Here is a 56,602-nt window from a genome sequence, read left to right as displayed (position 1 = left end):
GAGGTCGCCGTCAGGTTGAGGTGATCGCTGATCAGCACCGGCTGGCCGGGGCGCATGCCCTCGCGCAGACCGCCGCAGCCGTTGGTGAGGACGACCGTCTTCACACCGGCGGCGACGGCGGTACGGACGCCGTGCGCGACGGCGGCGACACCGCGGCCCTCGTAGTAGTGGGTGCGGCCCAGGAAGACGAGCGCGCGCTTGTCGCCGATCCGGTACGAGCGGACCTTGCCGCCGTGGCCCTCGACCGCCGGCGGCGGGAAGCCGGGCAGGTCGGTGACCTGGAACTCGGCCTCGGGGGCGCCCAGCGCGTCCACGGCCGGGGCCCAGCCGGAGCCCATCACAAGCGCGACGTCGTGGGTCTCGGCGCCCGTCAGCTCGCGCAGGCGCGCGGCGGCGGCGTCGGCGGCGGCGTACGGGTCGCCCTGGATGTCGTCCGGAAGAAGAGATGCGTTCACGCGTCGAGGGTATCCGGTTTGGGCCTACGCGCGTAGATGACGAGGCGCACCGGATCGGGATCGTTGCCTTGTCGTTTCCAACGGCGCGGCGGCGTGCGCGGCGGCCCCGCACGCCCCGCCCCGCGCCCTCAGCAGGGGCGTTTGCGCAGTTCCATCACGTAATCGTGGGGTGCGCCGGCCGACTCGGCCGCGTCCGCCACCTCGCCGAGGTAACGGGCCGAGGGCAGCCCGCCCTCGTAGCCGTTGAGGACGTAGACCCAGGCCGGCTCGTCGCCGTCCAGGGTGTGGACGCGGACCCGCATCCGGCGGTATATGTCCAGGCCGACGCCGACCCAGCGGTCCATCGCGTCCTCGTCCATGGGGGCGATGTCGTACAGCGCCACGAAGACCTGGGAGCGCGGTGCCTCCACGACCGTGGCCAGCGCGCCCTCCCACCCCATGTGCTCGCCGCCGAAGGTCAGCCGCCAGTCGTTCAGCCAGCCGGTGGCGCGCAGCGGGGAGTGGGGTGCCCGGCGGGACATCAGGCGCGAGTCCAGGTTGCCGGCGTAGGCGGCGTAGAGCGACATGGGGGAGAGGGTACGGGAGCGCTCCGCTTGGAGGGCCGGGTGCCTGAGGGGCGGGGGTGCCTGTTGTTCGGCGGGTGCGGGTCGGTCGTGGCTGGTCGCGCCCACGCGGCGGAGCCGCATATGTCACAGCCCCGCGCCCCTGGACGGCCCTGCGGGCCGATCCGGGAGCGGTGCCGGGTACCCCGGGGCTGTGGGGGCGGGGGGCGTGCGGGACAATGGGGCATGTGACTCGGATCGTGATCATCGGTGGCGGACCCGGCGGCTATGAGGCGGCGCTGGTGGCCGCGCAGCTCGGCGCGGAGGTGACCGTCGTGGACTGCGACGGTCTGGGCGGGGCGTCGGTACTGACCGACTGCGTGCCGTCGAAGACCCTCATCGCGACGGCCGAGGTGATGACCACCTTCGACTCCTCCTACGAGGAGCTGGGCATCATCGTCGCCGACGACACCCCGTACATCGACACGCCCGCGCGTGTCGTCGGGGTCGACCTCGGCAAGGTCAACCGGCGTGTGAAGCGGCTCGCGCTGGCGCAGTCGCACGACATCACGGCCTCCGTGACGCGCGCCGGCGCGCGGGTGATGCGCGGGCGCGGGCGGCTGCAGGGACAGCAGGATCTCGACGGCTCGCGCAAGGTCGTGGTGCGCGCCGCCGACGGGTCGGAGGAGACGCTCACCGCCGACGCGGTGCTCATCGCCACCGGCGCCCATCCGCGTGAGGTGCCCGACGCCCAGCCCGACGGCGAGCGCATCCTCAACTGGACGCAGGTCTACGACCTGGACGAACTGCCCGAAGAGCTGATCGTCGTCGGGTCCGGTGTGACCGGTGCCGAGTTCGCCGGCGCCTATCAGGCGCTCGGGTCCCGCGTCACGCTCGTCTCCAGCCGCGACCGCGTCCTGCCGGGCGAGGACCCGGACGCCGCCGCCGTCCTGGAGGACGTGTTCCGCCGGCGCGGTATGAACGTCATGGCACGCTCCCGGGCCCAGTCCGCCAAGCGGGTGGGCGACCGGGTCGAGGTGACGCTCGCGGACGGCCGGGTCATCAGCGGCTCGCACTGTCTGATGGCCGTCGGCGCCATCCCCAACAGCGCGGGCATGGGCCTGGAGGGGGCCGGCGTCAAGGTCAAGGAGTCCGGGCACATCTGGACCGACAAGGTCTCCCGGACGAGTGCGCCGGGCGTGTACGCCGCCGGTGACGTGACCGGCGTCTTCGCGCTCGCCTCCGTGGCCGCCATGCAGGGCCGTATCGCCATGTACCACTTCCTCGGCGACGCGGTGGCCCCGCTGAACCTGAAGACCGTCTCGTCCAACGTCTTCACCGACCCCGAGATCGCCACCGTCGGCTACACCCAGGCCGACCTGGACAGCGGGGCCATCGAGGCCGTCGGGGTGAAGCTGCCGCTGCTGCGCAACCCGCGCGCCAAGATGCAGGGCATCCGGGACGGCTTCGTCAAGATCTTCTGCCGCCCCGGCACCGGCATCGTCGTGGGCGGTGTCGTGGTCGCCCCGCGCGCGTCCGAGCTGATCCACCCCATCTCGATCGCGGTCGACAACAACCTGACCGTCGAACAGATCGCGAACGCGTTCACCGTGTACCCGTCCCTGTCGGGTTCGATCGCCGAGGTGGCGCGCCAGCTCCACACGCGCAAGGCGGGCGGCGGCGTCTGACGGTCCGCCGGACCGGTTCCCGCCGGGCGTCCGACCGGTCGTCCGGTCGGACGTCGGGCCTGTTGTCCCGGTGGTCGGGGGACGAGCGCGTGACGGGCGGCGGGGCCGGTCGCGGGCGGGCTGCGTGACCGGCCGTGTGGCCCATTCCGTCCCGGATGGCCCCTATATCACTTCTCGCACCACCCTGCGAACAACTTCTGCTATTCGGCGCAAACTGCTGAAAGCAGATGGTCGTTGGCGTTACTGTCAGTTTCGTGTTCGCTGCAGAACGTCGTCAATTGATCCTCGAAATGGTGCGGGCCAACGGAGCCGTGTCGCTCCGTGAGCTCGCCCGCGTCGTCCAGACCTCCGAAGTGACCGTACGGCGGGACGTGCGCGCTCTGGAGGCAGAAGGACTCCTCGACCGCCGGCACGGCGGTGCGGTACTGCCGGGCGGGTTCACGCGAGAGTCCGGCTTTCCGCAGAAATCTCATCTCGCGACCGCCGAGAAAACGGCCATCGCCGACCTCGCCGCGAGCTTCGTCGAAGAGGGCGAGGCCATCGTGGTCGGGGCGGGGACCACCACGCAGGAGCTGGCACGCCGGCTCGCGCGGGTCCCCGGGCTGACCGTCGTCACCAACTCCCTGCTGGTGGCACAGGCGCTGGCCCATGCCAACCGGGTGGAGGTCGTGATGACCGGCGGGACCCTGCGCGGTTCCAACTACGCCCTGGTCGGCTCCGGCGCCGAGCAGTCCCTCCAGGGGCTGCGCGTCTCCAAGGCCTTCCTCTCAGGGAGCGGACTGACCGCCGAGCGCGGCCTGTCCACGTCCAACATGCTGTCGGCGTCCGTCGACCGCGCACTGGTCCAGGCCGCCGCCGAGGTCGTCGTCCTCGCCGATCACACCAAGCTCGGCACCGACACGATGTTCCAGACGGTGCCGACCGATGTGATCACCAGGCTGGTCACCGACGACCCGCCCGGCCACGACGACCGCGCGGTCACCGAGCTGCAGGCCCTGGCGGACCAGGGCGTGCAGATCTCCGTGGCCGGGGCGGCGGGCGGCGGCACGGGAGGCGATCCCGTTCCGGCGCGCCCCTCACGCCGTGACGTGCCGCTGCCGGGGCCTCGCCGCAACCAGGTCCACGGCACCGCGCCCCAACTGCGCACCGCCACGGTCCTGGGGGACCAGCCGCCGGTCGGTGAACGGGAGCGGGAGCGGGCGGCCCGGGTCGCTGACCTGCGGCGCCGGTAGCCGCGGCCGGTAGCCGCGCCGCGGTGGGCGGACCTGTGGGCAGGGCGTGCCGTGTGGCCGTACGCCGACCGGTCGTTCACGTCGGCGGGTCGCTGCTCAGGCGTGTCGGCGGCTACGGGCGCAGGCCGCGCAGGGTCAGAGTCAGCAGGCGGTCGGCCAGCTCCGGATCGTCCGGGGTCTCCTCGGCCGCCAGCGCGATCGCGTGGGTGAGCTGGAGCAGGTCGCCGATCGCCACGTCGTCCCGTACGGCGTGGGCGTCCTGCGCTCGCCGCAGCAGGGCCGTGCCCGCCTCCCGGATCGGCGCGCAGCACCGGGCCAGGTCCGAGATGTTCTCGTCCGCGGCGCGGGAGTCCGCGTACGAGACCGCCATCAGGGCCTGGGCCAGACCCCGGTATTCGCCCGCACGGGTGATGACGTCGCGCAGCCACGCGACCAGGGCGGCGCAGGGCTGAGGCGCTTGTAGTCGTGTCCGGGCCCGGGCCAGCAGATCGCCCACGGCCTCCTCGAAGACCGCGCTCAGCAGGGCCTGGCGGTTGGGGAAGTGGCGGTAGAGAGTTCCGATGCCGACGTCCGCACGGCGGGCGATGTCCTCCAGCGAGGCGCCGGTGCCATGGGCCGCGAACGCGAGGCGTGCCTCGGTGAGCAGACGGGCGTGGTTGCGGCGGGCGTCCGCGCGCATGGGCCTCCGGCCGGCTGCGGGCGGCCGGGTCCCTGCGGGCGGCTGGGCCGGGGTGAGGCTCACTGCGGTGATCACCTGCTCTCTTCTGCCGGGGGCGTCTTCAGCCTAAGAGCTCGGGTGACGTGGGTGAGTGCGCGGGTGTGGAGATGGGTGGGGGACGGCTTCTCGCGCAGGTCCCCGCGTTCCGAAAGACGCAAGTCCCCGCGCCCCGAGAACACGGGGCGCGGGGACTTGCGCGAGCTGGTCAGTCCTTGATCTCGCAGATCGGGGCGCCCGAGGTGATCGAGGCGCCGACCTCCGCGCTCAGGCCCTTGACGGTGCCGGAGCGGTGGGCGTTGAGAGGCTGCTCCATCTTCATGGCCTCGAGGACGACGATCAGGTCGCCTTCCTTGACCTCCTGGCCCTCCTCGACGGCGACCTTCACGATGGTGCCCTGCATCGGGGATGCGAGGGTGTCGCCGGAGGCCGCCGGGCCCGACTTCTTCGCCGCGCGGCGCTTGGGCTTGGCGCCCGCCGCGAGGCCGGTGCGGGCCAGGGTCATGCCCAGAGCGGCCGGGAGGGAGACCTCCAGGCGCTTGCCGCCGACCTCGACGACGATCGTCTCGCGGTCGGAGTCGTCCTCGGCCTCGGTGTCGGCCGGGGCCGCGAAGGGCTTGATGTCGTTGACGAACTCGGTCTCGATCCAGCGCGTGTGGACCGTGAACGGGTCGCCGGAGCCGGTCAGCTCGGGGCCGAACGCCGGGTCACGGACGACCGCGCGGTGGAACGGGATCGCCGTGGCCATGCCCTCGACGGTGAACTCGTCCAGGGCGCGGGCCGCGCGCTGCAGGGCCTGCTGCCGGGTGGCGCCCGTGACGATCAGCTTGGCCAGGAGGGAGTCCCACGCCGGACCGATCACGCTGCCGGACTCCACGCCCGCGTCCAGGCGGACACCGGGGCCGGTCGGCGGGGCGAACGTGGTGACGGTGCCCGGCGCCGGGAGGAAGTTGCGGCCCGGGTCCTCGCCGTTGATGCGGAACTCGAAGGAATGGCCGCGCATCGGCGGGTCGTCGTAGCCGAGTTCCTCGCCGTCCGCGATCCGGAACATCTCACGGACCAGGTCGATGCCGGTGACCTCCTCGGTGACCGGGTGCTCCACCTGGAGGCGGGTGTTGACCTCCAGGAAGGAGATCGTGCCGTCCATGCCGACCAGGAACTCCACCGTGCCGGCGCCGACATAGCCGGCCTCCTTCAGGATGGCCTTCGACGCCGCGTACAGCTCGGCGTTCTGCGCGTCGGACAGGAAGGGGGCCGGGGCCTCCTCGACCAGCTTCTGGTGACGGCGCTGCAGGGAGCAGTCACGGGTGGAGACCACGACCACGTTGCCGTGGGAGTCGGCCAGGCACTGGGTCTCCACGTGGCGGGGCTTGTCGAGGTAGCGCTCCACGAAGCACTCGCCCCGGCCGAACGCCGCGACCGCCTCACGGACGGCCGAGTCGTACAGCTCCGGGACCTCTTCGAGGGTGCGGGCGACCTTCAGGCCGCGACCGCCGCCGCCGAACGCCGCCTTGATCGCGATCGGCAGACCGTGCTGCTCCGCGAACGCCACGACCTCGTCCGCGCCCGAGACCGGGTCGGGGGTGCCCGCGACGAGCGGCGCGCCGGCGCGCTGGGCGATGTGACGGGCCGCCACCTTGTCACCCAGATCGCGGATCGCCTGCGGGGGCGGGCCGATCCAGATCAGACCCGCGTCCAGGACCGCCTGGGCGAACTCCGCGTTCTCCGAGAGGAAGCCGTAGCCGGGGTGGACGGCGTCGGCGTCCGCGTCCTTCGCGGCCTGGAGGACCTTGCCCATGTCCAGGTAGCTGGTCGCCGGAGTGTCACCGCCCAGGGCGAACGCCTCGTCCGCGGCCCGCACATGCAGCGCGTCCCGGTCCGGATCGGCGTACACGGCCACGCTCGCGATCCCGGCGTCCCGGCACGCCCGGGCGACGCGGACAGCGATTTCGCCTCGGTTGGCGATCAACACCTTGCGCACGATGGCTCCCTCTCCTTGAAACAAGCCGAGTTTAGGGACTGCCGACACGGCGTTTCGACCCGTCCACAATGGTGAGCTTGCCCACACGGAGCGTGAAACGAGGCTCACTCAACCTGCGAAATCCCTTGTCGCACAGCATTGCGCAGGTCTCCATGCGGAAACCCTAGCCCTCTGATGTGGTCAAGGTCTCTGTGCGGCCGCGCTGCGGCCGGTTGGGTTTCTTTGTGGAGTCCCTACTAATGGCCCAACGATTCTTTGCTCTCGCGAGAACCCTTGTCCCGGGGTTTACCCGTTAGTAGCGTTCGCGATGTCTCGAACGCCTACCTGGGGTAACGACATGGGTCCGCGAGGCGCTGAGAGCAGCAGGACGAGAGTGGGAAGTGGGTGGGGCCGGTGATCCGCAGACCGGTGGCGGTGGTCACGGCGTTCGTGCTGTTCGCGGAAGGGCTCGGGATCGCCGGGCTGCAGTGGTTCCTCGGCACGGTCGTCGACCGGCAGAAGATGTCCCTCGCCGGGCTGGATCCGGACGCGATGTCCCTCTCCACGAAGGCCGGGGGTGTCGTCTTCGGCCTCTACTTCGTCCTCTGCGGTGTGGTCGCGCTGCTCGTCGCGCTCCGCAACCGGCCCGCCGCCGGGCTCGGGAGGATCCTGCTCATCAGCGTGGCCGTCGTGCACGGGTTGCTCGGCGCGCTCACCGTGGGGCTGGTCGGGTGGGGTGCGTTCGTGTTCATGATGGTGGTGCTGGGGCTCGTGCTGCTCACGCTGATGACGTACGACCGGCAGGACGGGGTCGCTGACGCTGTGTCCGGTGGGGCCGGTGGGGCCGGTGGGGCGGAGGGGCCCGGTGGGGCGGAGCAGGTGGCTCCTGCGGCGCCCGGCGCATCTTGACGGGCCCGGCACTCACCTCGTGACGGTTCGGCGGGACCCCCGCGTGTTCAGTGTGCGCGGGGCGCCCACAGGTCCGTGATGCCTACGCCCAGGTGGGCGAGCAGACGGCGGAGCAGGGGGAGGCTGAGGCCGATCACGTTGCCGTTGTCGCCCTCGATGCCGTCGATGAACGGGGCCGAGCGGCCGTCGAGGGTGAACGCGCCCGCCACGTGGAGGGGCTCGCCGGAGGCGACGTACGCGGCGATCTCCTCGTCGGTGGGGTTGCCGAAGTGGACGACGGTGGAGGCGGTCGCTGACGTGTGGCGGCCGGTGGCCGTGTCGTAGACGCAGTGGCCCGTCTGGAGTGTGCCGGCGCGGCCGCGCATGGACTTCCAGCGGGCGGTGGCCTCCTCGGCGTCGGCCGGTTTGCCGAGGGCCTGGCCGTCCAGGTCTAGGACCGAGTCGCAGCCGATCACCAGGGCGCCCTTCGCCTCGGGCTTCGCCGCCACGACGGAGGCCTTGGCCTCGGCGAGGGCGAGGGCCAGGTCGGCGGGGGTGGGGGCGCTGACGGCGTCCTCGTCCACGCCGCTGACGATCACCTCGGGGGCGAGGCCGGCCTGGCGGAGCAGGTTGAGCCGGGCGGGGGACTGGGAGGCGAGGATCAGGCGGCGGGGCTGCTGGTCGGTCATGTGCGTCAGGGTATCGGCGGGCAGGAGCCTCGGTCGTTCCAGCGGTGGGTGGGGTGGGTGGGGTGGCCTGGTGTGGGTGGGGGGTTCGCCTGGGGGCGGTGGGTGGGTCGGGGGCGCGCCGGGGGGTGTCCGTCCTCGGAACGGCGCGGAATCGGCTTGCTGGGAGGCGCGGGGCGTTGACGCGCCAACCGCTGCGGGCGGACACCCCCCGGCACACCCCCTTCTCGCCGTACGCGACCGGCCCCACGTTCACCGTCCGGTCCCACGTTCGCCGTCCGTCCTCGGGTTCACCGTCCGGTCCAGCGTTCACCGTCCGGTCCCACGTTCGCCGTCCGTCCGGTGTGCGTGGGGTGTCGGTCAGCGGAGGCCCAGGACCAGCATGGCCAGGAGCATGGCGCAGGCCATGAGGACGCCGAGCCGCCGAAGCATGGCCTGCGTGTCGCGCAGTTCCTTCGGCGGCTCGTTCTCAGGGTCGGACCAGAGCATGCTGCGATGGTGCCCCGGCCGGGGGGCCGGGCGCCTGAGTACGCGTACTCAAATCGGTAGGGCGGGTTCCGCTCAGCCGGGCCAGTAGGTGCGGCTCCAGGTGACCGGGCCCGGCGCCGGGAGGCGGTGGGCGGCGATGCGGGACGGGTCGGACCAGGAGTCGCGGGGGGCGGGCGCGCCGGGCGGCTCGGTGGCTGCCGCCGCGGCGCGGGCCCGGACCACCGCCAGGGCGGCGGCAAGCTCCTCCGGGGTCGGGTTTCCCCGTACGACCTTGATGGTCATGTCGGCTCCCGTGGGGGTCAGAGGGGGATGTTTCCGTGCTTCTTCGGGGGGAGGGACTCGCGCTTGGTGCGGAGTTGGCGAAGCCCGCGGACGAGGTGGCGGCGGGTTTCGGAGGGCATGACGACGGCGTCGACGTAGCCGCGTTCGGCCGCCGTGTAGGGGTTGAGGAGGGTGTCCTCGTACTCCTGGATCAGGCGGGCGCGGACCTCTTCGCGTTCGGCCTCGGGGGCGGCGGCGATGGTGCGGCGGTGGAGGATGTTGACCGCGCCCTGGGCGCCCATGACGGCGATCTGGGCCGTGGGCCAGGCGAGGTTGAGGTCGGCGCCCAGGTGCTTGGAGCCCATGACGTCGTAGGCGCCGCCGAAGGCCTTGCGGGTGATGACCGTGATGAGGGGCACGGTGGCTTCGGCGTACGCGTAGATGAGCTTCGCGCCCCGGCGGATGATGCCCTCGTGTTCCTGGCCGACGCCGGGGAGGAAGCCGGGGACGTCGACGAAGGTCAGGACGGGCACGTTGAAGGCGTCGCAGGTGCGCACGAAGCGCGCGGCCTTCTCGGAGGCGTCGATGTCCAGGCAACCGGCGAACTGCAGGGGCTGGTTGGCGACGATGCCGACCGGGTGGCCCTCGACGCGGCCGAAGCCGGTGAGGATGTTCGGGGCGAAGAGGGCCTGGGTCTCGAAGAACTCGGCGTCGTCCAGGACGTGTTCGATCACCGTGTGCATGTCGTACGGCTGGTTGGCGCTGTCCGGGACGAGCGTGTCCAGTTCGCGGTCCTCGTCGGTGAGGGTGAGGTCCGCCTGCTCGGGGAAGGCCGGGGGCTCGCTGAGGTTGTTGGACGGGAGGTAGGAGAGCAACTGCTTGACGTACTCGATGGCGTCCTTCTCGTCACCCGCCATGTGGTGCGCCACGCCGGAGGTGGCGTTGTGGGTGCGGGCGCCGCCCAGTTCCTCGAAGCCGACGTCCTCGCCGGTGACCGTCTTGATGACGTCCGGGCCGGTGATGAACATGTGCGAGGTCTGGTCGACCATCACCGTGAAGTCGGTGATCGCGGGGGAGTAGACCGCGCCGCCCGCGCAGGGGCCGACGACGAGGCTGATCTGCGGGATGACGCCGCTGGCGTGGGTGTTGCGGCGGAAGATCTCGCCGTACATGCCGAGGGCCATGACGCCCTCCTGGATGCGGGCGCCGCCGGAGTCGTTGATGCCGATGACGGGACAGCCCGTCTTGAGGGCGAAGTCCATCGCCTTCATGATCTTCTGGCCGAAGACCTCGCCGAGGGAGCCGCCGAGGACCGTGAAGTCCTGGGAGAAGACCGCGACCGGGCGGCCGTCGACCGTGCCGTAGCCGGTCACGACACCGTCGCCGTAGGGGCGGTTGGCCTCCATGCCGAAGTCGGTGGAGCGGTGGCGGGCGAACTCGTCGAACTCCACGAACGAGTCCTCGTCGAGGAGGAGTTCGATGCGCTCACGGGCCGTCAGTTTGCCCTTGGCGTGCTGCTTCTCCACCGCGCGCTCGGAGCCGGCGTGCGTCGCCTCGCCGATACGGCGCTGCAGATCCGCGAGCTTCCCCGCGGTCGTGTGAATGTCGGTGCTCGTCGGGCCTGCCGACTCTTCCGGCTCGGACATCGGGATGCGGCTCCCTGCCTGCTGAAGGGGACGTGAGGGACTCGGTGCGTACGCGGTGGTGCTTTACACGTGCTCAGAAGTGTGTGGGGTTACTCATCCGTAGCGTAGTGCTGCGCCTACCGTTCGGCAGTGCGGCGTTTACCACACTCCTGACCCCTTCCGCTTGTGCGATCGGAGCGTCGCGGCGGGACACGTCGGAGGGGTGACATCACGAGAGTGATCGAGCGCCCGTGAACCTCAGCTCGTCAGGGCTGGAATCCGTCCCCTTCTCGCGGGGCGGAGGATGTCAAACCTAGGGTGGGTTGCATGACGAACCCGCCAGGTGCACAAGGTGACCCGTCCAGCGGACCGGGTGAGCCGAGGTCGGACCGCTGGTCCGACCTCGGCCGGCCGCCCCTCAACTCCGCCTCCCTGCGCCGGGCGCTGATCCGGGAGGGCGGTCTGTGGAGCTCCCTGGACGTGCGGCCGGTGGTCGACTCCACCAACACCGACCTCGCGGGGCGCGCCGACCGGCTGCCGGAGGGGGCCGTGCTCGTCGCCGAGGAGCAGCGGGCGGGCCGCGGGCGCCTCGACCGCATCTGGACCGCGCCCGCGCGCTCCGGCCTGTTCTTCTCCGTGCTGCTCAAGCCGGGAGAGGTGCCCGTGGAGCGCTGGGGCTGGCTGCCGCTCCTGACCGGTGTGGCCGTCGCGACCGGCCTGTCCCGGGCCGCCGGCGTCGACACGGCACTCAAGTGGCCCAACGACCTGCTCGTGACCGTGGGGGGCGAGGAGCGCAAGGCCGGCGGGATCCTCGCGGAGCGGGCCGGGGCGGACGGTGTGGTGATCGGGATCGGCATCAACGTCAGCCTGAGGGAGGAGGAGCTGCCGGTGCCCGCGGCGGGGTCGCTGGCGCTCGCCGGGGCCGTGACCACGGACCGGGATCCACTGCTGCGTGCCGTGCTGCGGTCGCTGGAGGAGTGGTACGGACGGTGGCGGGCGGCCGGCGGTGACCCGTCGGCGAGCGGTCTGCAGGAGACCTACGCCGCCGGGTGCGCGACGCTCGGGCGCAAGGTGCGCGCCGAGCTGCCCGGGGACCGGTCGGTCGTCGGGGAGGCCGTGGCGGTGGACGGGGACGGGCGTCTGGTGCTCGCCACGGAGGACGGGGTGCAGGAGCCGGTGGGGGCGGGGGACATCGTGCATCTGCGGCCCGCGTGACGGGCGAGGCGGTGTGACGTGTGGGGATGGTGGGGCTTGGGCACCCGGGGGCGTGGGTCCGGCGTACGGGCCCGGAGGGCGGCGGTGGGGCGCCGGGCGCGTGCTTCGAGGGGCGCACGCCCGCGCCGGCGCCGTCCCCCGGAAGGGGGAAGCACCCTTCGGCCCACCTCACGGAGTGAGCTGGCGCACACCTGCCGTAGAGTTGAGGCCGGTCGAGTACGTGACCGCGGGAGATCGGAAGGGCAGCAGGAGTGAGCGTCGAGGACACGGGCTCCGGCACGGACGCGGACGACCGCGTGGAGCCGCCCCCGCTCTCGGCCTCGCTCGAGCGGGCGGAGCCCCATGACGTGGACGCCGATGAGGAGGACCCGCTGGCGCTGCGGCTCGAGGGGCTGATCCTCGGGGCCGAGCGCCGGTACACCCCCTTCCAGGCGGCCCGCAGCGCGGGCGTCTCCATGGAACTGGCGTCCCGTTTCTGGCGGGCCATGGGCTTCGCGGACATCGGGCAGGCCAAGGCGCTGACCGAGGCGGACGTCCTCGCGCTGCGGCGGCTCGCCGGTCTGGTGGAGGCGGGGCTGCTCAGCGAGGCCATGGCGGTGCAGGTGGCCCGGTCGACCGGACAGACCACCGCGCGGCTCGCCGAGTGGCAGATCGACTCCTTCCTGGAGGGGCTGACCGAGCCCCCGGAGCCGGGGATGACCCGGACCGAGGTGACGTACCCGCTGATCGAGCTGTTGCTGCCGGAGCTGGAGGAGTTCCTCGTCTACGTCTGGCGCCGTCAGCTGGCCGCCGCCACCGGGCGGGTCGTGCAGGCCGCGGACGACGAGGAGATGGTCGACCGGCGGCTGGCCGTCTGCTTCGCCGATCTCGTCGGGTTCACCCGGCTGACCCGGCGGATGGAGGAGGAGGAGCTCGGCGAGCTGGTCGAGGCCTTCGAGACCACCGCGGCGGACCTGGTGGCGGCGAACGGCGGGCGGCTCATCAAGACCCTCGGGGACGAGGTGCTGTACGCCACGGACGACGCGGGCGTGGCCGCCGAGATCGCGCTGCGCCTGATCGAGACCATGGCCAACGACGAGACCATGCCGGAGCTGCGCGTGGGCATGGCCTTCGGCACGGTGACGACGCGGATGGGCGATGTCTTCGGTTCGACCGTGAACCTCGCGAGCCGGCTCACCTCGATAGCGCCGAAGGACGCGGTCCTCGTCGACGGCGCCTTCGCCGAGGAGCTGACCCGCACGGGCGAGGCCCCCGCCTCCGAGGCCGAGGCCGCCGAGGCCGCGGCCGCCGCGGAGAAGGAGGGCGAGGAGCCTCCGGCGTACCGTTTCGCGCTCCAGCCGATGTGGCAGCGCCCGGTGCGCGGCCTCGGAGTCGTCCAGCCGTGGCTGCTCACGCGGAGGCCCGGGAAGGGCTGAGCCGCCTTCCGTCCGGTCCCGTCGGGGCCGTCGATCGCCGTGGGCCGCCGTGGCCGTCCTCGGAGTGCCGGAAGCCGCCTCACCCGCCGAGGGCCTCGTCGACGCAGAGGCCGACCAGGGGGACGCACAGGCCCGGCTTCGCGGGCTTCGCCGGGGTGGCCGTGTCGGCGGGGGCGGCCGGTGGGGGCGTGGAGTCCTGTGTGGCCGGCTGTCGGGGTGCTGCCTCCGGTGGCCGGGTGGGTGCGGGGGGAGCGGGGCGGGGGGACTCGGGAGCGCGGGTCCTCGGGGCGGTGTCCGCGGCGGGCGGGTTTCCGGTGACCTCGTCGCGGGAGCCCGGGCCGGAGGGGTCGGAGGGGATCTCGACACCGATGCCCGGGGCGGGCAGGAGGGTGGAGGGGACCGGCGTGGGCGCGGCCGCTCCCGGGGACCGTGGCGGGGGCGAGGCCGTGGTGCCGCCCCCCATGGGGGCGTCGGAAGTCGGGGTTCCCGCGTCGGCCGGGGGTTCGTCGGTCACCGTCGTACCGGCCTCGGTCGTGGCCTCGTCCGTGAAGCCGTCCGCCGCGCTCGGCGCCGGGCCCGACGCGCTTGCGCCGCCGCCGACGGGGTCCGACGCCACCCGCAGCAGACTCAGCGCCCCCGCCGCCAGCGCCATCCCGCCCACCGCGAACAGCAGCTTGCGGGGCCGGGGCCGCCGGTGCCGGCCGCGCGGCCGGGGTGCCGACTCGTCCGGGGCGCCGGAGGCGGGGGGCGGGAGCGGCGCCGACGACGGCCTCCAGGGCGCCGACGGCTCGGGCTCGGGGGTCCGGGGCGCCGCGGTCGGCGCCGGAGCCTCCCGGGGCGCTCGTGGTGCGGTCGATGCCGGCCGGGTGGCCGTGTCCGTCGTCATGGTTCGTCCCTCCCCTACGCGCCCGTGTCCGCCGGTGCGCCTGTGGCGGAGCGCAGGCTATGTGCCGGGACGGACGGTGTGGCCGGAGAAGGCCGGGATGTCACTCGTCCGTGGAGAAGATCGTCGGGGTACGTCAAGGGGGCACCCCGCGGGGGCTCTCGTTGGGGTGCGCGCCCGGCACGCGGATGACGCCGCCGTCCTGCCGTTCCGGATCCTCGGTGCGGTCGCGTCCGGGGCCTGCTTCGTCCGGGGTTTCCGCCGGGCGGGGGTGGCTGCGATGATCGGGGCCACAGGAGAGTTAACCCACGTTAACCGGAGGGTTCTATGGGTGACGGTGCGGCAGTGGAGCGGGCGGCAGGGGCGGAGGGGGAGCGGCGGTTCGGGGAGTTCGTCGTGGTGCGGCGGCACGGGTTCGTCGCCGAGCTCGCGCTCGACCGGCCCAAGGCCATGAACGCCGTGTCGACCGACATGGCCCGTTCCGTCACGGCGGCGTGCGCGGCGCTCGCCGCCGACCGCGACGCCCGCGTCGTCGTGGTGACGTCCACGCACGAGCGAGCGTTCTGCGTGGGGGCGGATCTGAAGGAGCGGAACTCCTTCAGCGACGCCGACCTGCTCCGGCAGCGGCCCGTCGCGCGGGCGGCGTACACCGGCGTCCTGGAGCTGCCGATGCCCACGATCGCCGCCGTGCACGGCTTCGCGCTGGGCGGCGGCTTCGAACTCGCCCTGTCCTGCGACCTGATCGTGGCCGACTCCACGGCGGTCGTGGGGCTGCCCGAGGTGTCGGTGGGGGTGATCCCGGGAGGCGGGGGCACGCAGCTGCTGCCGCGCCGGGTGGGCGCCGCGCGGGCGGCCGAGCTGATCTTCACGGCACGGCGGCTGGAGGCCGGGGAGGCACGGGAGCTGGGGCTCGTCGACCAGGTGGTGGAGGAGGGGCGGGACCGGACGGAGGCCCTGGCGCTGGCCGCGCGGATCGCCGCGAACTCGCCGGTCGGACTGCGCGCGGCCAAGCGCGCGCTGCGGCTCGGGCAGGGACTGGATCTGCGGGCCGGGCTGGAGGTCGAGGACGCGGCCTGGCGCTCGGTGGCGTTCTCGGGGGACCGGGCGGAGGGTGTGGCCGCCTTCAACGAGAAGCGGAAGCCGGACTGGCCGGGGGAGTGACCGGTGGGGTCCCGGGGTCACCGGCGGCGGTGGCCCCGGGGCCGGCGGTCGCACGGCCCGGCGGTGGCACGGCCCGGCGGTGGCCGCGGGACCGGCGGTCGCACGGCGGGCCGTACCCCTGTTCGCTTCACCAACGTCCCAAATCATCTCGAACCTCCCTAGCCTGGGGAGATGGGAGAGGACAGGCGGCTGAGGGCCGTGGTGGCGCTGGCCCGTGGGATGGCGGGGGCGCGTACGTCGCCGGAGACGTGGTGGGCGGCCGCGGACGGCTCGTGCCGGGCCCTGTCGGGCAGCTTCGCCGCGCTGTCCGTGTGGGAGCGGGACCGCGGGCTGCTGCGGGTGCTCGTGAATGTGGGGAACCGGGCCGCGGACGAGGAGGAGTTCCCCGAGGAGGAGACATACCCGGTGCACGAGTTCCCGGAGATCGCGGAGTTCCTGCACGAGCGGTGGCTGGAGGGCGGTGAGCCCAACGCCTGGGTGGAGACCGCCGCCGGACCGGTCGGCGGGCGGCGCCCCGGCGGCTACTGCCACCAGCGGGTCGCCGCCCTGCGCCGGCGCGGCCGCGGCTGCTGCGTGGTGGCCCCCGTCGTGCTCAACGGCCGGGCGTGGGGCGAGCTGTATGTGGCCCGGCCCGCCGGGGAACCCGTGTTCCACGGCGGCGACGCCGCCTTCGCGACCGTGCTGGCCTCGGTCGTGGCCGCCGGACTCGCGCAGTCCGAGCGGCTGGAGGAGGCCCGGCGGCTGGCCTTCACCGACCCCCTCACCGGGCTCGGCAACCGGCGCGCGGTCGATCTCCGCCTCGACGAGGCGATGGAGGCGCACCGGCGCGACGGCACGGTGATCAGCCTCGTCGTCTGCGACCTCAACGGCCTGAAGAAGGTCAACGACTCCCACGGGCACGCGATGGGGGACCAGGTGCTGGAGCGCTTCGGGTCCGTGCTGTCGCGCTGTGCGGCCGAGCTGCCCCGGGTGCTGGCCGCCCGGCTCGGCGGGGACGAGTTCTGCCTGCTGGCGGTGGGGCCGTCGGCGGACGAGGTGGTACGGGTCGCCGGTGATCTCTGCGTACGGGCGAGGGAACTGGAGCCGGGCGACGGGGTCGCCTGTGGTGTCGCGTCCACCGGGGATCCCATCGGGCCGTTGCTCTCGGCCCGGCGGCTGTTCCGGCTGGCCGACGCGGCGCAGTACCGGGCCAAGGCGGCCGGGTCCGTGGAGCCGGTCGTCGCGGGGCGTGAGGGGGAGGGGGCCGACGACCCGGTCGTCAGCCTCGCGGACCGGCCGCCCGCGCCGGCCGATCCCGCGCACCCGGGGGACCGGCGCCGCATTCGAGGGCGCCGGTCCACCTAGGGCGGGCAGCGCGCGCGGGGTCGAGTCGACGCGCGGCCCTGGGCTGCCCACGGCCAGGGGGGAGTGAGCCGTGGGCCGGTCGGTGGCCCGGAAGGGACGTGGCAAGGACAGGGGCGTGGCAGGGGGACGGCTCCTGCTGGAGCGCGGCCCCGCCGTCGTCCGGTATTTCGACCCTACGCGCGTGTGCCCGCCTTCCATGCTCTGACCTGGCGATTCTGATCAATCTCGGAACGTTCTCTGATCGTTTTCTGAGCGGATTCTGATCTACGCGGATAGGTGGATGCCGGATTTCGGCGAGATCGTGTGACGGGAGGTAAGGATCCCTTCCGTTCCGCGGTCGTGACATTCGGCGATTCAGTCCCTACGATCCTGAATATGGATATGCACTCTGTGGACACGGTGGTCCTCGGGACGTCCGGGGTCACCGCGGCCGACGTCCTCGCCGTGGCGCGCGCCGGCGCCCGGATCGAGCTCTCCGGCGAGGCGGTGGCCGCGCTCGCGGCGGCCCGCGGGATCGTGGACGCGCTGGCGGCCAAGCCGGAGCCCGTCTACGGCGTCTCCACCGGCTTCGGCGCCCTCGCGACCCGGCACATCAGCCCCGAGCTGCGGGCCCGGCTGCAGCGCAACATCGTCCGCTCGCACGCCGCCGGCATGGGCCCGAGGGTGGAGCGCGAGGTCGTCCGCGCGCTGATGTTCCTGCGGCTGAAGACCGTCTGCTCGGGCCGTACCGGTGTCCGGCCCGAGGTCGCGCAGACCATGGCCGACGTGCTCAACGCCGGCATCACCCCCGTCGTCCACGAGTACGGCTCCCTCGGCTGCTCCGGGGACCTGGCCCCGCTCTCGCACTGCGCGCTCACCCTGATGGGCGAAGGCGACGCCGAAGGTCCGGACGGGGTCGTACGGCCGGCCGGCGAGCTGCTGGCCGAGCACGGCATCGCCCCCGTCGAGCTGCGCGAGAAGGAGGGGCTGGCCCTCCTCAACGGCACCGACGGCATGCTCGGCATGCTGGTCATGGCCCTGGCCGACCTGGAGCGGCTGTACACCTCGGCGGACATCACCGCCGCGATCTCCCTGGAGGCCCTGCTCGGCACGGACCGGGTCCTCGCCCCCGAACTGCACGCCATCCGCCCGCATCCCGGGCAGGCGGCCTCGGCGGCCAACATGGTCGCCGTACTGAAGGGGTCGGGGCTCACCGGACACCACCAGGACGACGCGCCCCGCGTGCAGGACGCGTACTCGGTGCGGTGCGCCCCCCAGGTGGCCGGGGCCGGGCGGGACACCGTCGCGTACGCGCGGCTCGTCGCCGAGCGGGAGCTGGCGGCGGCGGTCGACAACCCCGTCGTCCTGCCCGACGGGCGGGTGGAGTCCAACGGCAACTTCCACGGGGCGCCGGTCGCCTACGTCCTCGACTTCCTCGCCATCGCCGTGGCGGACCTCGCCTCGATCGCGGAGCGGCGGACGGACCGGCTGCTCGACAAGAACCGCTCGCACGGGCTGCCGCCGTTCCTCGCGGACGACGCCGGGGTGGACTCCGGGCTGATGATCGCGCAGTACACGCAGGCGGCGCTGGTGAGTGAGCTGAAGCGGCTCGCCGTACCGGCGTCGGCGGACTCGATCCCGTCCTCCGCGATGCAGGAGGACCATGTGTCGATGGGCTGGTCGGCGGCGCGCAAGCTGCGGACCGCCGTGGACAACCTGACGCGGGTGCTGGCCGTGGAGCTGTACGCCGGGACGCGGGGCGTCGAGCTGCGTGAGGGGCTGGTGGCCGCGCCCGCCACGCGGGCCGTGGTGGAAGCCGTGCGGGCGGCCGGGGTCGAGGGGCCGGGGCCGGATCGTTTCCTCGCGCCCGACCTGGAGTTGGCCGACGCGTTCGTCCGGGACGGGCGGCTGGTCGCGGCCGCGGAGTCGGTGACCGGGGCGCTCGCCTGACCGACGGGTGGGTGGGCGCGGGAGGGGCGTGGTGTCCCGCGCCCTTCAAGACGCGGGGCCGCGCCCGGGCTTCCTGCCGCTCACAGGACGCCGGGGGCCTCGGGGCCCTCGGAGTGCTCGGGGTAGTCGCGTTCGCGGCGGATCGAGTAGGCGACGAAGGCAGCGCCCAGGCCGAGCATCGCGGTGCCGCCGATGACGTAGGGCGTGGTGTTCGGGCTGCCGGTGTCGGCGAGTTCGCGGGCGTCACCGGTGGCGGCCGCCGTGTCGGAGGTCGTGGTCGCCTGCTCGCGTACGGCCGTCTCCTGGGTCGCGTTGGCGGACGGCACGAACCAGAGGGCGCACAGCAGGGTGCCCGCGGCGGTGGCGGTCACCAACGACCGGCGGGCGGTGGACGACGCGCGACGTGCGACGGACACGGAATATCGATCCCCTTGTGACGCTGGCGAATTGGCCGTGGACGACGATGCTAATGAAAGGCGCGGGTCGTGGGAAAGTCGCGTGCCCGGTGAGCCGTACGCTCCGGAGCATGAGCACAACGGAGACATCGCAGTTTGTCCGGCTACGCGTCGAATTGGTGGTGGAGGTCGAGGACGTGGAGGCCGTCACCGGGGCCGCTCTGCGGCGGATCGCGGACGATCCCGATATGCCTGCCGATGAACGGGTACACGCCGAGAGCGCGGTGACCGAGGACACCGCGGAGGCCCTCGCCTATCTGGTCGACCCGTTCGACCTGGTCGGAGAGGTCCCCGGGGTCGAACTGGCCCAGGCCTCCTGGAGCAGCGAGGCGATCGACTACGACCCCGATTCGCCGGAATGGGGTCTCGACGAGGATGATGGCGGAGAGGACGAAGAGGAAGACGCGCGCGGCTGAGCGGTCGGGGAAATCGATGGTCCCGGGCGGCAACCGCCGCCCGGGGTTCTTTCGTCTCACGGAACGCACCAGTCACTTGCGCACCGCCGGGTCGCCGACGACCCGATGCGAGTGGAGTGGCGTATCCCACATATCCGCAGCAGCGGAACGGCTCGACGCCGTCGTGGTGTTTAAGTGCTAACGGGGATCTTCGGGGTTTTGGGGATTCGGCAACGATGGAGAAGCGTGTGATGACGAACAGTAAGCGGCGCAGGGGCCTGACGGTCGCGTCCGCACTGCTCGGCGGGGTGCTGGTGCTCTCTGCGTGCAGCGGAGGCGACGGCGACAAGGGGTCGGGGGGCGACGGCGGTGACTCCTCCCAGGCCCAGGCCGACAAGGCGGCGGCCGAGAAGACCTCCGAGGCCGACATCAAGATCACGCCGAAGGACGGCTCGGACAACGCCTCCATCAACAACTCGGCCAAGGTCACCGTGAGCAAGGGCACGCTCACCGAGGTGAAGATGACCACCTCCGACGGCACCGCCATCGACGGCGAGATATCCGCGGACAAGAAGAGCTGGGCGCCGAGCACCCAGTTGGAGCGGTCCACGGGTTACAAGATCACCGCCGCCGCCGAGGACTCCGACGGGCGCGAGGCCCACGAGAACGCGGCGTTCACCACGGTCTCGCCCGCCAACAGCTTCATCGGCAACTTCACGCCCGAGGACGGCTCGACCGTCGGCGTCGGTATGCCTGTCTCGATCAACTTCGACAAGGCGATCACCGACAAGGCCGTCGTGCAGAAGGGGATCACCGTCTCCAGCAGCTCCGGCCAGGAGGTCGTCGGGCACTGGTTCAACGCCAACCGCCTCGACTTCCGCCCCGAGGAGTACTGGAAGGGCGGCTCCACCGTCACCCTCAAGCTCGCGCTCGACGGGGTCGAGGGAGCCGAGGGCGTCTTCGGTGTGCAGCAGAAGACCGTGACCTTCAAGATCGGCCGCAACCAGGTCTCCATCGTCGACGCCAAGACCAAGACGATGAAGGTCATGCAGGACGGCAAGGTCGTCAAGACCATCCCGATCTCCGCCGGTTCGCCGGAGAACAAGACGTACCAGGGCCAGATGGTGATCTCCGAGAAGTTCAAGGAGACCCGGATGAACGGCGCGACGGTCGGCTTCACCGACGACGACGGCAAGGGCGAGTACGACATCAAGGACGTCCCCCACGCCATGCGTCTGACGACCTCCGGCACCTTCCTCCACGGCAACTACTGGGGCGCCGACTCGATCTTCGGCAACGTCAACACCAGCCACGGCTGTGTCGGTCTGAACGACACCAAGGGTGCCAACGACCCCAACACCGAAGCCGCCTGGTTCTACGACCACTCGATCGTCGGTGACGTCGTGGACATCCGGAACACCGGTGACAAGACGGTCGCTCCGGACAACGGCCTCAACGGCTGGAACCTGAGCTGGGCCGACTGGAAGGCCGGTTCGGCGGCCTGATCCACCGTCATCCGCACCGCGGCGGCCCACGGTGAGCCGCCCGGAGCTGTGAAAGACCGATGCCGCCCCTGTGACACCAGGGGCGGCATCGGTGTTTCCGGGGCCGCCGCGCCGGGTTCTCATCGGGCTCTTATCGAGGACTTATCCCTTCATCACGCGGCGTCCCTAGCTTGCCGCCATGTTCTTCACCTACCTGAGGCGCGAACTGCGCCGCCGCAGAAAGGCGGCGCTCGTCGTCGCCTCCGGGCTCGCCCTGGGCATCGCCCTGGTCATCGTGGTCAGTTCCGTCTCCTCGGGCATGGAGAAGGCGCAGGGCAAGGTCCTCGAATCCCTGTACGGCCTGGGCACGGACATGACCGTCACCAAGGCCGCCGCCGCGGCCGGCGAGGACGGCGGCGAGCGCCCGCGGTTCGAGTTCGACGCCCAGGACGAGGACTCCGACGAGAACCAGAGCAGCGACCTCGTCCGGGTCCAGGGCTTCCAGACGCTGGCGAGTTCGACCGTCGCCGAGGTCGGCGAGCAGGCGGGCGTCGCGCGGGCCGTCGGCGGTCTCAGCCTCCAGGTCATCAAGGTCGACGGGCAGTTCCGGCGCGGGCAGTTCCAGCAGGACGAGGGCGCCCAGGGACAGCAGCGGGGCGGTCCGGGCGCCGGCGGCACCGGGCAGCCGGAGGGCCGGGTCGAGGGCGGCGGCGCCCAGTTCGACGTCGACAACTACTCCGTGTACGGCACGGACGTCACCGAGCCCGCGCTGGGCCCGCTGACCTCCTCCAAGATCACCAGCGGCCGTACGTTCAAGACGTCCGAGACGAACGCCGAGGTGGTCGTCGCCGACAGGTCGTACGCCAAGGAGAAGGAGCTGAAGGTCGGTGACAGCGTCACCGTCAACAGCGTCAAGTACCGGGTCATCGGGATCGCCACGCCCGACACCGGGGACGCGGCGGCCGACCTCTACATGCCGCTGAAGCAGGCGCAGACGCTCAGCGACTCCAAGGGCAAGATCACCACGATCTATGTGAAGGCGAGCGACTCGCAGCGCATCGACAGCGTCAAGACCACCATCCAGAAGAACATCGCCGGTACCACCGTCACCACCTCCGCCGACCTCGCCGACACGGTCTCCGGATCGCTGTCGACGGCCTCGGACCTCGCCGCCAACGTCGGCAAGTGGCTCTCCATCGCGGTGCTGGTGGCCGCGTTCCTGGTCGCGGGCCTGCTCACCTCCTCGGCCGTGTCGCGCCGGGTGCGGGAGTTCGGCACGCTCAAGGCGCTGGGGTGGAAGTCGGGGCAGGTCACCCGGCAGGTCGTCGGTGAGGCCGTCGTCAACGGACTGGTGGGCGGCGCGCTCGGCATCGCGCTGGGCCTCGGCGGCGCGTACGTCATCACGGCGATCAGTCCGACGCTGCAGGCCGAGGTCGGGGCGACGGGCGGCGGGTTCGGCGGACCGGGCGCCGACGGTCCCGGTGGCGGTGGCTTCCCCGGCGGAGGCCGCCAGGCGGCTTCCAACGCGCTGGACGTGGCGCTCACGGCGCCCGTCAGCGTCACGACCATCGGCGTCGCGGTGGGGCTCGCCGTCGCCGGCGGGCTGATCGCGGGGGCGTTCGGCGGATGGCGGGCCTCCCGGCTGCGGCCGGCGGACGCGCTGCGCCGCGTGGAGTAGTTCAGCGGCGCGGCCGCACAGACCGCCGCCCGCAGCCAGGACCGTCCGAACTTCAGGGAGTCGCACATGTACGTACTGACCGGCGTCACCAAGCGCTACGCGCGCGGCAAGGACACCGTCACCGCGCTCGACGGGGTGGATCTCACCGTCCCCGACGGGGACCGGCTGGTCATCCAGGGTCCCACCGGAGGCGGGAAGTCCACGTTGCTGCAGATGCTCGGCGGGCTGGACAGGCCCTCCGAGGGGAGCGTCGAACTCGACGGGACCGACATGGCGAGGCTGTCGGAGGCGAAGCTCACCCGGGTGCGCGGCGAGAACATCGGGTTCGTCTTCCAGAGCTTCAACCTGATCCCGACGCTGACCGCGCAGGAGAACGTGGAGACGGCCCTCGTACCGCTCGGGGCCGGGGCGAAGGAGCGGCGCCGGCGGGCCGCGGAGGCGCTGGAGTCGGTGGGCCTCGGGGAGCGGCTGGGGCACCTGCCGGCCGAGTTGTCGGGCGGGCAGCAGCAACGCGTGGCGATCGCCCGCGCGTTGGTGAAGCGGCCCAAGGTGCTGCTCGCGGACGAGCCCACCGGCAACCTCGACGAGTCCACGCGCGACGAGATCATGGAGGTGCTGGAGACGCTGTGGAAGGAACACGGCCTCACGTTCATCATGGTCACCCACGATTCGGCGCTGGCGCGCAAGGCCCCTCGGGTCGCGACCATCCGCAAGGGGCGGATCACGGTCAAGGAGAACGCCGGGGCCTGAGCGCCGGCACACGAGCGACTGCGGGGGTTACCCGGGGCGTACCTGGTGAGTGTCCGGTGCGTTCCCGGGGCGGTGGGGCGCGTGGGAGCTGAGGGCGGGCGCGCGCGAGCCGCGCGTGGCCCGTCTTCGCCGCTTTACGCCCAGTCGCGAGGTATGTGACACGAGTTGACCCCCGGTCATACTGCGTAGACCGGGGGGAATTGACGCGTATGTGTGCGGAAGGTCCCCTGGCCGGATGAACCGGAACGAGGGGGAGACGTGCGCAGACACAGCAGGAGCGCGTGCTCGGCCACGATCGCCACGGTGTCGGCCGTGGCGCTGACGATGGGCCCGACCAGCCCGGCGTCCGCGATATCCGAGCGCGCGACCGGCGCGGCGGGCATGACGGGCACGACCGGCGTGCCCGGAGTGATGGGTACGGCCCACGTGACCGGCGCCGACAGGGCGGTGAGCCGGCGTATCACTCTCGTCACCGGTGACCGTGTCCTCGTCGACCACGCGGGCCGGGTGCTCGGCCTGGAGCGGGCCGAGGGCCGCTCGGGCGTCCCGGTGCGGCTGCGCGAGGTCGACGGCCACACCTATGTGCTGCCGGCCGACGCGGCCCGGCTCGTCTCCGACGGCCGGGTCGACCGGCGGCTGTTCGACGTGACCCTGCTCGACAGGGCGGCGACCCGCGCCTCCCGGAAGCAGGGCCTGAAAGTGATCGTCGGCTACACGGGCAGGGCCGCCGACGCCCGGGCCGACGTCCGGGACGCGGGCGGCACCAAGGTCCGCCGCACCCTGCGGACGCTGAACGCCGAGGCGCTGCTCACCCCCGGGGACGACGCGGCCGCGCTGTGGAAGGCGGTCACCGACGCCGACGGCACCACCGCCACCGGGGTCGCCCACATCTGGCTGGACGGCGTCCGCAAGGTCAGCCTCGACAGGTCGGTCGCGCAGATCGGCGCCCCGAAGGTGTGGAAGGCCGGCTACGACGGCAAGGGCGTCACCATCGCCGTGCTCGACACGGGCATCGACACGACCCATCCCGACCTCAAGGGCCGGGTGAAGGCCGCCAAGAACTTCTCCACCTCACCCGACACCACGGACAAGTACGGCCACGGCACCCATGTGGCCTCCATCGCGGCGGGCACCGGCGCCCGCTCCAAGGGAAAGTACAAGGGGGTCGCGCCCCGCGCCGGGCTGCTCAACGGCAAGGTGCTGAGCGACGAGGGCTACGGCGACGACTCCGGCATCGTCGCCGGCATGGACTGGGCCGCCGCGCAGGGCGCCGACATCGTCAACCTCAGCCTGGGCGGCGCCGACACCCCCGAGATCGACCCGATGGAGGCGGCGATCGGCAGACTCTCCGCGGAGAAGGGCATCCTCTTCGTGGTCGCCGCCGGCAACGAGGGCGACCGGGGCGCGGGGACGGTCGCCTCGCCGGGCAGCGCGGCTGCCGCGCTCACGGTCGGCGCGGTCGACGACGAGGACCGGCTCGCCCCGTTCTCCGGCCGGGGCCCCGCCGAGGACGGCCGGATCAAACCCGACGTGACCGCGCCCGGAGTGGCCATCACCGCCGCCGCGGCCCCGGGCAGCGTCATCGAGCGGGAGGTCGGCCAGAAGCCCCCGGGCCATCTGACGATCTCGGGTACGTCGATGGCGACCCCGCACGTCGCCGGCGCCGCAGCTCTCCTCAAGCAGCGGCACCCGGCATGGACGTACGCCGAACTGAAGGCCGCCCTGGTCGCGTCCGCCAAGGGGGGCCCGTACACACCCTTCGAGCAGGGCTCGGGCCGCATCCGCGTCGACAGAGCGGTCACACAGAAGATCGTCGCCAAGCCCGCCTCGGTCGACTTCGGCGTCCAGCAGTGGCCGCACACCGACGACAAGCCGGTCGTCAGGAAGCTCACCTACCGCAACCTCGGCACCACACCCGTCACCCTCGGCCTCACGGTGACCGGCACGGACCCCCGGGGAAGGCCCGCCCCGGCCGGATTCTTCAGGCTCGGAGCCAGGAAGGTCACCGTCCCGGCCCGCGGCCGGGCGACCGTCGGCCTGATCGTCGACACCGGACCGGGCGGGAAGCTCGACGGCGCCTACACCGCGTACGTCACCGCCGAGGGCGGCGGCCAGAGCGTCCGCACGGCGGCGGCCGTGGAGCGCGAGGCGGAGGCGTACGACGTCACGCTGAGGACGGTCGGCCGGGACGGTGCGCCCGCCGTGCACCACGTGCTCGACCTGACCGGTGTCTCCGGGCTCGCCCGGGACCGGTGGTTCACGCCGTACGACCCGGACGGCACGGTCGATCTCCGGGTGCCCGCGGGCGACTACATCCTCGACGCCGGGATCGTCGTGGACCCGGAGGACGCCACCAAGGGCGTGGACTGGCTGTCCCGGCCGAGGCTCACCGTCGACCGGAGGATCTCCCTCACGCTGGACGCCCGCACGACGAGGCCCGTGGACGTCACGGTGCCCGACACCGCCGCCGAACCGCTCCTCGCGGCAGCGGAGTTCGCCCTGAAGGTGGGCGGGAACGACTACTCCTTCGGCTGGCTGCTCGACTCGTACACGGGGCTCGGCACCGCGCACCTCGGCCCCGGGACCGGCGGCGGCAGGCTCACCCAGACCTGGGCCGGCCAGTGGACGGGCGGCACCGCGCAGTACGCCACCGTCGCCGGAGGCAGGACCGGGAAGCTCGCCACCGGCTACACCAAGCACTGGCGGAAGGGCGAGCTGGCCACCGTGCGCACCGGCCTCGGCGCGTCCAGCCCCGGCAAGAAGGGCGCGGTCTTCGCCTGGGCGGCGCTTCCCGGCGGCTCCGGCGCGCCCGCCGCGGGCGTTCCGCGGCCGCTGCCGGGGCGGCACACGCTGCGTCTGTCGGCCGCGGACGGGGTGAAGTGGACCCTCGACTTCGAGCAGTACGGCGCGGAGGACGAACAGGGCTTCCCCCTCCTCGACGCGTACTACACGACCGGCGGCGGCCGCGCCTACCGGGCGGGCCGGACGTACGCACAGACCTTCAACGTCGGGATCTTCGGCCCGCGGATCGCCGGTACCCACGGCATCCGGCGGGACGGCGCGTACCTGTACGGCATGCTGCCGATGTTCGCCGACGGCCTCGGGCACGCGGGGGCGTCCTTCTACGAGAAGGTGACGACGACGCTGTACCGCGACGGCGAGAGGTTCGCCTCGGGCGAGGACGCGCTGGACGGGGCGGGCCAGTTCAAGGTGCCCGCGGGCCGCGCCGCCTACCGGCTGACGACCTCCCTCACCCGGTCCGCCGACCTGGCCAGGGCCTCGTCACGGATCGACGCGAGCTGGACGTTCGCCTCGGAGAAGACCGCGCGCGACACGAAGCTGCCGGTCTCCACGGTCCGCTTCGCAGCCCCGTTCCTGGACCTCGACAGCACGGCTCCGGCGGGCCGCAGGGCCACCGTCCGCGTCACCGTGCAGGGCGCCGCCGCCGACGGGAACCTCGGGTCGCTGACCGTGTACGTGTCGGACGACGGCGGGACATGGACCGAGGTCGCGCTCCGCAAGGGCGTGTTCACCCACCGGACCCCGGCGGCGGGGAAGAGCGTGTCGCTGCGCGCCGAGGTGACCGACAAGAAGGGCAACACGTCGAAGGTGACGATCCACGACGCGTACGCCGGCAGGTGACGGCGCCGCCACAGGGGGAACGCGCGAGGACGCCGTGGCTCCGGCCACGGCGTCGTCCGGCGTCTCCTCCGGCGTCTCCTCCGGCGTCTCCTACGGTGTCATCTTCGGCGTCCGGGTCGCGTCCGTGCCCCAGCTGGCCAGCAGACGCAGGGCCTCGGCGGAGGGGGAGCCCGGTTCGGCGTGATAGGTGATCAGGCTCTGCTCGTGATCGTCGGGCAGCTGCAGGGTCTCGAAGGAGAGGGTCAGGTCACCGACCAGGGGGTGGTGCATGCGCTTCACGCCGTGGCTCTTCTCCTTCACGTCGTGCGTCGCCCACAGCCGCCGGAACTCCTCGCTCTTCACCGACAGCTCGCCCACCAGCGCCGACAGCAGCGGATCGTCCGGATGACAGCCCGCGTCCATCCGCAGATAGCTGACGATGTCGGCCGCCTTCTGCTCCCAGTCGACGTACAGGTCCCGGTAGTCGGGCCGCAGGAACACCATCCGCGCCCAGTTCCGCTCCTGCGCGGGCAGCTCCGACCAGTCGCCGAACACCGCCGCCGCCATCCGGTTCCAGACGAGGATGTCCGCGCGCCGGCCGGTGATGTACGCGGGGACCGTGTCCAGGGTGTCGATCAGCTGCCGCAGGGCGCTGCGCACCTGCTGGGGCCGGGCCGACCGCTTCTTCTTGTGCGCCTTCGGCTTCGCGAGATGGGTGAGGTGCGCGTGCTCGGCGTCGGTCAGCCGCAGGGCGCGCGCGATGGCGTCCAGCACCTCCGCCGACACGTTGCGCCCGTTGCCCTGCTCCAGCCGCGTGTAGTACGCCACGGACACTCCCGCGAGCTGCGCCAGCTCCTCCCGGCGCAGTCCGGGGACCCGCCGGTGCCGTCCGAACTCCGGCAGCCCCACGTCCTCCGGCTTCAGCCGGGCCCGCCGGGTGCGCAGGAACTCGCTCAGCTCGGCGCGCCGGTCCAGCGCACCGGCGGTCCCGGCCTCGCCGGGAAGCGGCTCCTGCGGGGTCTCGGGCTGTTCGTCCATACGGCCAGTATTCACGGTCGTACGCCTGGCAGCCTGACCCCGCCAGTGGTAGGACCGGCGGACGTACGCAAAGCCGTGACCTGGGTGAGCCTCGCGATGTCGGGCAGGCTGACAGTCGTACCCGGCCGGAAGGCAGGCCGGATGCGGACGACGATCAGGAGAATCCCGGCATGACCACCACTGTCGCCGCCTATGCGGCGCCCGCCGCCAAGGCTCCGCTGGAGCGCACCACGATCGAGCGCCGCGAGGTCGGCGAGCACGACGTGCTGATCGACATCAAGTACGCCGGTATCTGCCACTCGGACATCCACCAGGCCCGCGAGGGCTGGGGCGAGGCGATCTTCCCGATGGTCCCCGGCCACGAGATCGCCGGTGTCGTCGAGGCCGTCGGCTCCGGCGTCACCAAGTTCGCCGTCGGCGACAAGGTCGGCGTCGGCTGCATGGTCGACTCCTGCCGCGAGTGCGAGAACTGCCGGGCGGGCCTGGAGCAGTACTGCCTCCAGGGCAACGTCGGCACGTACAACGCCATCGGCAAGGACGGCGAGCCCACCTACGGCGGCTACGCGGAGAAGATCGTCGTCGACGAGGCCTTCACCGTACGCATCCCCGACGGCATCGCCCTCGACGAGGCCGCGCCCCTGCTGTGCGCCGGCATCACCACGTACTCCCCGCTCAGGCACTGGAACGCCGGCCCCGGCAAGAAGGTCGCCGTCGTCGGTCTCGGCGGCCTCGGCCACATGGGCGTCAAGCTCGCGCACGCGCTCGGCGCCGAGGTGACCGTCCTGTCGCAGTCCCTGCGCAAGAGGGACGACGGCCTGAAGCTGGGCGCCGACCACTACTACGCGACCAGCGACGAGGCGACGTTCAAGGAGCTGGCGGGCACCTTCGACCTGATCCTGTCGACGGTCTCGGCCCCGCTGAACCTGGACGCCTACCTCTCCCTGCTGAAGACCGACGGTGCGTTCGTGAACGTCGGTGCCCCGGAGGAGCCCGTCGCCCTCAACCTCTTCTCGGTCATCGCCGGCCGCAAGACCCTCGCGGGCTCCGGCATCGGCGGCATCCAGGAGACCCAGGAGATGCTCGACTTCTGCGCCGCGCACGGCCTCGGCGCCGAGATCGAGCTGATCCGCGCCGACCAGATCAACGAGGCGTACGAGCGGGTGCTGGCGAGCGACGTCCGCTACCGGTTCGTGATCGACACCTCGACGATCTGAGCACACCGCCCCGGGCGCACCCGCCGCCCGGGGCCGGCCCCCGGGCGGGCGCGGAATCGCACGGACCCCCCGCGCGTTGAGGAGGTGGGCAGGGGCCGGCGGTTCGCGGACCGGCCGGCCCGAGGGACCGAACCGACGATGAGTGGAGGGGCTCCGATGACTGCGCAGACGCAGAGGGCGGTGCTGGCGGGTGGATGCTTCTGGGGGATGCAGGACCTGATCCGCAAGCTCCCGGGCGTCACGGCGACCCGGGTCGGATACACCGGCGGGGACGTACCGAACGCGACGTACCGCAACCACGGCACGCACGCGGAGGGTATCGAGATCCTCTTCGACCCGGCGCAGACCGATTTCCGCGCGCTGCTGGAGTTCTTCTTCCAGATCCACGACCCGAGCACCAGGAACCGCCAGGGCAACGACATCGGCCTCAGCTACCGCTCGGCGATCTACTACGTGGACGACGAGCAGAAGCGGATCGCCGAGGACACCATCGCGGACGTGGACGCCTCCGGACTGTGGCCGGGCAAGGTCGTCACCGAGGTGGAGCCCGTCGGCCCCTTCTGGGAGGCCGAGCCCGAGCACCAGGACTACCTGGAGCGGTACCCGAACGGCTACACCTGCCACTTCCCGCGCCCGGGATGGCGACTGCCCGCCCGCGCGCAGGACTGACCTCCGACGGCGCCGGCGGTCCCGGCGACGGGCGGCGACCCGGTCGCCGCCCGTCGGTTCAGTCGGTCGCCGTCGCCGTCGCCGCTGCCGCCTCGGCCGACGCGTTCCGGATGCGGCAGTAGAACGCGGCCATCGCCTCGCCGCCGCCCCGGTAGCGCCACGGCAGGGCGTTGACGTACCCGTCGACCAGCCTGAACTGTTCGAGCGCGGCGTCGTCGCGGTCCTGCAGCGCGAGGTAGTACGCGAGCAGGTGCCGCAGCTCGGGCAGGCGCGGGTGGGCGGGGTCGGCCGCGGCGGCGTCCGCGAGGCCGGCGTCCACCCGGCCGATCATCCTCGGCGTGCGGTCGACGTCGTTGTCGTCGGACGTGTCGTGCTCGAAGTGCGCGATCAGCGGGAACGCGGTGAGCAGGCTGCCCAGCGGTGCCCGGGCCGCCGCCCGCTCGGCGAACTCCGCCGCCAGCCTCTCCGAGCCCCGCCACTTCGCACACCAGTACTGCAGTGCCGAGAAGTGGGCCTCGTAGTGGTGCGGGGCCCGGGCGGTGATCTCCGCCCACAGCCGGTCCATCTCGGAGTGCGGGTAGCCGAGCCCGAGCGCCACCCAGATCTCGGTGACGTACGGCGTCGGGTCGTCGGGGGCGAGCGCCGCTGCCCGGCCGATCTCCTCGCGGGAACGTTCCAGCATCCGGTGGAAGCCGCCGAACTGCTCACCGGTCGTGTACTCGGCCTTCTTCCCGCCCCGCAGGTCCCAGGCCAGCACCACGGTGCTGCGGGCCCGCACGACGGCGGCGTCCGGGTCGTCGGGTCGGTCCGCCTCCCAGGCGAGCAGCCAGTCGTCCTCCTTCGCCGCGATCTCGCCCAGCAGGTACGCGGTGAACGACCGGCGTTCCCAGTCCCGGCCGGCGTCGTGCATCAGCTTGGCGGCCGCCTTCCAGTCGCCGCCGCGCACGGCGGCCAGCGCCGGCTCCTGGCCGGGCGGGAGGGGACCGGCGAGTGTGACGTTCTGACGCTCGGCCGGCAGCAGTCCCAGCGCCTCGGCGGTCTCCCGGCCGGTGTCGGTGTCCGCGCCGGGGGAGAAGAACTCCTTCAGGAAGACCCCGGCCAGCCAGAGTCCGAAGAGCACGGTCGGTACCGCCAGGACGGCCAGTACCCACAGCAGTACGGTCATCGCGGGGCGTCCGTTTCGCGGGTCGGGGGGCCCTGGGGCGTGGGCAGCAGGGCCCGCAGCGGGCCCGTGTCGGGGTGGTCGGCGACCGCGGCGGCGACCGCGGCGCGCAGGTCGGTCGCGCCACCGTCCGGCGCGGGCGACAGCCGTACCGCGGCCGGCTCCGACCAGGAGAACTCCCAGCTCAGCCGGGAGTGGGCGCTCAGCTCGGCCAGCACCATGCCCTGCAGACCGTCCGTCAGCGCGGGCCGCGCGAACTCGCGGAAGGCCCGGCCCCGCGCCTCGGCCGCCTGGTCCGACAGCGGCAGCCGCCGCGCCAGCTGCCACAGCTGACCGTCGTCGATCACCTTCAGCAGTGCGGCCAGGGACGGGGCGCCCTGGGTGTACATCGCCAGAGCCCGGTGCAGCGCGGTGTCGAGGGAGGCGAAGTTCGCGGCCATCGCACCGTCGAGCAGCTCCTGCCAGTCGCCGGTGCGCCGGAACCGCTGGACGTCCTCGGTGAGGACCGCGTCCTCCAGCGCCGCCAGGGTCCGGTCGGGGTCGGCGAGCAGACCGAGCGCCGGGCCCCGGGCCTCGTCCGCGCGGCCGTCGGCGGGCAGCGCCTCGATCCGTGCGACGCGGTCGGCGATGGGCGGGTGCGAGTCGTACGGCGAGGCCGGCTCGGTGGGCAACTCGGCCCGCAGGCCGGCCAGTTCGAGCTGCCGGGCGGAGAGCATCCGTCCGTGGCCGCCGAAGAACTCACCGCGCGGCGGGAGCAGCCGGGCCTCGGCGCCGAGCGTGGCGTAGCTGTTCATGTAGAAGCCGAACGCGGCGTCCAGCGCGGGCATCTCGCGCAGCACCGACGAGGTGGCGTCGCGACCGGCGATCCGGGCGGCCGCGGCGTCGGCGGCGTACTCCTGGCGGCGTGCGTCCGTGAGCGTGGCGCGGATGTACAGCCTGGCGTAGCAGGTGTAGATCCACGCCATCGCGCGGTAGGTGATGCCCGCGCCCGCCGTGTCGATCTCCTTGGTCTTCTTCCCCTTGGCCGCGGCCCTCGCGTTCTTCTTCTCCAGCCGGGCCCGTTCGCGTCCCGCCGTCCTGTCGGCGCGTTCCTCGAAGTGCCCGATGGTGCGCAGCACCTGGGCCCGGCCGCGGGCGGTGATCGCGGCGAGCCGGGTGTCCGCATGGGAGTAGTGCCCCAGCTCGTGGGCGAGGACCGCGCGCAGCTGCGCCTCGGTCAGGCCCTGGGCCAGCGGTATCCCGAGGTAGAGGTGGCGCGGACCGGCCCGCAGGCCGAGCAGCCGGGCGTCCTCGCTGACGGCGGCGTTGACGTCGGCCGTCAGGACGATCCGGGAGGGCGCCCGGGTGCCGACCGCGTCGGCCAGTTCCCTGACGGCACGCCACAGCCCGGGTTCGTCGGCCTCCGTCACCGCCAGGCCCGGCGGGTCCTCGCCCTTCGGTGTGCGCAGCATGAACAGACCGCGCACGAGCGGGATCGCCAGCAGTACGGAGACCACGTAGAGCTTGGCGGCGACGGCGGGCGGGGCGTGCAGATACAGCAGGTGGTCGGCGCCGGCGAGCGCCGCCAGCAGGAGCACGCCGAGCAGATGGAAGCCGGCGAGCAGCACGAGAGCGCGCAGCGCGCGCAGGGTCGCGCCCATTGGGCTGAGGTCCCCCCACGGGAAAGATCGCGAACGATCGGTTATGCGGTGAAACTGGCCAGAGGTGGACGAGTTGGGGCGTGTCCATGACCAAAAGGTGTGAGGGGCGGAGTATTTCGCACGGATGTGCGGGGTCGCAAGGGCTCACCGGACGGCCGCGACCCCGCCGGCGTCGCCTCAGTGCGGCAGCGTCGCGGGACTGCCTCCGTTGGCCTCGTAGCCCGCCACCGCCAGGGCCCGGTATATCGCGTAGTCCGAGGCCGGGTCGGAGGTGAGCGTCCAGGGAAGGGCGCCCACGTGACCGTCGACGTGCACGAGCTGGTCCATGGCCTCGGACCAGCGCTCGGAGCGGACCAGGAAGAAGACCAGCAGATGACGGACGTGGGCCAGCATCGGATCGTCCGGCCGCGCCGCGTGCACCGCGTAGAGGGCGCCGTGCACCGCCTTGGTGACGACCTCGCTCCGGTAGAAGCCCTGCACCAGATTCACCTCGGGCAGGTGCTCGAAGACCGCGAAGAGCGGCATGGCGGCCAGCAGCGACCCCTGCCGGGCCCGGGCCGCCGCCGACTCGGCGAAGGAGTACGCCAGCTCCCGCGAGCCGTGCCACTTCTCGCACCAGTAGTGCAGGGCCGCGAAATGCGCGCCCATGTGGTCCGGGGCCCGGTCCAGGATCTTCAGCCAGAGCTGCTCGAACTCCGCCCGGGAGTACGCCAGCCCGCGCGCCACCGACAGCTCGATGATGTACGGGACCGGGTCGCCCGGCGCCAGCAGCGCCGCGTCCCCGCACGCCGCCCTCGCCTCCTCCATGATGATCCGGAAGTCGTCCGTACCGGGCGTCGACGTCCGCCACGCCTGCTGCACCAGGAACTCCGCGTGCACCGCCGCACCGCCCGCGTCCTTCGGCGCCTCCGCGCGCCACACCCGCAGCCACTGCCCCCCCGGCGTCTCGCCCACCCCGCCGGGCCGCTGCGCCAGCTCCAGCGCCGCCGCACCCGCGAACGCCTGCACCCGCTGCCACCGGACCTCGCCGGCCGCCTCCGTACCCGCCAGCAGCTGCTTCGCCGCCCGGTAGTCCTGCGAACGCTGCACCACGTCCAGCACGTCCAGCAGATCCTGGTCGGGGCCCGGCATCCGCACGTCCAGCAGCTCCTGGCGCACGAACCCGTAGTCCGCCGGGTCCGCCGCGTCCGGGTGCCCCGCCTCCACCTGCTGAATGCCGGCCCTGCGGCGCGCCAGGATCGGCCATGCCACGAAGCCGATCATGAGCATCGCCATCAGGACCCAGAGAATCTCCATGCCACAAGGGTTCCAGACGCCGCCGACAAATGCCCAACCCGGTCGGGAGCCTGTGGACAACTCCGGCGACCGCGGAGGTGCCCCCACCCCCACGAGGCGCCCAGAACCCCCGCGACCGCTTACGCTCGGTACCCATGAGCGACAGCCACACCAGCCAGCACTTCGAGACCCTCGCGATCCACGCGGGCAACACCGCGGATCCCCTCACCGGCGCGGTCGTCCCGCCGATCTACCAGGTCTCGACCTACAAGCAGGACGGCGTAGGGGGCCTGCGCGGCGGCTACGAGTACAGCCGCAGCGCCAACCCCACCCGCACCGCGCTGGAGGAGAACCTCGCCGCCCTGGAGGGCGGCCGCCGCGGTCTCGCGTTCGCGTCCGGCCTGGCAGCCGAGGACTGCCTGCTGCGCACGCTGCTCAGCCCCGGCGATCACGTGGTCATCCCCAACGACGCCTACGGCGGCACCTTCCGCCTCTTCGCCAAGGTCGTCTCCCGCTGGGGCGTGGACTGGTCGGTGGCCGACACCTCCGACCCGGCGGCCGTCCGGGCCGCCCTCACCCCGAGGACGAAGGTCGTCTGGGTGGAGACCCCCTCCAACCCGCTGCTCGGGATCACCGACATCCCGGCCGTCGCCCAGATCGCCCGCGAGGCCGGCGCGAAACTGGTCGTCGACAACACCTTCGCCACCCCCTACCTGCAGCAGCCGCTCGCGCTCGGCGCGGACGTCGTCGTGCACTCGCTCACCAAGTACATGGGCGGCCACTCCGACGTCGTCGGCGGCGCGCTGATCGTCGGTGACCGGGAACTGGGCGAGGAACTGGCGTACCACCAGAACGCGATGGGCGCCGTCGCCGGCCCCTTCGACTCCTGGCTGGTGCTGCGCGGCACCAAGACCCTCGCCGTCCGCATGGACCGGCACAGCGAGAACGCCGTCAAGGTCGCCGACATGCTCACCCGGCACGCGCGCGTGTCGAGCGTGCTCTACCCGGGCCTGCCCGAGCACCCCGGGCACGAGGTCGCCGCCAAGCAGATGAAGGCGTTCGGCGGCATGGTGTCGTTCCGGGTCACCGGCGGCGAGGAGGCGGCCGTCGAGGTCTGCAACCGCGCCAAGGTGTTCACCCTCGGCGAGTCCCTGGGCGGAGTGGAGTCCCTGATCGAGCACCCGGGACGCATGACGCACGCCTCGGTGGCCGGATCGGCCCTGGAGGTCCCCGCCGACCTCGTCCGCCTCTCCGTGGGCATCGAGAACGTCGACGACCTGCTGGAGGACCTGCAGCAGGCCCTCGGCTAGGACCCTGCTGACGGATTTCCGCGGCGTCGCGACGCCCGGCACACCCTCTCGCCGCACCGGGCGAAAGACCGAGTACGTCCCGTACGAGGTCTTCCGCCCGGCACGCCGGGAGCACGCACCGGACGCCGCTCCTTCTGCCACGGAGATCCGTCAGAAGGGCCCGCGGATCCGGGCGCTCACCAGCCCGACACGGGTGGGGTCGTCGTCGACGGCGGCTCCACCCAGGGACGGACCGTCAGCGCCCACACGGCGAACGCGACCACGGCGACCGCCAGCACCACCCACAGCACGTGCCGGGCCGCCGTCCGGCGCCGCAGCATGCGCCCGCCGCGCCGTACCGCCACCGCGCACAGATCGGGCGGCACCCGCACCGGCCCGCGCTCCAGGATCTGCCGTACGGCCGACTCGCGGTCCCGCAGGCTCATGACGGAGCCACCTCCACCGCCTTCTCGGCGACCGCCTCGCGCGGCGGATGCAGGACCGTCGCCATCGCCCGCAGACAGATCGTCGTCACGCGCTCCACGGGCAGCCCGAGCAGCGCCGCCGTCTGCTCCGCGGCGACCCCCTCGTGGAGCCGTAGGACGAGGATCAGCCGCTCCTGCGGGGCGAGAGCGGCCAGGACCCCGCCGGGCGGACGGCGGAAGAGGCCGTGGTGATGCCATGCCCCGCGCGCGAAGCGGACCGCCAGCCGCTGCCGCGTCAGGTCGTAGGGGTCCTCGCCGCGCAGCCGGTCCCAGACGGCATAGGTGTGCGCGAGGGCGTCCGTCAGCAGCCGCCGCGCGCGAGGGTTGTCGTCCGGCGGCTCCGCCGTGAGCAGCGTCGCGGTCCGCAGCAGCCGCCCCGCCGCACCCGCGACGAACGCCTCGAACTCCCTTGCCCGGCGGGCGTCCTGGGCAACCTGCCGATCTCGCACCACGCCTCCCGCCTGAGGCCGACCCTGAGGGGAACGGGCCCGGTCCCGGACGAGGGCCCGGTCTCATATGAGGCCAGGAGCGGTGGCGCGGTCAAGGGTCAGGAGGCCGACGGTGCCTCCGGCGCCGCGGCCATACGGGACGAGAGGGCGGAGTTGAAACGGGTGAGGAGGGAGCAGAAGGCCACCCGCTCCTCGGGGGCCCAGTCCTGGGTGAGTTCGGCCATGAGCTGACGCCTGGAGGAACGTACCTCCTCAAGGCGGGACAGCCCGCGCGGCGACAGCTGCAGCACCACCGCCCGGCCGTCCTCCGGGTGCGAGGTCCGCTTGACCAGTCCGGTGTCCACGAGCGGCGCCACCTGCCGGGTGACCGTGGAGGAGTCGATCCCCATGCTCGCCGCGAGCGCCTTGACACCCATCGGCCCCTCCTTGTCGAGGCGGTTGAGCAGCAGGTACGCGGCACGGTCCATGGAGTTGCGCACCTGCCCGACACCGCCGAGCCGGGTCTGCTCGGCACGGCGTGCGAACACCGCGACCTCGTGCTGCAGCGTGTCGAGAAGACCGTTGTCACCGACGGTCGTCATGTCCATCGACATTTCAGGTGTTGTGGGCATGGCCAAAGGCTCAATTCATGCGTGGGGCGCTGGGTTGGGGGACAGAGTACGCGGACCGGGCGTGGGGTGTACGGGCCCCGGTGAAACACGGTCCCGCCCCTTGGTCACACCCGCGTTCGGGCCCTGTGAACTGCGAGACTCAGGTCATGAGCTACAGCACGGCTGACTCCTTTCCGCGCGTGACGATCGACGACGTGCGGGGCGCGCAGAAGATGCTTACGGGTGTTTCACGTGTCACCGCCATGGAGGGCAGCAGGCATCTGACCCAGCTCGTCGGCGCGCCGGTGCACCTCAAGTGCGAGAACCTCCAGCGGACGGGGTCCTTCAAACTGCGGGGCGCGTACGTCCGGATCGCGGGCCTGCTGCCCGAGGAACGTGCCGCCGGCGTCGTCGCCGCGAGCGCCGGCAACCACGCCCAGGGCGTCGCCCTCGCCTCCGCGCTGCTCGGCGTGCACTCCACGGTCTTCATGCCCAGGGGCGCCCCGCTGCCGAAGATCAGCGCCACCGAGGAGTACGGCGCCGAGGTGCGGCTGCACGGCACGGTGGTCGACGAGACGCTGACCGCCGCCCAGGAGTACGCGGCCGAGACGGGCGCGGTGTTCATCCACCCCTTCGACCACCACGACATCATCGCGGGGCAGGGCACGGTGGGTCTGGAGATCCTGGAACAGTGCCCCGAGGTGCGCACGATCGTCGTCGGGGTCGGCGGCGGCGGGCTCGCGGCCGGCATCGCGGTCGCGGTGAAGGCGCTGCGCCCGGACGTGCGTGTCGTCGGCGTCCAGGCGGAGGGCGCGGCCGCCTACCCGCCCTCGCTGGCCGCCGGGCTGCCGCTGGCCGTGCCGAACCCGGCCACGATGGCCGACGGCATCAAGGTCGGACGGCCCGGCGACGTGCCGTTCGCGATCGTCGCCGACCTCGTCGACGAGATCCGCACGGTCTCCGAGTACGACCTCTCCAGCGCCCTGCTGCTCTGCCTGGAGCGGGCCAAGCTGGTCGTGGAACCGGCCGGCGCCAGCCCCGTCGCCGCCCTGCTGCGCGACCCGGGAGCCTTCGAGGGCCCGGTCGTCGCGGTGCTCTCCGGAGGCAACGTCGACCCGCTGCTGATGCAGCGCATCCTGCGGCACGGCATGGCCGCCGGCGGCCGCTACCTGCAGGTCCGCCTCCGCCTGACCGACCGCCCCGGTGCCCTCGCGACCCTCCTCGGGGTGCTGTCGGTGGCCGACGCCAACGTCCTCGACGTCAGCCATGTGCGCACCGACCCCCGGCTCGGACTCACCGAGGTCGAGGTCGAACTGCACCTGGAGACGCGGGGGCCCACCCACTGCGCCGAGGTCGACCACGCCCTGCGCGAGGCGGGGTACACCGTCATCGACTGACGCGTCGGCGCCGGTCCGGCGGAGCGGCGAAGGGCCCGGTGCACGACCGGGCCCCCGGCGCCGAAGGGGCGCCGGGGGCCACGGGCGGGGCGAGGGGGCGTGCGCTCAGCTCTGGTAGGGCACGGCCTTGAGGATCTTCACCGAGGCGAACTTGCCGTTCGGCAGCTCGTACTGCGCGTCCTGGCCGACCTTCTTGCCGGTCACACCCGAGCCGAGCGGGGACTGCGGCGAGTAGGTCTCGATGTCGGAGCTGGCGTACTCACGGGAGGCGAGCAGGAAGGTCACCGTGTCGTCCTCGTCGCCGTCGAAGGCGATCGTCACGACCATGCCGGGCGCCACCGCGCCGTCCGCCGACGCCGGCGCCTCGCCGACCTTGGCGTTCTCCAGGAGCTGGGTCAGCTGGCGCACCCGGAGCTCCTGCTTGCCCTGCTCCTCCTTGGCCGCGTGGTACCCGCCGTTCTCGCGCAGGTCGCCCTCCTCGCGCGCGGCCGCGATCTTGGCGGCGATCTCCGTGCGCGCGGGACCAGACAGGTAGTCCAGCTCGGCCCTGAGCTGGTTGTACGCCTCCTGGGTCAGCCAGGTGACGTTCTCGCTGGTCTGGGTCACAGGTGCTCCTCGTAGGTACTGGGAATACAAAGCATCGCCCTACACAGAAGAATGTTCCTTCTCGAGTGGGCGAAACCACGAGCCTAACAATTGGATGGCCGAAGGGGGAGGACATAAACCACAAGCGTTACGTCGGCGCAGGTCACCGCCCCGATTCGGGGAGGCGGGGCGGACCGGGGCCCGGACGGGGCGGGGTTCAGCCCGCGTGGCAGCCGAGGAGTTCGGCCGTGGTGCCGCGCGAGGTCGTCTTCAGGGTCACGGTCCTGTCGATCTCCGTGACGTCGGCACCGAAGCGGAAGTCGGCACGGCCGACCTCGGTGCCGTCCTCCGTCTGCGAGCGCACGGTGCAGTAGCCGTCGACCCCGGCGTCCTTGTCGCCCCTGAGGTGCACCTTCACCGCTCGCGCGGAGGTATCGAAGGTGTAGATCTCCACGCTGATCCTGTTGCCGGCCACGTAGTGGTAGGCGAACCAGCCGATGAGGACGAGCAGGGCGGCGCCCAGGAAGCCGCCGATGACCTTGAGCCTGCGGTCGGCGCGCCCGTCCGCGGAGCGGCCGTAGCGGCCCTCGGGGAGCCGCGTGCTCGCCGTCGTCATGGTCGTCCTCTCGGAAAGGGGCCGGGAGCGTGCCGCCCGGCAGGGGCGTCCACGTGTCGGACCGGGAATATCCCGCCCCCCGATGCCGTCACTATAGAAGCCCCCGCCCAGCGCCTGACGGCCGCCCCGCACCGGGGTGTCCGAGCGGGACGGCAGTATGGACTCACCGGATCGCGCCGGGCCGAGTCACCGAAGTTCAGGCCGGGCGCCGAGTGACGAGGGAATGAGTCTTGACTGACCAGCTGCGACTGATGGCCGTGCACGCACACCCCGACGACGAGTCGAGCAAGGGTGCGGCCACCATGGCGAAGTATGTGTCCGAGGGGGTGGACGTGCTGGTCGTGACCTGCACGGGCGGGGAGCGCGGTTCCATCCTCAATCCGAAGCTGCAGGGCGACAAGTACATCGAGGAGCACATTCACGAGGTACGGAAGAAGGAGATGGACGAGGCCCGGGAGATCCTCGGCGTGGGACAGGAGTGGCTCGGCTTCGTCGACTCCGGTCTCCCGGAGGGCGACCCCCTGCCGCCCCTCCCCGACGGCTGCTTCGCCCTGGAGGACGTCGACAAGGCGGCCGGCGAGCTGGTCAGGAAGATCCGCGCGTTCCGCCCCCAGGTGATCACCACCTACGACGAGAACGGCGGGTACCCGCACCCCGACCACATCATGACCCACAAGATCTCGATGGTGGCCTTCGAGGGCGCCACGGACACCGAGAAGTACCCCGAGGGCGAGTACGGCCCGGCCCACCGGCCGCAGAAGCTGTACTACAACCAGGGCTTCAACCGCCCCCGCACCGAGGCGCTGCACAACGCCCTCGTGGCCCGCGGCATGGAGTCCCCCTACGGCGACTGGCTCAAGCGCTGGGACGAGTCCGAGCACAAGGACCGCACCCTGACCACGCACGTGCCCTGCGCCGACTTCTTCGAGATCCGTGACAAGGCCCTCATCGCCCACGCCACGCAGATCGACCCCGACGGGGGCTGGTTCCGGGTGCCGATGGAGATCCAGAAGGAGGTCTGGCCCACCGAGGAGTACGAGCTGGCGAAGTCCCTCGTGGACACCTCGCTCCCCGAGGACGACCTCTTTGCGGGCATCCGCTAGCCCTGGGGGACAATGCCAGGCATGAGCGTAAGCCTGGCAGTCACACACCTCGTCCCCCTCGCCAAGGAGCTGGACAAGGACAAGGTCACCCCCGGCGTCCTCGGCTTCATCGTCTTCGCGGTGATGGCGCTGGCCGTCTGGGGCCTGATGAAGTCCATGAACAAGCACATGGGCAAGGTCGACTTCAAGGAGTCGCCCGACCCGGACGCCTCCGTCGAGGAGACGGCGACGGGGGCGAGCGGCAGGACGGCCCCGGCCAAGGGCTGACCGCCGGGCCACCGGCCGACGGCGTGACTCCGTGACACCGCCCAGGTGTCGCGGAGGCACACGACGTCCCCCGGGCGGCACGAGGCGTCGCCGTGGGAACACGGGGTGTCGCCGCGGCGGCCGCCCCGGCGGGGCCGTGTCTCAGCCGTGCCCGCCCGTCACCGGCACCCCCATCACCTCCCGCGCGTGCCGGTTCGGGACCATGCCGAGGGTCCAGGCCCGCCAGCCGCTCTCCAGGTTCACACCCCGCTCCAGCAGCAGCGCGTACGCCTCGATGTACTCGGTGAGCTTCTCGTCACGCAGCGGGTGGGCGGTGCGCGACAGATGGGCCAGGTCCTCCTGGGCGACCGCGGTGCCGATCTCGACGCCGCCGGGCGCCGCGTACGGCAGCAGGGTGCACTTGAGGAAGCGGGCCCAGTCCTCGCCGCGGCGGTCGCCGTACGAGGTGAACAGACGGATCGCCTCCTCGCAGAGGTCCAGCGCCTGGGGCGTGCGGGCGTTGCCCGCGTCCACCACGGCCAGCTCCAGACAGGTCCACGCCTCGCCGTGGGCCACGCCGATGCGCTGGAAGTCCGCACGGGCGTCGACGAGGAGCTGACGGGCGAAGCCGGAGTTGCGCAGCGAGCCCGTCTGCACCGCCCGCTGGTCGCGGGTGACCCGGGCCGAATGGTGCCGCGCGCACGCCAGGCCGTAGACGTCCCGCATCCGGGAGAACATCGTGCGCGAGCGTTCCAGTTCGCGCACCGCCTGGTCGAGGTTGCCGGTCTCCTCCAGCGCCTGGCCGAGGTAGTAGCCGCTCCACGCCTCGCCGCGGGCGTCCTCGTTGTCCCGGTGGCGCGAGAGAGCCTGGCGCAGACCGTCGACGGCGGCCGAGGGGTCACCGGCCACGAGCCGCGCGCGGGCGAGCTGGGTCAGCGACCAGGCCTGGCCCCGGGTGTCCCGGGTACGGCCGAACAGGTCCAGGGCGGTGCGCAGTTCACCCTCCGCGCGCGGCACCTCGCCCATGCGCAGCAGCAGTTGGCCCAGCTGGAAGTACGCCCACCCCTCGCCGTGCAGGGACTCCTGCTGACGATGGACGACCAGCGCACGGGTCAGCAGATCCAGGGAGTCCGCCAGATGGGAGCGGTCCCGTTCCACCGCCGCCAGGGCGTGCATCGTCCACGCCCGGTCCGCCGCCAGCTGCGGGGCCGACTGGAGCTGCAGCGCCTCCAGCAGCTTCTCCGCCGCCTCGGTCAGATTGCCCTGGTGGTGCAGGGTGATGCCCAGGGAACACAGGGCACGGGCGGCCCCCGCGTCGTGGTTGGTCTCCCGGTAGAGGCCGACGACCGACGCGAGCGTCGTCCGGGCCTTGTCCAGCTCGCCCAGCTGACGGGCCGCGATACCCGTACGCCACTGGACCGAGCGGGTCAGCAGGCCCTGGTCCACCGACTGGGCCAGCTCGCTCAGCTCACCCAGGCGGTAGAGGTCGCCGCGCAGCAGGCAGTAGTCGCACAGGGCACCGAGCAGACTGAGGACCGCCGCCTGGTTCACACCCTCCGCGTGCCGCAGCGTGGAGGTGATGAAGCTGGTCTCGTCGTCCAGCCAGCGCAGCGCCTCGTCCAGGGACACGAAACCGTGCTGGCCGAAGCGGTCCGAGCGGGTCGACATGTTGCCGTCGACCAGCCGCAGCACGGAGTCGGCGAGGTCGGCGTAGGTCACGATCAGGCGCTCCTGCGCGGCCGTGCGCTCGCTCGGCTCCTCCTCGTCGAGGAGGCGGGCGTGGGCGAAGGCGCGGACCAGGTCGTGCAGGCGGTAGCGGTTGCCGTGGACGTGGTCGATCAGGCCCGCGCGGGCCAGCGCGGTGAGGTGACGGGTCGCCTCCGTCTCGTCGGTGGCCAGGAGTGAGGCGGCCGCCGCCGCGCCCAGCGAGGCACGGCCGGCCAGAGCCAGACGGCGCAGCAACCGCCGGGAGGAGTCCGACTGGTCGGTGTAGCGGAGCCACAGGGCGCGCTCCACCGGCTCGACCGGACCGTACGCGCCGAGGTCCGTGGCCAGCCGCTCCGGTGTACGCGGGCCCAGCGACGAACCGGCGACGCGCAGGGCCAGGGGCAGGCCGCCGCACAGGTGCCGGATACGGGCGACGGACGCCGTGTCGTACGAGGCGGACCCCGCCGACGCGCCCGCGGACGGGTCCGCCGCCCCGGCGCCCGCCGCCCCCGCCCGCAGCGCCGACGCGTCCTGCGCCGCCATACCGAGCAGTTCCTGCGTGCCGTCGGCGTCGAGCGCCTCGACCGGCAGCTGGTGCACCCAGGCGGGCAGGTCGGCGGGCAGGTCGAGCGCGGAGCGGGCGGTGACCAGCACGAGGCTGTCGGAGCGCTCGGGGACGAGGGCGCGGACCTGCTCGGGGTCGGAGGCGTCGTCCAGGACGATCGTCACCGGCACGGCCGCCAGATGCTGGTGGTACAGCTCGCTGAGCCGCTTGACCTGCTGGTCCTGGGAGGTGCGCTCACGGAAGAGGAGCTGGTCGCGGGGCGCGCCGAGACGATTCAGCAGATGCATCAGCGCGTCCCGGGTGGACAGCGGGGTCTCCTCCGGGCTGTCGGCGCGCAGGTCGACCACACAGGCGCCCCGGAAGTAGTCCCGCAGCTCGTGGGTCGCGCGTACGGCGAGGGCGGTACGGCCGGAGCCGGGCGCGCCGTGCAGCACGACGACCGTGGGCCGGGTCTCGGTCTCGGCGCGGGCCGCCTGCACCCACTGCCGGATCCTGCCCATCTCCGTGCGCCGCCCCGCGAACCTCTCGTCCGCCTCCGGGATCTGCAGGAACGACTGCTCCAGCACATTGCGCCGCCGCGCCGCCGCGCTCTTGTCGGCGCCCCGCAACTGGGGGGCCTTCTTCTTCGGCGTGGACGCGGCGAGCACGCGCTGCTGGTCCAGGAACGGCCGTATCCCGCGCACCTCCAGCGCCGTGAGCCACTGCAGCCGCAACTGCTCGGGGCCGCCGGGCTGGCCGAGGGCGCCCGCGCGGTGGTGCGCCGCGGGAACATGGGCGGCGGTCACCTTCAGCACGGTGGCCACGGCGCTCGCGACGCCGACGATCAGTCCGGTGCTCACCGCGGTGCCGGCGGCGACGCCGAAGGAGAGGTCGGCCACGACCGCGGTGCCGGCGGCGACGCCCGCGACCAGCAGGGGAGTTCCGGCGCCCTCCTTCGCGTAGCGCTGGCGGAAGGTGAGCCGGCCGGCCTGCGACTCGTCCAGTGCGCGGGTGTACGTCTCGTACTCCTCCGCGGCGTTGCGCGCCATCGTGTCCAGCGCGGCGCGGGCCCGGCCCAGGAGCACCACCCCGTCGGTACGGCCGCCCGACCTGCGGACCTCCTCCTCGACCGCCCGCACCAGCAGCCCTTCGGCCTCCCCCCGGTGGCTGTCCCGCATCACAACGTCCCCCTTCGCCGAAACGGCATGCCTCCGGCCAGTGTGGGGCGCGCGGCGTGACTAATCGAGAGGGCGTGAATCAGCGGGTCGGAGGCTCCGCCCGCTGGTCGGCCGACGGTCAGGGGATTGTGCCGCACTTTGGGAAAATGGGTACCTAAGATCCATTGAATCCGTAGCATCTCCCCTGAAAGTGGCAGGGGTTGCGGTGCGCGAGGATCACACGACACTGGTCGGGTTGGGGCTCAGCCCAGATGAACTGGTCATCCTGGGACTGGACATGCCTGCGACGGCCGAGCCGGCCGGACTCATGGACATCTACCTGCGACGCAGCAACAAGACGGAGGATCTGACCACTCTCCGACCAGGCGGTTGGGCAAGCGTGGATCAACCACGTCACGGCCCTTGCGCCCGATGCCCCGGTCGTCGTCGCGATGGCACGGCGGTGGCTCGCCTTCGCAGATCCGCAGAGGCAGGCACAGAAGGAAGAGACGCAGCGGGCGCTTGAGGCTGCTCATGAGCGTGTGAAGAAGCTCGAAGAGGACTTCTACGTCTACGGGAAGATGGACGAAGATCGCTTCGACGTACTGAGCGACGGCCAACGTACCTTCATCGGGAGCATGACCGCCGCTTTGGAGGCTCTGGACATCGGAGCTGATCTCGCTCCGCTCTTGCACATCGAGAAGCTGCGGGAAGCGTGGGAGGTGGCGGACACGGCGCATAGGCGCAGGCTGTTGCAGTGCGCTCTCGGGGAGAAGGGCATCACGGTCGGGCCGGCGGCCCGACGGGGGGATCACACGCCCATTCTTGAGCGGCTTGAGTTCGACTGGATCTGATAGCGGCAGCACGTGGCGCCGCTGATGGACTGGCTGTGCCCGAGTATCTGCCGGTCGGCGGTGGCGGCTGCGGCGAGGGTGCTGAGCGCGGGGCTTCTACACACCCTGCGACTGGAGAACTGTGTCCTACGGTCCTGGGTACCGCTGCCAGGCGCAGGCTGACCTTCACGAGTGCCCAACCAAGTCGCGCACGAAGGCACAGAGGCTCGGGGTGCATCGGGGGCCTCTCACTCCGTGGGGGTGAGGATGACGTGCGTGTGAACGCGAACCTGCTCGGTGTCCGGGGTGCTGTCGTCGGGTGAGAACGCGCGGTAGCTCTCCACGAGATCGTGCATCTTGCCGATGAGTTGGAGTGCGAGCTCGGGAGCGAGGCTCAGCGTTCAGTCGCTCAAGTCCGAGGAGCGGTTCCACACCCTGGACCAGTCGTCGCGGGTGCCGAGCCACGTCGCCAACTCCTGGGTGTGATGGTTCGCGACCTCGTGCACGAACATGTCGCAATGCTCTCTTTGCGAGTGATCCGGCGTGGACGGTCGTGCCCTGACCGGACAGGGCTGAGCCGGCTGAGCCACAGTCCGCCGATCGCGGCTCTGGGCAGGGCTCGGTTGTGAGCCCTCCTCGTGGCAGGTGGGTCGGGGGTCGCGGGGTGCGTAAGGATGGGGTCATGCCCAACCGACTCGCGCATGCCACATCCCCGTACCTCCTGCAGCACGCGGACAACCCCGTCGATTGGCGTCCGTGGGAGCCCGCGGCCTTCGAGGAGGCGCGGCGGCGCGATGTTCCCGTCTTCCTGAGCGTGGGATACAGCGCTTGCCACTGGTGTCATGTCATGGCCAAGGAGTCCTTCGAGGACAAGGGCACCGCCGCGTATCTGAACGAGCACTTCGTCAGCGTCAAGGTCGACCGTGAGGAGCGTCCCGATGTGGACGCTGTCTATATGGAGGCCGTGCAGGCTGCGACCGGCCAGGGTGGCTGGCCCATGTCGGTGTTCATGACGCCGGCCGCGGAACCGTTCTACTTCGGCACATACTTCCCGCCCGGGCCTCGTCAGGGGATGCCGTCCTTCCGCCAGGTGCTCGAAGGCGTCCATCACGCGTGGTCGAGCCGGCGCCAAGAGGTTGCGGATGTGGCGGTGAAGATCACGCGGGATCTTGCCGAGCGTGCGCTGGGCGCTGGGTCTGACGGATTGCCCACCGGGGAGACCCAGGCCCAGGCGCTGCTTCAGTTGACTCGTGACGTCGACTCCACCAGTGGCTGGTTCAAGGGGAGCACCAAGTTCCCGCCGTCGATGGTGGTCGAATTCCTGTTGCGCCACCACGCGCGAACGGGTTCCGTGGCGGCGCGGGAAATGGCCGAGGGGTTGTGCGGTGCGATGGCGCGGTCGAGCCTTTACGACCAGGTCGGAGGTGGCTTTCACCGTTACGTACTCCTGGCGCACGCCGATGGGCCTTTGGTACCCCACTTCGAGAAGATGCTGTACGACAACGCCCTGCTCTGCCGCGTCTACGCCCACCTCTGGCGGGCCACCGGCTCCGAGCCGGCCCGGCGGGTCGCGCTGGAGACGGCCGACTTCATGGTCCGTGAACTCAGGACGAACGAGGGCGGGTTCGCCTCCGCGCTGGACGCCGACAGCGACGACGGCACCGGTTCCGGGAAGCATGTCGAGGGCGCCTACTACGTCTGGACGCCGGAGCAGCTGACCGAGGTGCTCGGCGAGGAGGACGCGGCGCTCGCCGTGCGGTACTTCGGGGTCACGGAGGAGGGCACCTTCGAGGAGGGCGCGTCCGTGCTGCAACTCCCGCAGCAGGAGGGCGTGTTCGACGCCGAGAGGATCGAGTCGGTGCGGGAGCGGCTGCTCGCGGCACGGTCGCGGCGCCCCGCTCCCGGCCGGGACGACAAGGTGGTCGCCGCCTGGAACGGGCTCGCCGTCGCCGCGCTCGCCGAGACCGGCGCCTACTTCGACCGCCCCGACCTGGTGGACGCCGCGATCACCGCCGCCGACCTCCTCGTGCGTCTGCACCTGGACGAGCGGGCGCGGCTCACGCGGACCAGCAGGGACGGGCAGGCGGGGGCCAACGCGGGAGTGCTGGAGGACTACGCGGACGTCGCGGAGGGGTTTCTGGCGCTCGCCTCGGTCACGGGGGAGGGGGTGTGGCTGGAGTTCGCGGGGTTCCTGCTCGACCATGTGCTCGCGCGCTTCGTCGACGAGGGGTCGGGGGCTCTGTACGACACCGCCAGTGACGCGGAGAAGCTGATCCGGCGGCCGCAGGACCCGACCGACAACGCCACGCCGTCCGGGTGGAGCGCGGCGGCCGGGGCGCTGCTGGGCTATGCGGCGCAGACCGGCTCGGAGCCCCATCGCAGGGCCGCCGAGCGGGCGTTGGGTGTGGTGAAGGCGCTGGGGCCGCGCGCGCCGAGGTTCATCGGGTGGGGTCTGGCGACCGCGGAGGCGCTGCTCGACGGGCCCCGTGAGGTCGCGGTCGTGGGGCCGGAGGGGCATCCGGGGAGGCGGGAGCTGCACCGGGCGGCGTTGCTGGGGACCGCGCCGGGTGCGGTGGTCGCCGTCGGGGTGGCGGACGGCGACGAGCTGCCGCTGCTGGCCGGCCGCCCGCTCGTCGGGGGTGAGCCGGCGGCATATGTCTGCCGTCATTTCACCTGTGACGCCCCCACGACCGACGCCGACCGGTTGCGGGAGGTCCTCGGGGCGGCCCCGGTCGGCTGAAACCTGCCGGTCAGAGACCGGGGCGAGGTCGAACAACTGCTGGGAAAAAGGTAGTTGTGGGGACACATCCGATTATATGTTCCCTCGAACGGAAACACGTTTTTATCCTGAAGGGCTCCCCGGGTTCACAGTTTCCCCCTAGTCTCCTCACAGTGTCGCGGAGGGGTAACTCCCTTCGTGGCAGGGGGTTTTCAGATCCGGGGGGATCTCTCTTGCTGACGTCTGTCCTTATAGCCGTCGTCTCGTTTGCCTTGTTCTGGATGGCGGCTTTCACCCTGTGGTGGCAGATGCACGCGTGGCGTACGCCCGAAGTGCTCGCCTCCACCCGGTTCAGCAGACCGGACGGCGACGAACATGTCTCGTTCTCCCTGCTGCTGCCGGCACGCCATGAACAGGCCGTGCTGGACCACACCATCCAACGACTGCTCGAATCGAGCCACGACGACTTCGAGATCATCGTGATCGTCGGACACGACGACCCGGAGACCACCGCGGTGGCTCGGGCGGCCGAGGGGCGCGACCCCCGGGTCCGCGTGGTCGTCGACCACCACGAGAAGAAGAACAAGCCCAGGGCCATGAACACGGCCCTGCCGCACTGCCGAGGCGACGTCGTCGGAGTCTTCGACGCCGAGGACCAGGTCCATCCCGAACTGCTGTCCCATGTCGACCACGCCTTCCGCACCACGGGCGCCGACGTCGTGCAGGGCGGGGTCCAGCTCATCAACTTCCACTCCAGCTGGTACAGCCTGCGCAACTGCCTGGAGTACTTCTTCTGGTTCCGGTCCCGGCTGCATCTGCACGCGCAGAAAGGGTTCATCCCGCTCGGCGGCAACACCGTCTTCGTACGGACCCCGGTCCTGCGGGAAGCCGGCGGCTGGGACCCCGACTGCCTGGCCGAGGACTGTGACCTGGGCGTACGGCTGTCGAGCGTCGGCAAGAAGGTCGTCGTCGCCTACGACAGCGACATGGTGACCCGGGAGGAGACCCCCGGCAGTCTGGTGTCGCTGATGAAGCAGCGCACCCGCTGGAACCAGGGTTTCCTCCAGGTCTACCGGAAGCGGGACTGGAAGCAACTGCCCGGATTCCGGCAGCGGTTGCTGGCCCGCTACACGCTGATGACGCCGTACCTCCAGGCCGTCTCCGGGGTGATCATCCCGCTCAACGTGGCCGTCGCGCTCTTCCTCGACGTCCCCGTCGGCGTCGCCTTCATCACCTTCCTGCCGGCCGTCACCGCCCTCGTCACCTTCGTGTTCGAGGTCGTCGGACTGCACGACTTCGGCCGGCAGTACGGCCTGCGCGTCCGGTTCACCCACTACGTCAAGCTGATCGTGGGCGGCCCCTTCTACCAGGTGCTCCTCGCCCTCGCCGCCGTACGCGCGGTGTGGCGTGAGCAACGCGGCCGCAACGACTGGGAGTTGACCAGTCACGTCGGCGCACATCTCGCGCACGTGGACCGAGAGGACGTTCCTGCGTGACCTCCACACTTCCCGCGGAGACCCAGACCGAGGTCAAGGTCCCCGCGCAACGGACAGCTGTGCCCAGTACCGGTTCGACTGGTCGAACGCCCGCCTCCGCTTCCCCTCCGCCCGCACCGAAGCGGCTGCGCGACTCGCGCACCGACCTGGTCCTCTGCGGACTCCTCCTCGTCGCGATCATGATCGTGCAGGGGTGGAACATCGCCGACTACCCCGCCCTCAGCGACGACGAGGGCACCTACCTCGCACAGGCCTGGGCCGTGCAGGAAGGCAGGGGACTCGCCCACTACACGTACTGGTACGACCACCCGCCCCTCGGCTGGATCCAGCTCGCCGTCCTGACCTGGATCCCCGCCCAGCTCGCCCCCGAGTCGATGACCGTCGGCTCGATGCGCGGGGTGATGCTGCTGATCAGCGCCGCTGGCGCGGTCCTCGTCTACGTCCTCGGCCGCCGCCTCTCCCTGCCCCGCTGGGCCGCCGGGCTCGGCATGGTCCTCTTCGGGCTGTCCCCGCTGTCCGTGGTGCTCCAGCGGGAGATCTTCCTCGACAACATCGCGGTGATGTGGACGCTGCTGGCGTTCTGCCTCGCCGCCTCACCGAGCCGTCACCTCTGGCACCACTTCGGCGCGGGGCTGGCCGCCGCCGCGGCCGTGCTCACCAAGGAGACGATGCTCCTGGTCCTGCCCGCCGTGCTGCTCACCATGTGGCGGCACAGCCATCGCGACACCCGGAAGTTCGCCCTCACCGGCGCCGTCACCGCCTGTGTCCTGATCGGCGCCTCGTATCCGCTGTTCGCCCTGCTCAAGGGCGAGTTGTTCCCCGGCGCCGGCCATGTCTCGCTGTGGGACGGCATCGTCTACCAGATGAGCCGCCCCGGCTCCGGCTTCATCCTCACCGAGGGCACGGGCAGTCACGGCGTCCTGCGGTCCTGGCTGTACTACGACCGCGTCCTGCCCCTCGGCGGACTCGCCGGCGCGCTGCTGCTCCTGGTCACCTGGCGCTGGTCGGTGACCGCGCGCGCCCTGGCCGGACCCGCGCTCGCCGTCGCGATCCTCGCCGGCATGGCCCTGCGCCCCGGCTATCTGCCCGCGATGTACGTCCTTCAGGCCCTGCCCTTCCTCGCGCTCGTCCTCGCGGGCGGTACGGCGAGCGTCGCCCACGGCGTCCTGCGCCGGGGCCGCGGCGCGACGGAGCCGCGCCCCCTCGTCTGGGCGCGGTGCACGGTCGCCGTGGCCCTGGCCGCCCTGGCGACGGCGTACGTGGCCCCCCGCTGGTACGACGGCAACCGCACCGCGATGACGTTCGACGCCAACGCGCCCTACCGGAAGGCCGCCGCGTGGCTCGGGCGCGAGGTCGAGGATCCCGGCGGCACCCGTGTCCTCGTGGACGACGCGCTCTGGCTCGACCTCGTCCACCAGGGGTACGAGCCGGGCCTCGGCGTCATCTGGTTCTACAAGGCCGACCTCGACCCGGCGGTGACCAGGACGATGCCCCGCGGCTGGCGCGACCTCGACTACGTGGTCGCCTCCCCGACCGTCCGGCGCGACGCGGCCGACCTGCCCAACGTCCGGCGCGCGATGGAGAACTCGACACCGGTCGCCACCTTCGGCACCGGCGAGGACCGGATCGAGATCCGCAGGATCGACACCGGCGGCGCCGACTACCGCGCTCGCGGGACCGGTGAGGCGGAGGACGGACGTGGCCGCGGGGCCGGCGAGGCAGACGACGACCGCGTCCGCGGCACCGAGACCGCCGGAGGTGGCCGATGACCGGCGGAAGCCATGAGTCCACCGCCCCCGGGCACCTCGGCGACCCGGCCGTACGCGGCGCCGAGGTCCCCGAGCCCGGCGCCGTCACCATCGTCGTACCGACCTACAACGAGTCCGCCAACGTACGGGAGTTGCTGCACCGCATCACGGCGTCGGTGCCCGGACGGCTGCCCTGCGAGGTCGTCTTCGTGGACGACTCCACCGACGACACCCCCGAGGTGATCGACCGGGCCGCGCAGGACTGCCCGTTCCCGGTCACCGTGCTGCACCGCGACGAACCGGCCGGCGGACTCGGCGGCGCGGTCGTCGAGGGCATCAGGGCGGCCGGCTGCGACTGGATCGTCGTCATGGACGGCGATCTGCAGCACCCGCCGTCACTGGTACCGGAGCTGGTGGCGACCGGGGAACGGTCGTCGGCCGATCTGGTGGTCGCCTCCCGGTACATCGCGGGCGGCAGCCGGGCCGGGCTCGCGGGCAGCTACCGCGTGGCCGTGTCCCGGGGAGCGACCTGGCTCACTAAGTCCCTCTTCCCGCGCCGGCTGCACGGCATCAGCGACCCGATGAGCGGCTTCTTCGCGATCCGCCGCAGCGCGGTCACCGCCGACGTCCTCCAGCCGCTCGGCTACAAGATCCTCCTCGAACTCGCCGTGCGCAGCCGCCCGCGCCGGGTCACCGAGGTGCCGTTCGTCTTCCAGGACCGGTACGCCGGGGAGTCCAAGTCCACGGCGCGGGAGGGCTTCCGCTTCCTGCGCCACCTCGTCGGACTGCGCACCGCCTCACCCGTGGCGCGCATGCTGGTCTTCGGACTGATCGGCGTCACCGGCTTCCTGCCGAACCTGGCCGGCCTGCACGCCCTCACCTCGGCCGGCATGCACTACCTCCCCGCCGAGATCCTCGCCAACCAGCTCGGGGTCCTCTGGAACTTCCTCCTCATCGAGCACCTGTGCTTCCGCGAGCGGCGCAGGCACCGCCGGGCGTGGGACCGCCTCGGCCGGTTCGCGGTGCTCGCCAACGCCGATCTGGTGCTGCGCATCCCGCTGATCGCCCTGTTCGTCGGCCGGTTCGGGATGGGAGCTCTGTCCGCGACCGCGCTCGCCCTGGTGACGACGTTCGTCCTGCGCTTCGTGGCGACCGAGGCGCTGGTCTATCTGCCGCGAAGGACGACTCGCCGTCCGTCGCGCAAGACGTCTCGCCGTGGGGAGCACGGCGAGCAGGAGCAGGCCGAGCGTGAGCAGGCCCAGCAGGAGCAGGCCGAGCCGGCAAGGAGAGCCGTGTGAAGAACCGTCCGATGAGCCACCCGCGGGGCCGCTTCGGCCTCCGCCGCAGACCAGGGCCCCTGCCCAGGACCAGACGCAGCACGGCCCTGCTGGCGGTCGGCGCACTCGCCGCCGGCCTCCTGCTGGTCTCGCCGCAGTCCGCGTCCGCCGCCAACCTCGTCCAGAACCCCGGCTTCGAGACCGCCGGCGGCGACGGGATGCCGTACTGCTGGGAGAAGTCCGGCTGGGGTGACAACGACTTCACCTTCACCACGGTCCCGGGCGCCCACTCCGGCATCAAGGCCATGAAGGTCGAGCTGACCCGCCGGGTCTCCGGCGACCGCAAGGCCCTCATCACCGAGTCGGCGGCCTGCGCGCCCCCGGTCACGGTGGGCAAGCAGTACGACCTGGCCCTCTGGTACAAGTCGACGACCCCGGACACGTCCGTCACCCTGTTCCGGCACGACACCACCGCCGGCTGGCAGTACTGGACCGACCTCAAGACGCTGGACACGGCCGCGAACTGGACCGAGGCGACCGTCCGCACCCCCCAGATCCCGGCGGGCACCGACCGGATCACCTGGGGCGTCTCCGTCTACGGCACCGGCTCCGTCACCACCGACGACTACACGATGGACCAGGTCGCTGACCCCGTCCCCCAGCCGCAGTGCACGGGCACGCCGGACGAGTGCCTGAACGGCCGCTGGGACGTGCTGCCCACGCAGAACCCGGTCCGCTCCATGCACTCCGTCGTCCTCAACAACGGCAAGGTGCTGCTGATCGCCGGCTCCGGCAACAGCGAGCAGATGTTCGAGGCGGGGACGTTCACGTCGGCGGTCTACGACCCGAAGAACGGCACGTACAAGCAGATCCCGACCCCGGACGACATGTTCTGCTCGGGTCATGTGCAGCTCGACGACGGCCGGGTCCTCGTGATGAGCGGCAACAAGGCGTACCCGGTGGCGGGCGGGCACGGCTACGAGGGCTACAAGGACTCGTACGTCTTCGACCCGGTCACCGAGACGTACAGCAGGACCAACGACATGAACGACGGCCACTGGTACCCGTCGGCGACGGTCCTCGGCAACGGTGACGTCATCTCGTTCGGCGGTCTGCGCGAGGACTCCACGGGTTCGGTGACGGCCGAGCTGTGGTCGGACGCCGAGCAGAAGTGGCTCGAACTCTGGAAGGTCCATCAGACCTGGTCGTACTGGGGCCTGTACCCGTCGATGATCCTCATGCAGGACGGCCGCCTCTTCTACTCCGGCAGCCATGTCTTCGGCAACAACATCCCCGGCACGGGCAGCGCCTTCTACGACTACGGCGCCAACACGGTCACGTCCGTCCCGGGCCTGCAGAACAAGGACCAGCGCGACCAGTCCGCGAGCGTGCTGCTGCCCCCGGCCCAGGACCAGAAGGTCCTCACCCTCGGCGGCGGCAACATCGAGTCCAACCCCGACGCGAACGGTCTGACGGACGTCATCGACCTGAAGGTCGCGAACCCCGCGTACGTCGCGGGCCCGCCGATCCCGCAGGGCACGGTGGACCTCGGCAACGGCAAGGTCGCCCAGACGGGCAGCCAGGGCAAGATGTACGTCTCCGCGGTGCTCCTGCCCGACGGCAAGGTCCTGGAGACGGGCGGCGCCCTGCACAACCGGGCCGACCCGGTCTACGAGTCCTCGCTCTACGACCCGGCGACCAACACCTTCGACCCGGTGGCGCCGGACCCGGAGGAGCGCGGCTACCACTCCTCGGCGTTCCTGCTTCCCGACGGCCGTGTCATGACGACCGGTGACAACCCGGGCAACGGTTCCTGGAACCACGACGTGTCCGTCTACACCCCGCCGTACCTGCTGAAGGGCCCCCGCCCGAAGATCACCTCGGTGATCGACAAGGAGTGGGTGTACGGCGACACGCAGCGGATCACGGTGGACCGGCCCGTCGTGAAGGCGGAACTGATCCGCCCCGCCGCGGTCACGCACTCCTCGGACCCCAACCAGCGGTTCGTGGACCTGCCGTTGTCCGTCGACGGCAACAACATCGACCTGAACGTGACGAGCAACCCCAACCTGGCCCCGCCCGGCTGGTACATGCTCTTCGCGGTCGACGCGAACGGCGTCCCCTCGGTCGCGGAATGGGTCCACCTCCAGGGCCCGTCCGCCCTGGCCGTCGCCTCCGGTGACGCCCCCTCGGCCCACGTCCACGACTTCGCGGACGCCCCGAAGGGCAAGGTCACGGGCCCGGGGAAGAAGGCCGGGTCCAAGAAGGTCAGCCCGACGATCTCCGGCTGCGACCGCCACTACGGATCGGCGAACGTCTGCGTCCCGACGGCCTTCCCGGCCCAGGTCGACAGGACGACGGCCGCCCGCTGCGCGTGGCTGAAGAAGAACGACTACGGCCGCCTGAAGGTCAACGGCGGGGACGATCCGCTGAAGCTGGACCGGGACCGGGACGGTGTGGCGTGCGGGAAGGGAGACGTACGCCGCCGCTGACGTGGCCTTTCCTGGGCACAGGGCCTCGCGCCCGGCGGACGTCCGCCGGGCGCGAGGCCCTTTTTCGTGGGCGTGGGCGGGCGCGGGCCTCCTCAGCCCCGCCCGTCCGGTCGCGGGTGTCCTCAGCCGGCCTGCCCGGTCAGCTTCCCCGTGGCCTGCTGCTGGACGGCGGCCGAGCGGCGCAGGAAGTCGAGGATCACGTCGAGCTGCTCCTCGGTGTAACCGGCGTACAGCGCCTCCAGGCCGGTGACGAAGTCGGCGAACAGGGCACCGAAACTCGCCACGTGGTCCCGGTCGATCTCGACGATCACCCGGCGGCCGTCCGCCTGGTCGCGTGTCCGGCGGACGAAGCCCTTGCGCTCCAGCCGGTCGACCAGCCCGCTCACCGAGGCGGGCGCCAGGCCCGTGCGCGCGACGATCTCCCCCGAGGTCAACGGCCCCTCCCGCTCCAGCAGGTCGAGAGTCTTCTCCTCCGTCATGCCCAGGCCCATGCGGGCGCCGACCGCGGCGTGGAACATCACCGCCGCGTTGCTGTGCTCGCGGCCGGCCTGATGCAGCGCGGCGAGCAGTTCGCCGCGTCGATCCGCGTCGCTTGACACCCGTGCCACCCTCCCCATAAATTTCGTTCGTACGAACTAAATAACTGTGTGTTACCAGAATAGCATCCGAGGGGGCGACGTCACAATGACGACGGCATTGATCATCGGCGGGGGGATCGGCGGTCTGACCACGGCCCTGGCGCTGCGCCGCGCGGGCATCGAACCGCTGGTCCACGAGGCGTACGACCGGCCCGACGACTACGTGGGGTTGTTCCTGAACACCGCCTCGAACGGGCTCGACGCGTTCCGCGCCATCGGCGTCGACCTCACCCGTCACGTGGACGGGGTGCCGATCCCCCGTATGGTCCTGTCGAGCGGCTCGGGAAGGCGGCTCGGCGAGGTCGCGAACGGCACCCGGCTGCCGGACGGCTCCGTGAGCGTCTGCGTCCGGCGCAGCGAGCTGCAGCGGGCGCTGCGCGCGCAGGTCCGCGAGGCCGGCATCCCTCTCACCCACGGCAAGCGCCTCGACACCTACCGGACCCTGCCCACCGGGGTGGTCGCACGGTTCACCGACGGCACCGAGGCCGCGGGGGACCTCCTCGTCGGTGCCGACGGCATCCACTCCCGCACCCGCGCGCTCCTCGACCCCGACGCGCCGGCGCCCCGCTTCACCGGTCTGCTCAGCGTCGGCGGCTACAGCGAGGGCACCGGGCTGGCCCCCACCACCGGCATCCAGCACCTGGTCTTCGGCAAGCGGGCGTTCTTCGGCTACCTGGTCCGCGAGTCCGGCGAGACCTACTGGTTCGCCAACCTCCACCGCCCCGACGAACCGGACCGGCGGGACCTGGCCGCCATGACGGCCGACCAGTGGCGGCGCCGGCTCACCGGTGTCTTCGCCGACGACACGCCCGTCATCGGGCAGATCCTCGACCACCTCGTCGGCGAGGTCGGCGCCTACCCGGTGTACGACATCCCGACCAGCCCGGTCTGGCACCGGGGACCGGCCGCGCTGATCGGCGACGCGGTGCACGCCACCTCCCCGTCCGCGGGCCAGGGCGCCTCGATGGCCGTCGAGGACGCCGTCGTACTGGCCCAGTGCCTGCGCGACGCCCCCGACACGACCACCGCGTTCACCACGTACGAACGCCTGCGCCGCCCACGCGTGGAGAAGGTGGTCGCCTACTCCCGGACGCTGTCGGACAGCAAGACCGCCGGTCCGGTCGCCCGGGTCCTCCGGGACCTGATGATGCCCCTCGCGCTGCGGTACTTCGCCAACCCGGAAGCACACGCCTGGATGTACGACCACCACATCGACTGGGACCGCCCGGCGGCCGTCCGATGACCGCACGACGCGTCGACCGGCGGCGGCTGCTGAAGCTGGGCCTGCTCGGGATACCGGCGACCGCCGCCGTGGCCGGGGGCGGCTTGACGTATCTCTGGGCGGGCGCGGACCTCGACACC

48 protein-coding genes (2 of these 48 only partly in view) are annotated in these 56,602 nt (G+C 71.9%); 27 read left to right on the top strand and 21 right to left on the bottom strand.

Annotation, left to right across the window (positions count from 1 at the left end):
• Positions 1-455, bottom strand: the 5' portion of a protein-coding gene (locus SCAB_RS16440; protein WP_013001213.1) for a purine-nucleoside phosphorylase. Its footprint begins 370 nt before the window's first position; the window shows 455 of its 825 coding nt (coding positions 1-455); its start codon is at positions 453-455; the stop codon falls past the left edge of the window.
• Between the two features lie 128 nt (positions 456-583).
• The gene (locus SCAB_RS16435; protein ID WP_037723148.1) at positions 584-1,021 is read right to left on the bottom strand and encodes a gamma-glutamylcyclotransferase; all 438 of its coding nucleotides are present in this window, start codon (positions 1,019-1,021) and stop codon (positions 584-586) included.
• 215 nt (positions 1,022-1,236) lie between these two features.
• Between SCAB_RS16435 and SCAB_RS16430 the strand changes: the two genes are divergently transcribed.
• Positions 1,237-2,685 carry an NAD(P)H-quinone dehydrogenase gene (locus tag SCAB_RS16430; RefSeq protein ID WP_037723149.1) on the top strand — a complete coding sequence of 483 codons (1,449 nt, stop codon included), beginning with the start codon at positions 1,237-1,239 and terminating at the stop codon, positions 2,683-2,685.
• Positions 2,686-2,912: 227 nt separating this feature from the next.
• Positions 2,913-3,917, top strand: coding sequence for a DeoR/GlpR family DNA-binding transcription regulator (locus SCAB_RS16425; RefSeq protein WP_013001209.1), 1,005 nt, complete (start codon positions 2,913-2,915; stop codon positions 3,915-3,917).
• Between the two features lie 112 nt (positions 3,918-4,029).
• Here the strand turns inward: SCAB_RS16425 and SCAB_RS16420 are convergent, their stop codons facing one another.
• Entirely contained in the window at positions 4,030-4,596 is a 567-nt protein-coding gene (locus tag SCAB_RS16420) for a TetR/AcrR family transcriptional regulator (RefSeq protein WP_013001208.1), read from the bottom strand.
• A gap of 244 nt (positions 4,597-4,840) precedes the next feature.
• Entirely contained in the window at positions 4,841-6,613 is a 1,773-nt protein-coding gene (locus tag SCAB_RS16415) for an acetyl/propionyl/methylcrotonyl-CoA carboxylase subunit alpha (RefSeq protein WP_013001207.1), read from the bottom strand.
• 393 nt (positions 6,614-7,006) lie between these two features.
• On the opposite strand from SCAB_RS16415, the gene SCAB_RS16410 reads away from it, so the two are divergent.
• The gene (locus SCAB_RS16410; RefSeq protein WP_013001206.1) at positions 7,007-7,501 is read left to right on the top strand and encodes a hypothetical protein; all 495 of its coding nucleotides are present in this window, start codon (positions 7,007-7,009) and stop codon (positions 7,499-7,501) included.
• A 47-nt stretch (positions 7,502-7,548) separates the two neighbouring features.
• Here the strand turns inward: SCAB_RS16410 and SCAB_RS16405 are convergent, their stop codons facing one another.
• From SCAB_RS16405 to SCAB_RS16395, 4 genes are all read right to left on the bottom strand, one after another.
• The gene (locus SCAB_RS16405) at positions 7,549-8,169 is read right to left on the bottom strand and encodes a nucleoside triphosphate pyrophosphatase (RefSeq protein WP_013001205.1); all 621 of its coding nucleotides are present in this window, start codon (positions 8,167-8,169) and stop codon (positions 7,549-7,551) included.
• A gap of 357 nt (positions 8,170-8,526) precedes the next feature.
• Positions 8,527-8,655 carry a morphogenic membrane protein MmpB gene (gene mmpB / locus SCAB_RS49050; RefSeq protein WP_005480905.1) on the bottom strand — a complete coding sequence of 43 codons (129 nt, stop codon included), beginning with the start codon at positions 8,653-8,655 and terminating at the stop codon, positions 8,527-8,529.
• Positions 8,656-8,727: 72 nt separating this feature from the next.
• Positions 8,728-8,937, bottom strand: coding sequence for an acyl-CoA carboxylase epsilon subunit (locus SCAB_RS16400; RefSeq protein ID WP_013001204.1), 210 nt, complete (start codon positions 8,935-8,937; stop codon positions 8,728-8,730).
• Positions 8,938-8,954: 17 nt separating this feature from the next.
• Positions 8,955-10,562, bottom strand: a complete 1,608-nt coding sequence (locus tag SCAB_RS16395) for an acyl-CoA carboxylase subunit beta (RefSeq protein WP_013001203.1) — start codon at positions 10,560-10,562, stop codon at positions 8,955-8,957.
• Positions 10,563-10,868: 306 nt separating this feature from the next.
• Here SCAB_RS16395 and SCAB_RS16390 point away from each other — a divergent pair, with 306 nt between their 5' ends.
• Positions 10,869-11,756, top strand: coding sequence for a biotin--[acetyl-CoA-carboxylase] ligase (locus tag SCAB_RS16390; protein ID WP_013001202.1), 888 nt, complete (start codon positions 10,869-10,871; stop codon positions 11,754-11,756).
• A 251-nt stretch (positions 11,757-12,007) separates the two neighbouring features.
• Positions 12,008-13,171 carry an adenylate/guanylate cyclase domain-containing protein gene (locus SCAB_RS16385; RefSeq protein WP_013001201.1) on the top strand — a complete coding sequence of 388 codons (1,164 nt, stop codon included), beginning with the start codon at positions 12,008-12,010 and terminating at the stop codon, positions 13,169-13,171.
• Between the two features lie 79 nt (positions 13,172-13,250).
• Here the strand turns inward: SCAB_RS16385 and SCAB_RS16380 are convergent, their stop codons facing one another.
• Positions 13,251-14,057 carry a hypothetical protein gene (locus tag SCAB_RS16380; protein ID WP_049875723.1) on the bottom strand — a complete coding sequence of 269 codons (807 nt, stop codon included), beginning with the start codon at positions 14,055-14,057 and terminating at the stop codon, positions 13,251-13,253.
• A gap of 324 nt (positions 14,058-14,381) precedes the next feature.
• Between SCAB_RS16380 and SCAB_RS16375 the strand changes: the two genes are divergently transcribed.
• From SCAB_RS16375 to hutH, 3 genes are all read left to right on the top strand, one after another.
• Positions 14,382-15,215 (top strand): enoyl-CoA hydratase/isomerase family protein, encoded by an 834-nt coding sequence (locus tag SCAB_RS16375; protein WP_013001200.1) that lies wholly within the window; start codon positions 14,382-14,384, stop codon positions 15,213-15,215.
• Positions 15,216-15,386: 171 nt separating this feature from the next.
• Entirely contained in the window at positions 15,387-16,559 is a 1,173-nt protein-coding gene (locus tag SCAB_RS16370) for a GGDEF domain-containing protein (RefSeq protein WP_037729872.1), read from the top strand.
• Between the two features lie 375 nt (positions 16,560-16,934).
• On the top strand, positions 16,935-18,488 hold the full coding sequence (hutH, locus tag SCAB_RS16365) for a histidine ammonia-lyase (RefSeq protein WP_078580120.1): 1,554 nt from the start codon (positions 16,935-16,937) through the stop codon (positions 18,486-18,488).
• Positions 18,489-18,568: 80 nt separating this feature from the next.
• On the opposite strand, the gene SCAB_RS16360 is transcribed toward hutH, so the two are convergent.
• Positions 18,569-18,904, bottom strand: a complete 336-nt coding sequence (locus tag SCAB_RS16360; RefSeq protein ID WP_041669276.1) for a hypothetical protein — start codon at positions 18,902-18,904, stop codon at positions 18,569-18,571.
• A gap of 110 nt (positions 18,905-19,014) precedes the next feature.
• On the opposite strand from SCAB_RS16360, the gene SCAB_RS16355 reads away from it, so the two are divergent.
• The 5 genes from SCAB_RS16355 (at position 19,015) to SCAB_RS16335 (ending at position 26,892) form a co-directional block, all read left to right on the top strand.
• Complete coding sequence (locus tag SCAB_RS16355) at positions 19,015-19,359, top strand: hypothetical protein (RefSeq protein ID WP_046773624.1); 345 nt, start codon at positions 19,015-19,017, stop codon at positions 19,357-19,359.
• A gap of 215 nt (positions 19,360-19,574) precedes the next feature.
• Entirely contained in the window at positions 19,575-20,843 is a 1,269-nt protein-coding gene (locus tag SCAB_RS16350; RefSeq protein WP_013001195.1) for a L,D-transpeptidase, read from the top strand.
• Between the two features lie 178 nt (positions 20,844-21,021).
• A complete protein-coding gene (locus SCAB_RS16345) occupies positions 21,022-22,500 on the top strand; it encodes an ABC transporter permease (RefSeq protein WP_013001194.1) in 1,479 nt (492 codons plus the stop codon).
• A gap of 66 nt (positions 22,501-22,566) precedes the next feature.
• Positions 22,567-23,250 (top strand): ABC transporter ATP-binding protein, encoded by a 684-nt coding sequence (locus tag SCAB_RS16340; protein WP_013001193.1) that lies wholly within the window; start codon positions 22,567-22,569, stop codon positions 23,248-23,250.
• Between the two features lie 258 nt (positions 23,251-23,508).
• Positions 23,509-26,892, top strand: coding sequence for a S8 family peptidase (locus SCAB_RS16335; RefSeq protein ID WP_041669274.1), 3,384 nt, complete (start codon positions 23,509-23,511; stop codon positions 26,890-26,892).
• A gap of 90 nt (positions 26,893-26,982) precedes the next feature.
• Here the strand turns inward: SCAB_RS16335 and SCAB_RS16330 are convergent, their stop codons facing one another.
• The gene (locus tag SCAB_RS16330; RefSeq protein ID WP_037729866.1) at positions 26,983-27,909 is read right to left on the bottom strand and encodes a helix-turn-helix transcriptional regulator; all 927 of its coding nucleotides are present in this window, start codon (positions 27,907-27,909) and stop codon (positions 26,983-26,985) included.
• Positions 27,910-28,079: 170 nt separating this feature from the next.
• Here SCAB_RS16330 and SCAB_RS16325 point away from each other — a divergent pair, with 170 nt between their 5' ends.
• Positions 28,080-29,123, top strand: coding sequence for an NAD(P)-dependent alcohol dehydrogenase (locus tag SCAB_RS16325; protein ID WP_013001190.1), 1,044 nt, complete (start codon positions 28,080-28,082; stop codon positions 29,121-29,123).
• Positions 29,124-29,279: 156 nt separating this feature from the next.
• Positions 29,280-29,792: a peptide-methionine (S)-S-oxide reductase MsrA gene (gene msrA / locus SCAB_RS16320; protein ID WP_037729864.1), complete on the top strand. Its 513-nt coding sequence runs from the start codon at positions 29,280-29,282 to the stop codon at positions 29,790-29,792.
• 58 nt (positions 29,793-29,850) lie between these two features.
• On the opposite strand, the gene SCAB_RS16315 is transcribed toward msrA, so the two are convergent.
• The 3 genes from SCAB_RS16315 to SCAB_RS16305 form a co-directional block, all read right to left on the bottom strand.
• Complete coding sequence (locus SCAB_RS16315; RefSeq protein ID WP_013001188.1) at positions 29,851-30,957, bottom strand: hypothetical protein; 1,107 nt, start codon at positions 30,955-30,957, stop codon at positions 29,851-29,853.
• Positions 30,954-32,594 carry a M48 family metallopeptidase gene (locus SCAB_RS16310; RefSeq protein ID WP_013001187.1) on the bottom strand — a complete coding sequence of 547 codons (1,641 nt, stop codon included), beginning with the start codon at positions 32,592-32,594 and terminating at the stop codon, positions 30,954-30,956. The genes SCAB_RS16315 and SCAB_RS16310 overlap by 4 nt, the downstream gene beginning before the upstream one ends.
• Positions 32,595-32,771: 177 nt before the next feature.
• Positions 32,772-33,890, bottom strand: a complete 1,119-nt coding sequence (locus SCAB_RS16305; RefSeq protein WP_013001186.1) for a hypothetical protein — start codon at positions 33,888-33,890, stop codon at positions 32,772-32,774.
• 134 nt (positions 33,891-34,024) lie between these two features.
• On the opposite strand from SCAB_RS16305, the gene SCAB_RS16300 reads away from it, so the two are divergent.
• Entirely contained in the window at positions 34,025-35,179 is a 1,155-nt protein-coding gene (locus SCAB_RS16300) for a cystathionine gamma-synthase (protein WP_013001185.1), read from the top strand.
• A 176-nt stretch (positions 35,180-35,355) separates the two neighbouring features.
• Here SCAB_RS16300 and SCAB_RS16295 read toward each other — a convergent pair whose 3' ends face one another.
• The 3 genes from SCAB_RS16295 to SCAB_RS16285 all read right to left on the bottom strand — a co-directional run bounded on the left by SCAB_RS16295 (position 35,356) and on the right by SCAB_RS16285 (position 36,685).
• The gene (locus SCAB_RS16295; protein ID WP_013001184.1) at positions 35,356-35,604 is read right to left on the bottom strand and encodes a hypothetical protein; all 249 of its coding nucleotides are present in this window, start codon (positions 35,602-35,604) and stop codon (positions 35,356-35,358) included.
• Complete coding sequence (locus SCAB_RS16290) at positions 35,601-36,092, bottom strand: sigma factor-like helix-turn-helix DNA-binding protein (protein ID WP_041669272.1); 492 nt, start codon at positions 36,090-36,092, stop codon at positions 35,601-35,603. The genes SCAB_RS16295 and SCAB_RS16290 overlap by 4 nt, the downstream gene beginning before the upstream one ends.
• A gap of 98 nt (positions 36,093-36,190) precedes the next feature.
• Positions 36,191-36,685 carry a MarR family winged helix-turn-helix transcriptional regulator gene (locus SCAB_RS16285; RefSeq protein WP_173402978.1) on the bottom strand — a complete coding sequence of 165 codons (495 nt, stop codon included), beginning with the start codon at positions 36,683-36,685 and terminating at the stop codon, positions 36,191-36,193.
• Positions 36,686-36,849: 164 nt separating this feature from the next.
• Here SCAB_RS16285 and ilvA point away from each other — a divergent pair, with 164 nt between their 5' ends.
• Positions 36,850-38,079, top strand: a complete 1,230-nt coding sequence (gene ilvA / locus SCAB_RS16280) for a threonine ammonia-lyase (protein ID WP_037723708.1) — start codon at positions 36,850-36,852, stop codon at positions 38,077-38,079.
• 105 nt (positions 38,080-38,184) lie between these two features.
• Here ilvA and greA read toward each other — a convergent pair whose 3' ends face one another.
• Positions 38,185-38,685 (bottom strand): transcription elongation factor GreA, encoded by a 501-nt coding sequence (gene greA / locus SCAB_RS16275; protein ID WP_013001180.1) that lies wholly within the window; start codon positions 38,683-38,685, stop codon positions 38,185-38,187.
• A gap of 196 nt (positions 38,686-38,881) precedes the next feature.
• Positions 38,882-39,280, bottom strand: coding sequence for a DUF4307 domain-containing protein (locus tag SCAB_RS16270; RefSeq protein WP_013001179.1), 399 nt, complete (start codon positions 39,278-39,280; stop codon positions 38,882-38,884).
• A 251-nt stretch (positions 39,281-39,531) separates the two neighbouring features.
• Here SCAB_RS16270 and mca point away from each other — a divergent pair, with 251 nt between their 5' ends.
• Complete coding sequence (mca, locus tag SCAB_RS16265) at positions 39,532-40,383, top strand: mycothiol conjugate amidase Mca (protein ID WP_013001178.1); 852 nt, start codon at positions 39,532-39,534, stop codon at positions 40,381-40,383.
• A gap of 21 nt (positions 40,384-40,404) precedes the next feature.
• On the top strand, positions 40,405-40,650 hold the full coding sequence (locus SCAB_RS16260; protein ID WP_013001177.1) for a hypothetical protein: 246 nt from the start codon (positions 40,405-40,407) through the stop codon (positions 40,648-40,650).
• A gap of 141 nt (positions 40,651-40,791) precedes the next feature.
• Here the strand turns inward: SCAB_RS16260 and SCAB_RS16255 are convergent, their stop codons facing one another.
• Positions 40,792-44,058 (bottom strand): tetratricopeptide repeat protein, encoded by a 3,267-nt coding sequence (locus tag SCAB_RS16255; protein ID WP_041669269.1) that lies wholly within the window; start codon positions 44,056-44,058, stop codon positions 40,792-40,794.
• 521 nt (positions 44,059-44,579) lie between these two features.
• On the opposite strand from SCAB_RS16255, the gene SCAB_RS16250 reads away from it, so the two are divergent.
• The 6 genes from SCAB_RS16250 to SCAB_RS16220 all read left to right on the top strand — a co-directional run bounded on the left by SCAB_RS16250 (position 44,580) and on the right by SCAB_RS16220 (position 54,602).
• Positions 44,580-44,891, top strand: a complete 312-nt coding sequence (locus SCAB_RS16250; protein ID WP_060888645.1) for a hypothetical protein — start codon at positions 44,580-44,582, stop codon at positions 44,889-44,891.
• 661 nt (positions 44,892-45,552) lie between these two features.
• A complete protein-coding gene (locus tag SCAB_RS16240; RefSeq protein WP_041669264.1) occupies positions 45,553-47,610 on the top strand; it encodes a thioredoxin domain-containing protein in 2,058 nt (685 codons plus the stop codon).
• Between the two features lie 212 nt (positions 47,611-47,822).
• Positions 47,823-49,085, top strand: coding sequence for a glycosyltransferase (locus tag SCAB_RS16235; RefSeq protein ID WP_013001173.1), 1,263 nt, complete (start codon positions 47,823-47,825; stop codon positions 49,083-49,085).
• A complete protein-coding gene (locus SCAB_RS16230; RefSeq protein WP_013001172.1) occupies positions 49,082-50,854 on the top strand; it encodes an ArnT family glycosyltransferase in 1,773 nt (590 codons plus the stop codon). The genes SCAB_RS16235 and SCAB_RS16230 overlap by 4 nt, the downstream gene beginning before the upstream one ends.
• Positions 50,851-52,131 carry a glycosyltransferase gene (locus SCAB_RS16225; RefSeq protein ID WP_013001171.1) on the top strand — a complete coding sequence of 427 codons (1,281 nt, stop codon included), beginning with the start codon at positions 50,851-50,853 and terminating at the stop codon, positions 52,129-52,131. The genes SCAB_RS16230 and SCAB_RS16225 overlap by 4 nt, the downstream gene beginning before the upstream one ends.
• An 11-nt stretch (positions 52,132-52,142) precedes the next feature.
• Positions 52,143-54,602 (top strand): galactose oxidase early set domain-containing protein, encoded by a 2,460-nt coding sequence (locus SCAB_RS16220; protein ID WP_231885249.1) that lies wholly within the window; start codon positions 52,143-52,145, stop codon positions 54,600-54,602.
• Positions 54,603-54,724: 122 nt separating this feature from the next.
• On the opposite strand, the gene SCAB_RS16215 is transcribed toward SCAB_RS16220, so the two are convergent.
• A complete protein-coding gene (locus SCAB_RS16215) occupies positions 54,725-55,201 on the bottom strand; it encodes a MarR family winged helix-turn-helix transcriptional regulator (RefSeq protein ID WP_231885036.1) in 477 nt (158 codons plus the stop codon).
• Positions 55,202-55,286: 85 nt separating this feature from the next.
• Between SCAB_RS16215 and SCAB_RS16210 the strand changes: the two genes are divergently transcribed.
• Positions 55,287-56,483, top strand: coding sequence for an FAD-dependent oxidoreductase (locus SCAB_RS16210; RefSeq protein WP_013001168.1), 1,197 nt, complete (start codon positions 55,287-55,289; stop codon positions 56,481-56,483).
• Positions 56,480-56,602, top strand: partial view of a multicopper oxidase family protein gene (locus SCAB_RS16205; protein ID WP_013001167.1) — the 5' end (the start) only. Its footprint extends 1,443 nt past the window's final position; 123 of the gene's 1,566 nt are visible here — the first part of the coding sequence; it begins with the start codon at positions 56,480-56,482; its stop codon lies beyond the right edge, outside the window. The genes SCAB_RS16210 and SCAB_RS16205 overlap by 4 nt, the downstream gene beginning before the upstream one ends.

Origin of the sequence: Streptomyces scabiei 87.22, from assembly GCF_000091305.1 — a bacterium.
In the GTDB taxonomy this organism is placed as follows: Bacteria; Actinomycetota; Actinomycetes; order Streptomycetales; family Streptomycetaceae; genus Streptomyces; species Streptomyces scabiei.
Note: the sequence above shows the minus strand (reverse complement) of the source record. Positions and strands in the feature narration are given on the sequence as shown.

What these genes read in the sequence shown, in the direction of transcription:
- SCAB_RS16300 (WP_013001185.1), top strand. Translation starts at nt 34,025, where the DNA reads ATGAGCGACAGCCACACCAGCCAGCACTTCGAGACCCTCGCGATCCAC.
- SCAB_RS16260 (WP_013001177.1), top strand. Translation starts at nt 40,405, where the DNA reads ATGAGCGTAAGCCTGGCAGTCACACACCTCGTCCCCCTCGCCAAGGAG.
- SCAB_RS16225 (WP_013001171.1), top strand. Translation starts at nt 50,851, where the DNA reads ATGACCGGCGGAAGCCATGAGTCCACCGCCCCCGGGCACCTCGGCGAC.
- SCAB_RS16255 (WP_041669269.1), bottom strand. Translation starts at nt 44,058, where the DNA reads ATGCGGGACAGCCACCGGGGGGAGGCCGAAGGGCTGCTGGTGCGGGCG.
- SCAB_RS16430 (WP_037723149.1), top strand. Translation starts at nt 1,237, where the DNA reads ATGGGGCATGTGACTCGGATCGTGATCATCGGTGGCGGACCCGGCGGC.
- SCAB_RS16370 (WP_037729872.1), top strand. Translation starts at nt 15,387, where the DNA reads ATGGGAGAGGACAGGCGGCTGAGGGCCGTGGTGGCGCTGGCCCGTGGG.
- SCAB_RS16270 (WP_013001179.1), bottom strand. Translation starts at nt 39,280, where the DNA reads ATGACGACGGCGAGCACGCGGCTCCCCGAGGGCCGCTACGGCCGCTCC.
- mmpB (WP_005480905.1), bottom strand. Translation starts at nt 8,655, where the DNA reads ATGCTCTGGTCCGACCCTGAGAACGAGCCGCCGAAGGAACTGCGCGAC.
- SCAB_RS16340 (WP_013001193.1), top strand. Translation starts at nt 22,567, where the DNA reads ATGTACGTACTGACCGGCGTCACCAAGCGCTACGCGCGCGGCAAGGAC.
- SCAB_RS16375 (WP_013001200.1), top strand. Translation starts at nt 14,382, where the DNA reads ATGGGTGACGGTGCGGCAGTGGAGCGGGCGGCAGGGGCGGAGGGGGAG.
- SCAB_RS16390 (WP_013001202.1), top strand. Translation starts at nt 10,869, where the DNA reads ATGACGAACCCGCCAGGTGCACAAGGTGACCCGTCCAGCGGACCGGGT.
- SCAB_RS16355 (WP_046773624.1), top strand. Translation starts at nt 19,015, where the DNA reads ATGAGCACAACGGAGACATCGCAGTTTGTCCGGCTACGCGTCGAATTG.
- SCAB_RS16350 (WP_013001195.1), top strand. Translation starts at nt 19,575, where the DNA reads ATGGAGAAGCGTGTGATGACGAACAGTAAGCGGCGCAGGGGCCTGACG.
- msrA (WP_037729864.1), top strand. Translation starts at nt 29,280, where the DNA reads ATGACTGCGCAGACGCAGAGGGCGGTGCTGGCGGGTGGATGCTTCTGG.
- SCAB_RS16420 (WP_013001208.1), bottom strand. Translation starts at nt 4,596, where the DNA reads ATGCGCGCGGACGCCCGCCGCAACCACGCCCGTCTGCTCACCGAGGCA.
- SCAB_RS16240 (WP_041669264.1), top strand. Translation starts at nt 45,553, where the DNA reads ATGCCCAACCGACTCGCGCATGCCACATCCCCGTACCTCCTGCAGCAC.
- SCAB_RS16325 (WP_013001190.1), top strand. Translation starts at nt 28,080, where the DNA reads ATGACCACCACTGTCGCCGCCTATGCGGCGCCCGCCGCCAAGGCTCCG.
- SCAB_RS16295 (WP_013001184.1), bottom strand. Translation starts at nt 35,604, where the DNA reads ATGAGCCTGCGGGACCGCGAGTCGGCCGTACGGCAGATCCTGGAGCGC.
- SCAB_RS16220 (WP_231885249.1), top strand. Translation starts at nt 52,143, where the DNA reads ATGAGCCACCCGCGGGGCCGCTTCGGCCTCCGCCGCAGACCAGGGCCC.
- SCAB_RS16210 (WP_013001168.1), top strand. Translation starts at nt 55,287, where the DNA reads ATGACGACGGCATTGATCATCGGCGGGGGGATCGGCGGTCTGACCACG.
- mca (WP_013001178.1), top strand. Translation starts at nt 39,532, where the DNA reads ATGGCCGTGCACGCACACCCCGACGACGAGTCGAGCAAGGGTGCGGCC.
- SCAB_RS16405 (WP_013001205.1), bottom strand. Translation starts at nt 8,169, where the DNA reads ATGACCGACCAGCAGCCCCGCCGCCTGATCCTCGCCTCCCAGTCCCCC.
- SCAB_RS16305 (WP_013001186.1), bottom strand. Translation starts at nt 33,890, where the DNA reads ATGGAGATTCTCTGGGTCCTGATGGCGATGCTCATGATCGGCTTCGTG.
- SCAB_RS16435 (WP_037723148.1), bottom strand. Translation starts at nt 1,021, where the DNA reads ATGTCGCTCTACGCCGCCTACGCCGGCAACCTGGACTCGCGCCTGATG.
- SCAB_RS16400 (WP_013001204.1), bottom strand. Translation starts at nt 8,937, where the DNA reads ATGACCATCAAGGTCGTACGGGGAAACCCGACCCCGGAGGAGCTTGCC.
- SCAB_RS16395 (WP_013001203.1), bottom strand. Translation starts at nt 10,562, where the DNA reads ATGTCCGAGCCGGAAGAGTCGGCAGGCCCGACGAGCACCGACATTCAC.
- SCAB_RS16380 (WP_049875723.1), bottom strand. Translation starts at nt 14,057, where the DNA reads ATGACGACGGACACGGCCACCCGGCCGGCATCGACCGCACCACGAGCG.
- hutH (WP_078580120.1), top strand. Translation starts at nt 16,935, where the DNA reads ATGGATATGCACTCTGTGGACACGGTGGTCCTCGGGACGTCCGGGGTC.
- SCAB_RS16315 (WP_013001188.1), bottom strand. Translation starts at nt 30,957, where the DNA reads ATGACCGTACTGCTGTGGGTACTGGCCGTCCTGGCGGTACCGACCGTG.
- SCAB_RS16310 (WP_013001187.1), bottom strand. Translation starts at nt 32,594, where the DNA reads ATGGGCGCGACCCTGCGCGCGCTGCGCGCTCTCGTGCTGCTCGCCGGC.
- SCAB_RS16285 (WP_173402978.1), bottom strand. Translation starts at nt 36,685, where the DNA reads ATGTCGATGGACATGACGACCGTCGGTGACAACGGTCTTCTCGACACG.
- SCAB_RS16425 (WP_013001209.1), top strand. Translation starts at nt 2,913, where the DNA reads ATGGTCGTTGGCGTTACTGTCAGTTTCGTGTTCGCTGCAGAACGTCGT.
- SCAB_RS16330 (WP_037729866.1), bottom strand. Translation starts at nt 27,909, where the DNA reads ATGGACGAACAGCCCGAGACCCCGCAGGAGCCGCTTCCCGGCGAGGCC.
- SCAB_RS16345 (WP_013001194.1), top strand. Translation starts at nt 21,022, where the DNA reads ATGTTCTTCACCTACCTGAGGCGCGAACTGCGCCGCCGCAGAAAGGCG.
- ilvA (WP_037723708.1), top strand. Translation starts at nt 36,850, where the DNA reads ATGAGCTACAGCACGGCTGACTCCTTTCCGCGCGTGACGATCGACGAC.